This is a genomic window from Desulfurella sp. (assembly GCF_049977265.1).
Classification (GTDB): Bacteria; Campylobacterota_A; Desulfurellia; order Desulfurellales; family Desulfurellaceae; genus Desulfurella.
The window spans coordinates 1-57,671 of the sequence record NZ_JBMFGQ010000001.1 but is presented as its reverse complement, the minus strand read 5'-3'; the positions used below and the strand labels follow the sequence as shown (position 1 = coordinate 57,671).

At 33.4% G+C, this 57,671-nt stretch carries 62 protein-coding genes and 2 tRNA genes (1 of these 64 running past the window's edge); 43 read left to right on the top strand and 21 right to left on the bottom strand.

Annotated elements, in window-relative coordinates; all coding sequences use genetic code 11:
* The 3 genes in view from mnmE to ACP5FO_RS00310 are tightly spaced (at most 34 nt apart) and all read left to right on the top strand, a layout consistent with a single transcriptional unit that may run on beyond the window.
* Positions 1–781: the 3' portion of a tRNA uridine-5-carboxymethylaminomethyl(34) synthesis GTPase MnmE gene (gene mnmE / locus ACP5FO_RS00320; protein ID WP_428156844.1), read on the top strand. The gene continues 569 nt to the left of window position 1, outside the view; only the last 781 of its 1,350 coding nucleotides appear in the window; the start codon falls outside the window, past its left edge; it ends in the stop codon at positions 779–781.
* A 34-nt stretch (positions 782–815) separates the two neighbouring features.
* Entirely contained in the window at positions 816–2,702 is a 1,887-nt protein-coding gene (gene mnmG, locus ACP5FO_RS00315; RefSeq protein WP_428105601.1) for a tRNA uridine-5-carboxymethylaminomethyl(34) synthesis enzyme MnmG, read from the top strand.
* A complete protein-coding gene (locus ACP5FO_RS00310; protein WP_428105603.1) occupies positions 2,680–3,282 on the top strand; it encodes a 16S rRNA (guanine(527)-N(7))-methyltransferase RsmG in 603 nt (200 codons plus the stop codon). Before mnmG ends, ACP5FO_RS00310 begins: the two co-directional genes overlap by 23 nt.
* Here ACP5FO_RS00310 and ACP5FO_RS00305 read toward each other — a convergent pair.
* From ACP5FO_RS00305 to ppsA, 11 genes are all read right to left on the bottom strand, one after another.
* On the bottom strand, positions 3,251–3,793 hold the full coding sequence (locus ACP5FO_RS00305; protein WP_428105606.1) for a helix-turn-helix domain-containing protein: 543 nt from the start codon (positions 3,791–3,793) through the stop codon (positions 3,251–3,253). The two genes, ACP5FO_RS00310 and ACP5FO_RS00305, sit on opposite strands and share 32 nt — an antisense overlap.
* 80 nt (positions 3,794–3,873) lie before the next feature.
* A complete protein-coding gene (locus ACP5FO_RS00300; RefSeq protein ID WP_428156843.1) occupies positions 3,874–4,428 on the bottom strand; it encodes an acetate uptake transporter in 555 nt (184 codons plus the stop codon).
* Positions 4,429–4,508: 80 nt separating this feature from the next.
* Positions 4,509–5,267 carry a polysaccharide deacetylase family protein gene (locus tag ACP5FO_RS00295; protein WP_428156842.1) on the bottom strand — a complete coding sequence of 253 codons (759 nt, stop codon included), beginning with the start codon at positions 5,265–5,267 and terminating at the stop codon, positions 4,509–4,511.
* The gene (locus ACP5FO_RS00290; protein WP_428105613.1) at positions 5,267–5,983 is read right to left on the bottom strand and encodes a glycosyltransferase family 2 protein; all 717 of its coding nucleotides are present in this window, start codon (positions 5,981–5,983) and stop codon (positions 5,267–5,269) included. Before ACP5FO_RS00290 ends, ACP5FO_RS00295 begins: the two co-directional genes overlap by 1 nt.
* Positions 5,983–6,285 carry a metal-sulfur cluster assembly factor gene (locus ACP5FO_RS00285; RefSeq protein WP_428105617.1) on the bottom strand — a complete coding sequence of 101 codons (303 nt, stop codon included), beginning with the start codon at positions 6,283–6,285 and terminating at the stop codon, positions 5,983–5,985. The genes ACP5FO_RS00290 and ACP5FO_RS00285 overlap by 1 nt, the downstream gene beginning before the upstream one ends.
* The gene (locus tag ACP5FO_RS00280; protein ID WP_428105619.1) at positions 6,282–6,644 is read right to left on the bottom strand and encodes a hypothetical protein; all 363 of its coding nucleotides are present in this window, start codon (positions 6,642–6,644) and stop codon (positions 6,282–6,284) included. The genes ACP5FO_RS00285 and ACP5FO_RS00280 overlap by 4 nt, the downstream gene beginning before the upstream one ends.
* Positions 6,645–6,647: 3 nt before the next feature.
* Complete coding sequence (gene gatA, locus ACP5FO_RS00275) at positions 6,648–8,057, bottom strand: Asp-tRNA(Asn)/Glu-tRNA(Gln) amidotransferase subunit GatA (protein WP_428156841.1); 1,410 nt, start codon at positions 8,055–8,057, stop codon at positions 6,648–6,650.
* A 12-nt stretch (positions 8,058–8,069) separates the two neighbouring features.
* Positions 8,070–8,351: an Asp-tRNA(Asn)/Glu-tRNA(Gln) amidotransferase subunit GatC gene (gene gatC / locus ACP5FO_RS00270; RefSeq protein ID WP_428105623.1), complete on the bottom strand. Its 282-nt coding sequence runs from the start codon at positions 8,349–8,351 to the stop codon at positions 8,070–8,072.
* Positions 8,352–8,360: 9 nt separating this feature from the next.
* Positions 8,361–9,065, bottom strand: coding sequence for a tRNA pseudouridine(38-40) synthase TruA (gene truA / locus ACP5FO_RS00265; RefSeq protein WP_428156856.1), 705 nt, complete (start codon positions 9,063–9,065; stop codon positions 8,361–8,363).
* Positions 9,066–9,086: 21 nt separating this feature from the next.
* A complete protein-coding gene (locus ACP5FO_RS00260) occupies positions 9,087–10,430 on the bottom strand; it encodes a TldD/PmbA family protein (protein WP_428105625.1) in 1,344 nt (447 codons plus the stop codon).
* A 1-nt stretch (position 10,431) separates the two neighbouring features.
* On the bottom strand, positions 10,432–12,825 hold the full coding sequence (gene ppsA, locus ACP5FO_RS00255) for a phosphoenolpyruvate synthase (RefSeq protein WP_428156840.1): 2,394 nt from the start codon (positions 12,823–12,825) through the stop codon (positions 10,432–10,434).
* Positions 12,826–12,956: 131 nt separating this feature from the next.
* Between ppsA and ACP5FO_RS00250 the strand changes: the two genes are divergently transcribed.
* Positions 12,957–13,244: a hypothetical protein gene (locus ACP5FO_RS00250; protein ID WP_428105629.1), complete on the top strand. Its 288-nt coding sequence runs from the start codon at positions 12,957–12,959 to the stop codon at positions 13,242–13,244.
* A 9-nt stretch (positions 13,245–13,253) separates the two neighbouring features.
* Here ACP5FO_RS00250 and ACP5FO_RS00245 read toward each other — a convergent pair whose 3' ends face one another.
* Positions 13,254–14,747, bottom strand: a complete 1,494-nt coding sequence (locus ACP5FO_RS00245; RefSeq protein WP_428105632.1) for an NAD-binding protein — start codon at positions 14,745–14,747, stop codon at positions 13,254–13,256.
* Positions 14,748–14,832: 85 nt separating this feature from the next.
* Between ACP5FO_RS00245 and ACP5FO_RS00240 the strand changes: the two genes are divergently transcribed.
* Both ACP5FO_RS00240 and ACP5FO_RS00235 read left to right on the top strand, forming a co-directional pair.
* Positions 14,833–15,138, top strand: a complete 306-nt coding sequence (locus ACP5FO_RS00240) for a hypothetical protein (RefSeq protein WP_428105634.1) — start codon at positions 14,833–14,835, stop codon at positions 15,136–15,138.
* A 12-nt stretch (positions 15,139–15,150) separates the two neighbouring features.
* The gene (locus tag ACP5FO_RS00235) at positions 15,151–15,990 is read left to right on the top strand and encodes an MBL fold metallo-hydrolase (protein WP_428105639.1); all 840 of its coding nucleotides are present in this window, start codon (positions 15,151–15,153) and stop codon (positions 15,988–15,990) included.
* Here the strand turns inward: ACP5FO_RS00235 and ACP5FO_RS00230 are convergent.
* The 7 genes from ACP5FO_RS00230 to ACP5FO_RS00200 form a co-directional block, all read right to left on the bottom strand.
* Complete coding sequence (locus tag ACP5FO_RS00230) at positions 15,980–16,345, bottom strand: hypothetical protein (protein WP_428105644.1); 366 nt, start codon at positions 16,343–16,345, stop codon at positions 15,980–15,982. The genes ACP5FO_RS00235 and ACP5FO_RS00230 overlap by 11 nt on opposite strands.
* On the bottom strand, positions 16,338–17,159 hold the full coding sequence (locus tag ACP5FO_RS00225; RefSeq protein ID WP_428105647.1) for a hypothetical protein: 822 nt from the start codon (positions 17,157–17,159) through the stop codon (positions 16,338–16,340). Before ACP5FO_RS00225 ends, ACP5FO_RS00230 begins: the two co-directional genes overlap by 8 nt.
* 7 nt (positions 17,160–17,166) lie before the next feature.
* On the bottom strand, positions 17,167–18,051 hold the full coding sequence (locus ACP5FO_RS00220; protein ID WP_428105652.1) for a hypothetical protein: 885 nt from the start codon (positions 18,049–18,051) through the stop codon (positions 17,167–17,169).
* On the bottom strand, positions 18,048–19,076 hold the full coding sequence (locus ACP5FO_RS00215) for an Mrp/NBP35 family ATP-binding protein (RefSeq protein WP_428105656.1): 1,029 nt from the start codon (positions 19,074–19,076) through the stop codon (positions 18,048–18,050). The genes ACP5FO_RS00220 and ACP5FO_RS00215 overlap by 4 nt, the downstream gene beginning before the upstream one ends.
* 16 nt (positions 19,077–19,092) lie before the next feature.
* Entirely contained in the window at positions 19,093–20,346 is a 1,254-nt protein-coding gene (ahcY, locus tag ACP5FO_RS00210; protein WP_428156855.1) for an adenosylhomocysteinase, read from the bottom strand.
* A gap of 4 nt (positions 20,347–20,350) precedes the next feature.
* Positions 20,351–21,502 carry a methionine adenosyltransferase gene (gene metK, locus ACP5FO_RS00205; RefSeq protein WP_428105659.1) on the bottom strand — a complete coding sequence of 384 codons (1,152 nt, stop codon included), beginning with the start codon at positions 21,500–21,502 and terminating at the stop codon, positions 20,351–20,353.
* A gap of 16 nt (positions 21,503–21,518) precedes the next feature.
* Positions 21,519–21,605 (bottom strand) — tRNA-Leu (locus ACP5FO_RS00200).
* Between the two features lie 121 nt (positions 21,606–21,726).
* Between ACP5FO_RS00200 and ffh the strand changes: the two genes are divergently transcribed.
* From ffh to tsaD, 23 genes are all read left to right on the top strand, one after another.
* On the top strand, positions 21,727–23,046 hold the full coding sequence (ffh, locus tag ACP5FO_RS00195) for a signal recognition particle protein (protein ID WP_428105664.1): 1,320 nt from the start codon (positions 21,727–21,729) through the stop codon (positions 23,044–23,046).
* 17 nt (positions 23,047–23,063) lie between these two features.
* Positions 23,064–23,309 (top strand): 30S ribosomal protein S16, encoded by a 246-nt coding sequence (gene rpsP, locus ACP5FO_RS00190; protein ID WP_428105667.1) that lies wholly within the window; start codon positions 23,064–23,066, stop codon positions 23,307–23,309.
* Positions 23,306–23,536: a KH domain-containing protein gene (locus tag ACP5FO_RS00185; RefSeq protein ID WP_428105671.1), complete on the top strand. Its 231-nt coding sequence runs from the start codon at positions 23,306–23,308 to the stop codon at positions 23,534–23,536. The genes rpsP and ACP5FO_RS00185 overlap by 4 nt, the downstream gene beginning before the upstream one ends.
* Before the next feature lie 19 nt (positions 23,537–23,555).
* Positions 23,556–24,218, top strand: a complete 663-nt coding sequence (gene trmD / locus ACP5FO_RS00180; protein ID WP_428105675.1) for a tRNA (guanosine(37)-N1)-methyltransferase TrmD — start codon at positions 23,556–23,558, stop codon at positions 24,216–24,218.
* Entirely contained in the window at positions 24,211–24,558 is a 348-nt protein-coding gene (gene rplS, locus ACP5FO_RS00175) for a 50S ribosomal protein L19 (protein ID WP_428156839.1), read from the top strand. Before trmD ends, rplS begins: the two co-directional genes overlap by 8 nt.
* The gene (locus ACP5FO_RS00170) at positions 24,530–24,898 is read left to right on the top strand and encodes a YraN family protein (protein ID WP_428105750.1); all 369 of its coding nucleotides are present in this window, start codon (positions 24,530–24,532) and stop codon (positions 24,896–24,898) included. Before rplS ends, ACP5FO_RS00170 begins: the two co-directional genes overlap by 29 nt.
* A complete protein-coding gene (locus ACP5FO_RS00165) occupies positions 24,885–25,421 on the top strand; it encodes a molybdopterin-dependent oxidoreductase (RefSeq protein ID WP_428105681.1) in 537 nt (178 codons plus the stop codon). The genes ACP5FO_RS00170 and ACP5FO_RS00165 overlap by 14 nt, the downstream gene beginning before the upstream one ends.
* Before the next feature lie 82 nt (positions 25,422–25,503).
* The gene (dnaA, locus tag ACP5FO_RS00160) at positions 25,504–26,757 is read left to right on the top strand and encodes a chromosomal replication initiator protein DnaA (protein ID WP_428105685.1); all 1,254 of its coding nucleotides are present in this window, start codon (positions 25,504–25,506) and stop codon (positions 26,755–26,757) included.
* A 233-nt stretch (positions 26,758–26,990) separates the two neighbouring features.
* On the top strand, positions 26,991–27,974 hold the full coding sequence (locus ACP5FO_RS00155) for an AAA family ATPase (protein ID WP_428105689.1): 984 nt from the start codon (positions 26,991–26,993) through the stop codon (positions 27,972–27,974).
* Positions 27,971–30,307: a DNA topoisomerase (ATP-hydrolyzing) subunit B gene (gene gyrB, locus ACP5FO_RS00150; protein WP_428105692.1), complete on the top strand. Its 2,337-nt coding sequence runs from the start codon at positions 27,971–27,973 to the stop codon at positions 30,305–30,307. Before ACP5FO_RS00155 ends, gyrB begins: the two co-directional genes overlap by 4 nt.
* 1 nt (position 30,308) lies before the next feature.
* The gene (gene gyrA, locus ACP5FO_RS00145) at positions 30,309–32,735 is read left to right on the top strand and encodes a DNA gyrase subunit A (protein ID WP_428105696.1); all 2,427 of its coding nucleotides are present in this window, start codon (positions 30,309–30,311) and stop codon (positions 32,733–32,735) included.
* On the top strand, positions 32,704–33,651 hold the full coding sequence (locus tag ACP5FO_RS00140) for a polyprenyl synthetase family protein (protein WP_428105698.1): 948 nt from the start codon (positions 32,704–32,706) through the stop codon (positions 33,649–33,651). Before gyrA ends, ACP5FO_RS00140 begins: the two co-directional genes overlap by 32 nt.
* Positions 33,652–34,959: a glutamyl-tRNA reductase gene (gene hemA, locus ACP5FO_RS00135; protein ID WP_428105703.1), complete on the top strand. Its 1,308-nt coding sequence runs from the start codon at positions 33,652–33,654 to the stop codon at positions 34,957–34,959.
* Positions 34,946–35,812 carry a hydroxymethylbilane synthase gene (gene hemC, locus ACP5FO_RS00130; protein ID WP_428156838.1) on the top strand — a complete coding sequence of 289 codons (867 nt, stop codon included), beginning with the start codon at positions 34,946–34,948 and terminating at the stop codon, positions 35,810–35,812. The genes hemA and hemC overlap by 14 nt, the downstream gene beginning before the upstream one ends.
* Positions 35,773–36,630, top strand: coding sequence for a uroporphyrinogen-III synthase (locus ACP5FO_RS00125; protein WP_428105709.1), 858 nt, complete (start codon positions 35,773–35,775; stop codon positions 36,628–36,630). Before hemC ends, ACP5FO_RS00125 begins: the two co-directional genes overlap by 40 nt.
* Positions 36,627–37,457: a transketolase gene (locus ACP5FO_RS00120; RefSeq protein ID WP_428105711.1), complete on the top strand. Its 831-nt coding sequence runs from the start codon at positions 36,627–36,629 to the stop codon at positions 37,455–37,457. The genes ACP5FO_RS00125 and ACP5FO_RS00120 overlap by 4 nt, the downstream gene beginning before the upstream one ends.
* Positions 37,447–38,373, top strand: a complete 927-nt coding sequence (locus ACP5FO_RS00115; protein ID WP_428105715.1) for a transketolase family protein — start codon at positions 37,447–37,449, stop codon at positions 38,371–38,373. Before ACP5FO_RS00120 ends, ACP5FO_RS00115 begins: the two co-directional genes overlap by 11 nt.
* The gene (locus tag ACP5FO_RS00110; RefSeq protein ID WP_428105717.1) at positions 38,366–38,992 is read left to right on the top strand and encodes an ATP-binding cassette domain-containing protein; all 627 of its coding nucleotides are present in this window, start codon (positions 38,366–38,368) and stop codon (positions 38,990–38,992) included. The genes ACP5FO_RS00115 and ACP5FO_RS00110 overlap by 8 nt, the downstream gene beginning before the upstream one ends.
* Positions 38,989–39,825, top strand: coding sequence for a cell division protein FtsX (locus ACP5FO_RS00105; protein ID WP_428105720.1), 837 nt, complete (start codon positions 38,989–38,991; stop codon positions 39,823–39,825). Before ACP5FO_RS00110 ends, ACP5FO_RS00105 begins: the two co-directional genes overlap by 4 nt.
* On the top strand, positions 39,812–41,020 hold the full coding sequence (locus ACP5FO_RS00100) for a murein hydrolase activator EnvC family protein (RefSeq protein ID WP_428105722.1): 1,209 nt from the start codon (positions 39,812–39,814) through the stop codon (positions 41,018–41,020). Before ACP5FO_RS00105 ends, ACP5FO_RS00100 begins: the two co-directional genes overlap by 14 nt.
* A 4-nt stretch (positions 41,021–41,024) precedes the next feature.
* Positions 41,025–42,296, top strand: coding sequence for a S41 family peptidase (locus ACP5FO_RS00095; protein ID WP_428105724.1), 1,272 nt, complete (start codon positions 41,025–41,027; stop codon positions 42,294–42,296).
* A complete protein-coding gene (locus ACP5FO_RS00090; protein WP_428105726.1) occupies positions 42,281–43,030 on the top strand; it encodes a divergent polysaccharide deacetylase family protein in 750 nt (249 codons plus the stop codon). Before ACP5FO_RS00095 ends, ACP5FO_RS00090 begins: the two co-directional genes overlap by 16 nt.
* Positions 43,021–44,016: a tRNA (adenosine(37)-N6)-threonylcarbamoyltransferase complex transferase subunit TsaD gene (tsaD, locus tag ACP5FO_RS00085; RefSeq protein ID WP_291493900.1), complete on the top strand. Its 996-nt coding sequence runs from the start codon at positions 43,021–43,023 to the stop codon at positions 44,014–44,016. Before ACP5FO_RS00090 ends, tsaD begins: the two co-directional genes overlap by 10 nt.
* On the opposite strand, the gene ACP5FO_RS00080 is transcribed toward tsaD, so the two are convergent.
* Together ACP5FO_RS00080 and ACP5FO_RS00075 are read right to left on the bottom strand one after the other, a co-directional pair.
* Positions 44,017–44,985: an SPASM domain-containing protein gene (locus ACP5FO_RS00080; RefSeq protein ID WP_428156837.1), complete on the bottom strand. Its 969-nt coding sequence runs from the start codon at positions 44,983–44,985 to the stop codon at positions 44,017–44,019.
* Between the two features lie 30 nt (positions 44,986–45,015).
* Entirely contained in the window at positions 45,016–46,035 is a 1,020-nt protein-coding gene (locus ACP5FO_RS00075) for a glycosyltransferase (RefSeq protein ID WP_428156836.1), read from the bottom strand.
* A 111-nt stretch (positions 46,036–46,146) separates the two neighbouring features.
* Here ACP5FO_RS00075 and lysA point away from each other — a divergent pair, with 111 nt between their 5' ends.
* From lysA to ACP5FO_RS00005, 14 genes are all read left to right on the top strand, one after another.
* On the top strand, positions 46,147–47,382 hold the full coding sequence (lysA, locus tag ACP5FO_RS00070) for a diaminopimelate decarboxylase (RefSeq protein WP_428110631.1): 1,236 nt from the start codon (positions 46,147–46,149) through the stop codon (positions 47,380–47,382).
* Complete coding sequence (dapF, locus tag ACP5FO_RS00065; RefSeq protein WP_428110630.1) at positions 47,382–48,224, top strand: diaminopimelate epimerase; 843 nt, start codon at positions 47,382–47,384, stop codon at positions 48,222–48,224. The genes lysA and dapF overlap by 1 nt, the downstream gene beginning before the upstream one ends.
* Positions 48,225–48,241: 17 nt before the next feature.
* Complete coding sequence (gene dapA, locus ACP5FO_RS00060) at positions 48,242–49,126, top strand: 4-hydroxy-tetrahydrodipicolinate synthase (protein ID WP_428110629.1); 885 nt, start codon at positions 48,242–48,244, stop codon at positions 49,124–49,126.
* 3 nt (positions 49,127–49,129) lie between these two features.
* Positions 49,130–49,933 (top strand): 4-hydroxy-tetrahydrodipicolinate reductase, encoded by an 804-nt coding sequence (gene dapB, locus ACP5FO_RS00055; protein ID WP_428110628.1) that lies wholly within the window; start codon positions 49,130–49,132, stop codon positions 49,931–49,933.
* Positions 49,930–51,291: an amidophosphoribosyltransferase gene (gene purF, locus ACP5FO_RS00050; RefSeq protein ID WP_428156835.1), complete on the top strand. Its 1,362-nt coding sequence runs from the start codon at positions 49,930–49,932 to the stop codon at positions 51,289–51,291. The genes dapB and purF overlap by 4 nt, the downstream gene beginning before the upstream one ends.
* A 10-nt stretch (positions 51,292–51,301) precedes the next feature.
* Positions 51,302–51,832, top strand: a complete 531-nt coding sequence (locus tag ACP5FO_RS00045; protein WP_428110626.1) for a hypothetical protein — start codon at positions 51,302–51,304, stop codon at positions 51,830–51,832.
* Between the two features lie 16 nt (positions 51,833–51,848).
* Positions 51,849–52,835 (top strand): class II fructose-bisphosphate aldolase, encoded by a 987-nt coding sequence (locus ACP5FO_RS00040; RefSeq protein WP_025391135.1) that lies wholly within the window; start codon positions 51,849–51,851, stop codon positions 52,833–52,835.
* A gap of 3 nt (positions 52,836–52,838) precedes the next feature.
* On the top strand, positions 52,839–53,984 hold the full coding sequence (locus ACP5FO_RS00035; protein WP_428156834.1) for a glucose-6-phosphate isomerase: 1,146 nt from the start codon (positions 52,839–52,841) through the stop codon (positions 53,982–53,984).
* Entirely contained in the window at positions 53,977–54,360 is a 384-nt protein-coding gene (locus ACP5FO_RS00030; protein ID WP_038572509.1) for a YbgC/FadM family acyl-CoA thioesterase, read from the top strand. Before ACP5FO_RS00035 ends, ACP5FO_RS00030 begins: the two co-directional genes overlap by 8 nt.
* Positions 54,350–55,135: a purine-nucleoside phosphorylase gene (locus tag ACP5FO_RS00025; RefSeq protein ID WP_428156833.1), complete on the top strand. Its 786-nt coding sequence runs from the start codon at positions 54,350–54,352 to the stop codon at positions 55,133–55,135. The genes ACP5FO_RS00030 and ACP5FO_RS00025 overlap by 11 nt, the downstream gene beginning before the upstream one ends.
* The gene (locus ACP5FO_RS00020) at positions 55,110–56,360 is read left to right on the top strand and encodes an amidohydrolase (protein ID WP_428156832.1); all 1,251 of its coding nucleotides are present in this window, start codon (positions 55,110–55,112) and stop codon (positions 56,358–56,360) included. The genes ACP5FO_RS00025 and ACP5FO_RS00020 overlap by 26 nt, the downstream gene beginning before the upstream one ends.
* A complete protein-coding gene (ispE, locus tag ACP5FO_RS00015; RefSeq protein WP_428156831.1) occupies positions 56,357–57,211 on the top strand; it encodes a 4-(cytidine 5'-diphospho)-2-C-methyl-D-erythritol kinase in 855 nt (284 codons plus the stop codon). The genes ACP5FO_RS00020 and ispE overlap by 4 nt, the downstream gene beginning before the upstream one ends.
* Positions 57,192–57,470, top strand: coding sequence for a septation regulator SpoVG (spoVG, locus tag ACP5FO_RS00010; protein WP_428110619.1), 279 nt, complete (start codon positions 57,192–57,194; stop codon positions 57,468–57,470). The genes ispE and spoVG overlap by 20 nt, the downstream gene beginning before the upstream one ends.
* Before the next feature lie 18 nt (positions 57,471–57,488).
* Positions 57,489–57,563 (top strand) — tRNA-Gln (locus ACP5FO_RS00005).
* Positions 57,564–57,671: the final 108 nt, after the last annotated feature.

The following is a 57,671-nucleotide window of genomic DNA, read 5'->3' as shown; positions in this document are numbered from 1 at the left end:
AAAGCTTTCTATACTTAATAATATCGAACAGCTTATTAACAAACTGTTGGAATATGCAACAAAGGGCAAATTTTTTTTTGAGGGTGCAAGTGTAGCTATCATTGGCAAGCCCAATGTTGGAAAATCAAGCTTGTTGAATATGCTGGTTGGTGAAGAAAGAGCTATTGTTACAGAAATTCCTGGAACAACCACGGATATCGTTTCTCAATACATAAATTTAAATGGAATTGCCTTAACTATCTTAGATACGGCTGGTATAAGACAGCATTCAAACAAAATCGAATTTTTAGGCATTGAAAAATCTAAGGATGCAATCAAAAACGCTGATTTATTAATTGCTGTTTTTGATACAAGTAGTGAATTTAATATAGAAGATAATGTCATAATTGATTACATTCATAACAAAAAGAATGTCATTGTAGTCTTAAATAAATCTGATTTACCAAAACGTTCAAATTATCCTTTCAAATTCGACACAGTTGAAATTTCCTGTCTAAAAAAAACAGGCCTTGACGAATTAAAAAATAAACTTTACAATATCCTGTTAGAAAACTACAGCGAAGAAGAAATAGTATCATTAAACGCAAGTCAAACGTTTGCGCTAAAATCTGCTCTAAGTCAAACCAAAAAGTTAAAAAAAGCATACAGAAATTTTTTAGATCCTTCTTTGATAAGCATTGACTTACAAATTTTAGCAGATTTTATTGAGCAAATTATTGGTAAAATAGAAAACGAAGATATTTTAGATAACGTATTTAAAAATTTCTGTGTTGGAAAGTAAAAAAATGTTCCACGTGGAACATTAGGGGTAAGCAATGTATATTTATCCGAAAAAATATGACTGTATAGTAATTGGCGGAGGTCATGCAGGCTGCGAAGCAGCACTCATTTGTGCAAGACTAAATTTAAGTACGCTACTTATTACTATTTCTGTTGAGAGTATTGGGGCGATGAGCTGCAACCCAGCCGTTGGCGGACTAGCAAAAGGACATTTAGTAAAAGAAGTGGATATTTTTGGCGGAGAGATGGCTAGAAATATAGATGAAACAGGATTACAATTTAAATTATTAAATAAAAGTAAAGGTCCAGCGGTATGGTCATCAAGAGCACAAGCAGACATGCCTGCATACAGATTGAGAATGAAACACACACTTGAGCATCAAAAAAATTTAGAAGTTAAACAAGCAACCGTAGATGAAATTATTATAGAAGACGACAAAGTAAGAGGCGTTGTGACGAACATAGGCAATGAATTTGAATGCAGTGCAATTGTTATAGCTAGCGGAACATTCTTAAAAGGCAAAATATTTATCGGTTTGAATGAATTTCACGCTGGTAGGGCATGGGAGCCACCCGCTGATAAACTATCAGAGAGTTTGGCAAAAGCTGGTCTTATGATTGGCAGGCTAAAAACTGGTACAACACCAAGGCTAGACGCTCGAACAATTGATTTTGATGCATTAGAACCACAAATGGGAGACAATGAGCCTATGCCATTTTCATTTAAAACCAAAAACTTTAATCCTTCAAATTATCCATGCTATCTGACATACACAAACGAAAAAACGCATGAAGCAATTAGAGAAAATTTGGACAAATCTCCGCTCTACAGCGGCATGATCCATGGCATAGGCACAAGGTATTGTCCATCAATTGAAGATAAAGTAGTAAAATTTCCAGATAGAGAAAGACATCAAATATTTTTAGAACCACAAGATGCGGGCTCAAATGAAATTTACGCTGATGGTCTGAATACTTCACTGGATTACGAAGTACAGGTAAAGTATCTAAGAACAATAAAAGGGCTGGAAAATGTAGAAATTATAAGACCTGGTTATGCAATAGAGTATGATTTTGTAAATCCTATTCAACTAAAGCATACGCTAGAGACAAAAAAGATTAGAGGATTATTTTTAGCTGGTCAAATTAACGGCACAAGTGGCTATGAAGAAGCAGCATCACAAGGTATGGTAGCAGGTATAAATGCCGCTATGTATTTACTTGAAAAAAAACCTTTTGTACTCGGTAGGGATGAAGCTTATAGTGGCGTGATGATAGATGATCTTGTAACAAAAGGTGTTAAAGAACCTTATCGAATATTTACATCAAGAGCTGAATACAGATTACTATTAAGAGAAGACAATACACATTTACGTTTAGCAGAAAAATCATACAAATATGGTTTACTGGATAAAGTACATTATGAAGAACTTTCGGAATATATACAAAAAATGAATGAAACAATCAATCGTTTGAAAAAAACGTTTGTAATGCCAACTATAGAATTTAACAAAAAACTTTCATCGATTGAAACCCAGCCAATAAAAACTAAAGTCAATTTATCTAAATTGCTTGCAAGGCCAGAAGTGAATTACAAAAAATTACAAGCTATACTTGCTGATTTACCAATACTAAATGAAATTGAAATACAACAATTAGAAATAGAGATTAAATACGAAGGCTACATTAATTTACAAAAACAACAAATAGAAAAATTCAAAAAACTTGAAAATATTATTATACCTGATGATTTTAACTACGATAGCGTAGCTGGACTTTCAGCAGAAATCAAAATAAGATTAAAAGAAGTTATGCCAAAAACACTTGGTCAAGCAATGAGAATACCAGGAATGACACCTGTAGCAATACAAATAATTAGTATATTTTTACACAAAAAAAATGTACAATCAAAACCAGCTTGAAAATTTACTAAAAAAAACAGATTTATACACAAATGACACGTTTGAAAAATTAATCTTATATATAGAAAATCTCAAAAAGTGGAATGCGTCAATAAATTTAACATCCAAAAAACTTGATATAATAAAGCATATACAGGACAGTCTATTATTTTTTGAGATTATTCAAAATCCAATAGGTGAGCTTTTAGACATAGGTTCTGGTAATGGTTTTCCATCGATTATAATAGGCATTTTATGCGCAGGCCTGCGCATAACAATGGTTGAAACAAATGCTAAAAAATGCGCATTTTTAAGAGATACATGCATGAAATTATCAATTAAAGCAAGAATTTTAAATATAGATATATTAAGTATGAAAACTCAAGATACTTTTAGCATAGCCACACTACGTGGATTGAAGATAGATAGTAAAATCGAATCAAAAATTTATAAATTATTATCAAAAGAATATGGCAAGCTTCTTATATGGACGAATCCTCCACCCTCTTTAAAAAAATTCAACTTCACAAATTCAATAAGCAAGGATAACAAATACCTGCACATGTATACTAAAGCACAGGTGGCGCAACAACCCATATAGTTTCTACGTCCACATCACCTATATTCTTATAATAATGCGGCAAAAGGGATGAAAAATAAAAACTATCGCCGGCTTCCAAAACAGTACTTTGACTGCCAATCCTCAACTCAAGTTTACCTTTTAAAATGTAACCAAATTCTTCACCATTATGTCTGTGCTCGCCTTGAGAATCACAACCGACTGGAATTATTTTATACAAAGGCTCCATCATTTTGTTAGAGATTTTTGATACCAACAATTCTGCCTTTACGTGGCTACCAGGATATATGATTTGTGTACGCTCATTTTTGGTTAAAAATATTTTATCCTGTTGCTTTTCATCGCTAAGTAAGTCTTTTACCTCTATATCTAAACTTTCAGCTAATTTTTTTAAAATACTAATAGAAGGCATAGCCTTACCGGTTTCTATTTGAGAAATATAAGCATCTGTACAACCCACTTTTTCTGCTAAAGCTTTGAGGGTTAAGCCTTTCTTTTTTCTTTGAACTTTTATTTTTTCTGACATTTCCATCTTTACAAATACCTCCTAAACTAAATAGCAAGAAGTATTATACAACTTCTTGCTATTTTAATCAAGCAAAATCTAATTAATTATGTGGTTAAATCAAATTGAGCCTTAATAGCCTCATACATACCATACCACGCAGCCAAAGCTGTAATGATTCCTTCATAACCAGCAAAGGTAGTTATTGCTTGGCTTCCTGTATAGTGGCCAATATCAAGCAAGATGAACAAAATTAGCAATAAAACAAAAATCGTTATAACGGTAGTGTGTTTAGTATTAAATACCAACGCAGTCATAAATGCAGTAAAGATAGTCCATGCAACAAGCGTAACACCTAAGGCTGCACCAAAAGCTGCATCAGGAATCCAATGCCAGATTGGCCCCATATAGATTAAAAAAGCAAGTGCAATCCAGAATGCTCCATAACTAGTAAAAGCTGTCATGCCAAATGTATTGCCTGTTTTGAACTCAAAAAAACCAGCAATAAACTGCGTCAAACCACCATAGAACAAACCTAAAGGAAGCACAGCAAACAACGCTGCCGGAACCAAACCAGCATTAGCTAAATTTAGAACAAACGTAGTTAAAGCAAATCCACCCAACCCAACTGCACCTGGGTTAGACATTTTCCCATCAGCCATATAAAACCTCCCAAAAAAAATTCTTTAAATATAAAATATATTAAATTTATATAAATGTCAAGTGAAAAAATTAATTAAATTTATATTCTAGAACGGCCACGTGTTAATATTAAGTATAAATCTAAATAATTAGTGGATTTGCGTATGATTGACCTTTTGAGTATGTAAGGATTGTACTTACAATTGTTGACAGATTGACCAATAATATAAGCACGCTTAAAACCAATTTTTTTTAAAACGTCAATTACTTCATCACTATAATTACCAAAAGGATATGCAAAATCTTCTACATTTGTAAATTGAGATAATATTTCTTTTGATCGAGTCACATTTTCTAAAATGTCATTTTTAGATAATTCAGAAAGTTTTAAGTGAAAATGAGAATGAGAGCCAATTTCCATACCTAATTCAATTAATAATTTAATATCATTTTCATCGAGCATTGGCATATTATCAAGCGTTTTACCAATATAGGCACTTGATATAAAAAAAAGGGCACTAAAACCATGTTTATTTAAAATCTTTGCAGCTTCTAAGTTATTTTTGTAGCCATCATCAAATGTTACCAGAATAAACTTTTTTTTATTATAAAGTTTATTTTGCAAGATATGTTCTGTTTCGCTAGCTTTTATTGCTGAATATCCAAGCTTTTTTAAAAATTTAATCTGTTTTTCAAACTTCTCTAATGAAATATTAAACTTATCTAAGCTTGTATTAGATTTTTGACTAGAAACACTATGGTATAGTAAGATAATAATGCCTTTTTTGGGTAAACGAAAAAAATTGTACCTGAGTAAAAAAATAATAATTACAAAACAAAGCAAAATTATCAAAAACACTAATTTAGCTCTTTTACTTTAGCATATTTAACAAGTTGATAAAAACTTGATAGAAGTGCATACAAAACACCTTCGTAACCATCCAGAAAGGCACCTCTAATAATAAATCTTTTAAAAAGCTCTAAATTAAAACGTATAATTGGGTGCACATTGTAGTTTTTTTTTAAATTTAAAGTAGCGGAAATAGATGTATATTTGTTTAGTTTTTCAATGTAATGACTTAAATCTTTATAACTATAGTGTAAAATCTTACCATTTAAGCGCGAAGCGTTTTTTGACATAACCTTTTCGTGCACTATGGAATTGCTAAACTTTAGACCTTTTCTAAAAAGCCTCAAATGCCAGTTTTGTGCACCACCAAACTTAAGAGCTTTATTTAAAAATACAAGCTGAATTTTTATATAGTAACTATCAAATTTTGTATTTTTTATAGCTTTTAGAATTTCTGCTTTTAAAGAGGGGTCAACGACTTCATCTGCGTCAATACTCAATATCCAGTCGGTTGAAAGTTTTTCTATAGCAAAATTCTTTTGTTCGCCGTAATTTACAAATTTGTTAAAATATACTTTATCTGTATATTTTTTTGCTATACTTACAGTATTATCTGTGCTGTATGAATCGACTATAACTATCTCGTCACAAAAATCAACGCTTTTAAGTGCTCTTTCAATAGAGTCTTCTTCGTTGTAAGTAATTATAGCACATCCTATACTCATTACTCACCCAAAAGTCGCTTTCTAGCCTCTTGGCTCATCATGGAAGGATTCCAGGGTGGGTCCCAGACAACATCTACAAACACCTCTTTTGCGCCAAGTTCCATGATTTTTTCCCTTATATCTTCGGTAATAGGTATATGCAGTGGACAGCCCGGCACTGTCAATGTTATTGTAACAACAACAACATTATCTTCGTCTATGCTAATATTATATAAAAATCCTAGTGATACAACATCTAAACCCAATTCTGGATCATATACATTTTCAAGAGCTTTAACAATTTCATTTGTAGTCAGTTTCATTTATTCTCCTTTTTTAGTAATTTAAATGGTACAACATTTCGTTTATTTTTTTTTATTTTGAGTTTTTTAATGTTAAATTTATTCAAAATTCCACTTTCATTTTTAAGAAACTTAATTGTAATAATGTGCTCTGGGCTCATTATTATGAGACGACCATCAAACATCGAATCTTTCGCATCAAGAGGCTTTATTATGACTTGACCATCAACCTCTTTGTATGTATTTACATTTTCTAATTTAATACCCCAGTAGCTTTGCTCATCTAAAAAAGATAGCAGATCGTCACTTTCAAGATTTTCAATCGTTCCAATATAGCTCTCACCACTTACAAGGTCAACTTTTACCCAAACATCTTTCATTTTTTACTCCAGGATAGGTATTTTTTTATAATAATCATGCTGTTGCTCAAATGCATATGCAACTTTTAGTAATATATCCTCTTTAAAAGTATTTGACAAGATTTGCAAACCCAAAGGCAAATTATTGCTACTTATACCACACGGTATACTAATTGCGGGCAATCCCGCTAAATTTGCAGGTATAGTAAAAGTATCAGAAAGATACATTTCAAGAGGTTTAGTAACTGCTCCAATTTTAAACGCATCAGTGGGCGTTGTTGGCAATATTATTGCATCAACTTGTTCAAATGCTTTATCAAAATCCATTTTTATCAGATGGCGAAGGCGCAGTGAGCGTACATAATAAGCATCGTAATATCCACTTGAGAGCACGTAAGTACCAAGCATTATTCGACGCTTTACCTCAGCACCAAAACCTTCACTTCTTGTATTTACATACATTTCTTCAATAGATTCATCATTACTTCTATATCCATATTTGACACCATCAAAGCGTGCCAGATTACTTGAAGCTTCGGCGCATGCTAAAATATAATAATCTGAGATAGAATACTTGATATGGGGCAAATCAATTTTTTTAATCTCTGCACCCAGTTTTTTATATGTTTGAATAGCGTTTTCGATGGAAAGCGCTATTTCTTTTGAGACAGAGTCTAAAGCTGCCTCATAAACTCCTATTTTTATACCCTTTAAGTCTTCAGTTAAAGATTCTAAATAATTAGGAACTTCAATATTTACCGACGTAGAATCTTTTGGGTCAAATCCTGAAATGATATTCATAAGTAAGCTTGCATCTTTTACATCGCGCGTAATAGGTCCGATCTGATCCAAGCTAGAGGCAAACGCTACAAGTCCATAGCGAGAAACACGTCCATATGTAGGTTTTAAGCCCACAACGCCGCAAAAAGAAGCAGGTTGCCTGATAGAACCTCCCGTATCAGAACCCAATGCAGCAATGGCTAACCCAGAAGCAACGGCTGCTGCTGAGCCACCGCTTGAACCACCACTGACACGGCTTTTATTCCATGGATTTTTGGTAGGGCCAAAGCAAGAAGTCTCACAAGACGAACCCATTGCAAACTCATCCATATTCGTTTTGCCTATAAAACTAGCACTTGCTTTTTCAAGTTTTTCAATTACGGTGGCATTATATATACTTTCAAAATTTGAAAGCATTTTTGAACCGCATGTAGTTTTATGCCCTTTAATCATAATATTATCTTTTATAGCAATAGGCAAACCAAACAAACTGCCAGATTCTTCTGATTGAACATCTTCGATTAAACTAATATAGGCGTTAAGATCTGGATTTTTCTCTTTAATAACCTTAATTTGCTCTTTATAAATCTCTTTTGCTGAAATGTCCCGTTTTTTGATCAGTTCTATAAGTTCATGCAAAGTTTTTTCTATCATAAATTTTCTCCATTAGATAACTTTTGGAACTTTAAAGTAATTATTGTCACGATCTGGGGCATTTTTTAATATATCTTCTACTTGAAAATTTTTTTCTACTCTATCTTGTCTAAAAAAATTTACATTGCCAAGTGGATTGGATAAAGGTTCAATATTAGATAAATTCAATTCATCAATCTCTTTCATGTACTCTAATATATCATTTAATTGAGAACTAAATTTTTCAATCTCTTTATCTTGAAATTTTAGCTTAGCTAATTTTTCTAGTTTCTTTAATTCCTCTTTACTAATCATTACTCACCTCTAATAAATTGCTCGTTTAAAGTATAATCCGCATGCTGGAGCTTTGAGAGAATTTTGTCTATAAGTGGCAGTCAAAGTATTTTCAATCTGTTCTATAGAAATAATACCTCTTGCGTAAGCTACAATAGCGCCTATTATAAGCCTTACCATGCCTCTTAAAAAAGCTTGACCTCTGATAAAAAAAATTGCAAAGTATCCTTTTTGTTTGAATCTTATATATTTAACAAAACGATACGTTTGTTTATTTTTTGAACCTTTTGAAAGGAAGACAAAATTTCTATAACCAACAAATAAATCCTTAACATCTAATAATCTAGATATATTAAGCTTTGGCACATGCCAAACGTAATTTTTTAAAAATGGCATACACACATCCGCAGTGTTTATAATATACACATAATCTCTAAAAATACAACTATAGCGCGAATGAAAAACATCCGGCACACGATAAGCGCCTAATACACGAACCTCTGGTTTAAGTAAAGCGTTAAGCGCTTTTTTTATAACCTGCACATCTAAAGTTTTATCAATATAAAAATCAACTACCTGCCCCAATGCATGTACACCCGCATCAGTTCTGCCTGCATAATTTATTGACACGTTAAAATCAAATAATTTTTTAAGGGCCGACTCTACCTCTTGTTGAACTGTAAATTTGTTTTTTTGTATTTGCATTCCATGAAAATAACTACCATCGTAGCTAATTTTTAGTTTATAATGAATTGGTTAGCCCCCTACCATAATTTTTGGTATTCTAAGCGTTGGCTCACCGTCTGTAACAGGCACACCTTGTGAGCTCTTGCCGCAGGTACCTACTTCACTTCCAAAATCGTCACCTATCATATCAATATCTTGCAAAATTTTTGGACCATTGCCTATAAGTGTGGCGCCCCTAACCATATGCTTGATTTTGCCTTTTTCTAATAAATAACCTTCTGAAACTTCAAAAACAAAATCTCCAGTAACAGGGTTTACTTGCCCCCCACCCATTTTTTTGACAAGCAATCCATATTCTATGCTATCTATAATTGCTTCTTTGCTGTCGTTTCCTGGCAAAATGTATGTGTTGGACATACGAGGAATTGGGACATAAGCGTAAGATTGTCTGCGGGCGCTGCCATTTGAAAGCCTACTATTTGCTTTTGCATACATTTTGTCAAACATATAATCATTTAGGATACCATTTTTTATAAGCATTTTTCGCATACCATGCGTACCTTCATCATCATAAACAAAAGAGCCTCTTGCTTTTTCTACGCAAGCATCATCTACAACAGTGATTTTTTCATTTGCCACTCTTGAGCCTAATTTATTTTTGTAAACACTCATTGATTCAAACACTAAATCCGCTTCTAATCCGTGACCGACAGCCTCATGTATCATTGTACCACCAGCACTTGCATCCAAGACTACACTCATTACAGCAGGTTCAAGACGGGGGCTTTTAATTAATTCTTCTACTTTTTCTACCATTTCTTGCGTTAATCTTTCAAAATTAATACCTTCCAAAAATTCAAAACCACCCATAGCCGAAAGGGGCTTTCTCACCGTTTGCAAAATATCATCATGCTTTCCTACTAACTCAATATAAAGCAAAGTATAAATACGTTTCTCCTGCACTAAGTTGCCACTTTCATTAATTATAGCAATTTGCTTTAGTTTATCCGAATAAGTAATGCTTGCTTGCACAATATTAGGATTTTTATAGGCAGTATCATTTATTGTATCAATTATCTCTTTTGATTTGTCAAGATCGACAGGATAGCCATTGTATGAGTAAATGCTCATTTGAGGCGTTTCAACAATATTTACGCCTTTTTTGGGATTTTGTATGTCGCAAATAAATTTTGTTTTCTCAAATACCGTTTTTTCACTTAAGTCGTTGGTGGAGGCAAAAAGCGTAGAAAAGCCCTTTACCGCTCTTATGCCAATACCTTTTTCAGTACTAAAGTTTACGTTTTCTATTTGTCTATTTTTGGATTCTATAGTTCTATTTAGTGAATCTTCTATATATAAGTCAAAAAAATCGAATGTTGCGTTTTTAAGCAAGCTATATGAATCTTCGTACATATTATCTACCCAACTTTTTTTCTACTTCAAGAACTTTTAGCGTCGTAGACATTATGCTGTCTGGGTTTAGACTCATAGAATCTATGCCTTCTCCTACCAAAAATTCAGCAAAATCAGGAAAATCGCTTGGTGCCTGGCCACATATACCTACACTTTTGTTGTATTTGTGGGCAGTTTTTATAAGCATCGAAATCATACGTTTTACTGCAATATGTCTTTCATCAAAAAGGTGAGCGATAAGACCCGAGTCTCTATCAATTCCCAGAGTAAGTTGTGTTAAATCGTTTGAGCCAATTGAGAATCCATCAAAAATCTGAGCATATTCATCAGCACATATTACATTGCTAGGAATTTCTGCCATAACATAGATTTCAAGACCATTTTCGCCTTGAACGAGACCGTTTTTTTTCATTTCAGCAATAACGTTTTTTCCTTCTTCGGGCGTTCTACAAAAAGGTATCATAAGCTGAATATTGGTAAGTCCAAACTCGTTTCTGACTTTTTTCATTGCCAGACACTCCAGCGCAAAGCCTTCTTTGTAATTGTCTGAGTAGTATCTAGATGCACCACGCCACCCAATCATAGGATTTTCTTCTTCTGGTTCAAATTGAGAACCGCCTATTAAGTTTGCATACTCATTAGTCTTAAAATCGCTCATCCTGACTAGTATTGGTTTTGGATAAACGCTCGCAGCCAACAAAGACACACCTTGAGCTAATTTATCTATAAAATACTGCGGCTTGTAATCATAACTTAGTGTTAGCTCTTGTATACGTTTTTTTACTTGGCTATCTTCTAGCCTATCAAAGTGAATAAGTGCCAACGGGTGTACCTGTATAAACGAGCTAATTATAAACTCCATTCTTGCAAGACCGATACCATCGTTTGGGATATTAGCGCTAGATAGAGCAAGCGCCGGGTTTCCTAAATTCAGTTTAATTTGCGTTTTTGGCCTTTTAAGCGATGATAAATCAAGCGTTTCAACTTCAAAATCTAATTTTCCTTTGTAAACATAGCCTTCGTCGCCTTCTGCACAAGAAATTGTTATTTCTTGTGCAGTCTTAATAGCATTCGTGGCATTGCCACAACCTACAATGGCGGGCACTCCCAATTCCCTTGAAATAATGGCAGCGTGACATGTCCTACCACCACGGTTTGTAACTATTGCTTTGGCTTTTTTCATAATGGGTTCCCAATCAGGATCTGTCATATCAGTTACAAGAACTTCGCCTTCTTTAAATTCGGAAATTTTACTTGAATCAAGCAAAACATGCGACTTGCCACTTGCAATCTTGCTACCCACTGCAACACCTTTTGTAATAATCTCGCCTTTTTCTTTCAATTTGTAAGTTTCCATAATGCTTAGATTTTTTTGAGAATGCACGGTTTCTGGCCTTGCCTGAACAACAAATAATTGATTAAGCTCACCGTCTTTTGCCCATTCTATATCCATTGGCGAGTAAATGTTACGCTTTTTTGTATAATGATTTTCAATTTTTATAGCCCATTTAGCCAGCGTTAAAACATCTTCATCGCTTAGTGCATAATTGATTCTTTCTTGAGTGCTTGTTTCAACCTCTTTAATTCCACCGTTTTCATCATAAATAGCTTTGATCAGCTTTGAGCCTAAGTTCTTTTTTATAATTGATTTGTAACCCTTTTCAAGTGTAGGCTTAAAAATCACAAACTCATCAGGGTTTACTTTACCAGCAACGATAAGCTCACCAAGCCCATAACTTGCATTGATTACCACTACTTTATCAAAACCACTTTCTGTATCAATACTAAACATTACACCGCTTGCCGCTTTATCTGAACGAGCCATTTTTTGAACTGTCACTGACAAACCAATATCAAAATGATTAAAACCTTTATCGTGCCTGTAGGATGTAGCTCTATCTGTAAAAATTGAGGCGTAGCATTTTTTAACATATTTTATAACATTATCTATGCCTTTGACATTAAGGTAAGTATCCTGCTGACCAGCAAATGAAGCATCTGGCAAATCTTCTGCTGTAGCAGAAGAACGCACCGCAACATCTGTGTTTTGTGCAGAATACATGCTGGATAATTTTATATAAGCTTCTTTTATTTCTTGTAATAAGTCTTGCGGCAGGTCTGCCTGTTCTATCATTTGTCTTGCAGCGGCGCATTTTGCCTGTAAATCATTTATATCATGTGTGTTGAGAGATGCCAATGTGGATTCAATTTTTTCTTTTATATGAGAACTTTCCAAAAGATACCAGTAAGATTGTGCTGTTAGAGCAAAACCATAAGGAACGTTAATTCCTTCGCTTTTTAATTCTTTTAACATTTCGCCCAAAGATGCGTTTTTGCCACCAACTAAACCAACATCGCTCATTGATACTTCATCAAGCCACTTTATAAATTTCATTGTTTACCCTCCGTTTCTATTTGTTTTTATAATAACAAAAAAAATTTCAAAATTCAAATAGATATAAAAATTGACCTTAATTTCACTACAATTGGTTAAACTGGTAAAAAATGTGAAAAAGGAGGTTTGACATGCTAAAAAAATTCCTTTTAGCAGGTACACTTTTGCTAGCTTTGTCTGTAAATGCATTTGCACAAGCGCCCTATAGACCATCAAAGATCCATCATCCCTACCACCACAAAGTTTATCATCACACAGATTATAAACACAAAGTTTATAAACACGTAAACCACAGGCTAATTCACAGAAATGCCAACTACCATGCAGCAACACCGGCTCTCCCCACAACACACACACCAGCTGGAACAATACCTGCACAAAGAGCAATACCAAATCCTGCTGCTCACAAAGGCTACTAAGATTTAGGGTCAGCTTGACCCTAAATCTTTTTTGAACCTTTGTAAATCTTGAGTTAGCCCCACACAAATTAATATAGTATCTGAACTTATTATATCATCACCGCTTGGGTTAAATTTTAATGTTTTTTCTATTTTTTGTTCGTTTTTATTCAAAACTTCCTTTACTAAGGCTATAATCATTAAATTGTAAAATGGCCTTATGTTTGTTTGCTTTATCATTTTTCCATTGTAGGGGCTGTTTTTTGGTATTCTAACTTCATCAATTTCTATAGCTTCTTTAGCGCCTGCAATACTAAATAGCGCATCAGCAGCATTAGGTGCTAAAATCATTCTTGCAACCCTTGTAGCTGATGTATGGTAGGGCGATATGGTTGTAGCATCAAGCCTTTTAAATCTCTTAATTGATTCTTCTTCATTTTCTCTTGCGTTTACGCGCGCTATTGAAAAAATACTTTGATTGAGTTCTTTTACACTCATTAAAATATATAAATTTTCAGCATCAGAGTTTGTTAAAATTGCAATACCTTTTGCACGCATTATACCTGCTTGCATCAAAGATTTTTCGCTAGCAGCATCGGCATTTATTGTTAAATATCCTTGCGATATCGCCTCCTGCACTTTATCTTTGTCTTTTTCAATAATAACAAAATCGATATTGTTCATTTTTAATTGTTGTGCAACCAAACTCGTAATTTTCCCAAATCCACAAATAATGTAGTGATTTAATAATGAATCTATCTTTTTTTGCATTACCTCCTCCTTGTTTAATTTTGATTCTATAATCTTGCGTGTAAACGCAGAAGTTATAATACTTGTTAGCATTGCAATGCTAACAATGCCGAATATCATCAAAAACGCAGCAATTAATTTACCTGCTGTAGTAATTGGAACTATATCGCCATAACCTACTGTAGTAGCAGTTACAATAGACCACCAAAATGCATTAAATATAGATCTAAACTGAGGGTTGTATGGGCTTTCCGCAAGATAAATGGAAATTGAAGAAACAAACAAAAAAAATGCAAAAATTGCAAAAAACCATGTTAGCTCATAAAAGCTTTTTTTAATAACATCCACCAGCTCCATAATTTTTTTACTAAAACGACCAAACTGTAACAACCTTGCAAGCACAACAAGCAAAGTATATGGATAAGGCAATAAGAAAAAAGGTATCATAGCAACGATGTTAGCTAAAAATAGCGAATTGATAGTTTGATTTAATACCGCTTTGTAGCTAAAACTTTTATCTTTAATCAAAACCGCAAAAAAAGTAGCATAATTTGCGACAAACTCAGCGATAATAATTGAAACAACAACTATCTCGATATTTGTAAAAAAATGCTTTATAATAGCATAATCAAAAAATTTTGCCCCTTTAAACACCATTATAGATACGATTGAGCCAAATAATACCAACCTCATAAAAAAACTAAAAAGATAGGATGTAATTCTATTAACATATAAAACATTTCTTATTCTTACTAAGAAATCAATAAATTTCATGTTTTTATTATACAGGCTTTAACACTCATTTCAAATTTTTTAACAACGTCTTGAAGTTTTTTCAATAAATCTATAAAATAAGTCCATGATAGAAAAAGAAAATTTTCTTAGTATAATAGAGAAAAAAGCAAAACAATTAGAAGAAGGCCAGTATTTAGATATTAGAAGCTATAAAAGAAACCGCAGTGTTTTATTAATTAAGCTAAAAGACAAATACCGCATAATAGAAAATGGCTTTAGAAAAATTGACTTGAGCATCGATTATAGTAATTTAAAAGGCGTTTTTAAAACAATAGAACGCATTGAATTTCCAAGAAGCCATATAGTGCGCATATATAAAATGGATAATTTTGATGAAGCAAAAATAAATTTGCAAAGAAAAAAACTTTAAGGAGAAAATTCTATGAAAATCATTGATTTAGACTTTCAAGATAAACAAAATATCATCGCAAGTTTTCTCATTGAAGCAAAAGAACCCATACTAATAGAAACAGGCCCAGATTCAACATTCGAACATTTAACTAAGCATTTGCAACATTCAGGTTTAAGCCAAAAAGACATAAAGCATGTTTTTGTAACACATATTCATCTAGATCACAGCGGTGCAGCCTGGCACTTTGCTAAAAGCGGTGCCAAAATCTATGTTCACCCAAATGGCGCAAAACATCTTATTGATCCAACTCGCCTTGTTGCTTCGGCCAAAACTGTCTATAAGGATAAACTAAAATCGCTATTTGGTGATCTTGAACCTATTAGTAAAGAACAGATCATTGTATTAAATGATGAAGAAGCAATTGACATATCTGGGACAAACATCATACCTATTTTTACACCCGGACATGCCAAACACCATGCATGTTTTTTTCTAGATGACCATATGTTTACGGGCGATGAAGGCGGTATACGCATTTTAGACGGGCCAATTATGCCACCAATGCCACCGCCAGATATCAATCTAAAAGAGTGGGTATTGTCAATTGAAAAATTAAAAAAATACGCACCTCAGTTTATTTGTCCTACACATTTTGGTTGCTTTAAAGATAATACGCACTTCGATATACTCATTTCTCAGATTGAAAAATACGAAAATTTTATACAAAGCAGCCAAAACTATAAAGAATTTCTCTTATTTATTGATTCTTTCTTTTCTAAACAAAGCATAAGAGAACTATATAGACTTGCAAATCCAGATGATATGAATTTTGAAGGTTTGTTGAGATATTTTCAAAACACTAAGGTTTAATTTTTGTCTGATTGTCAGCATTGGGTGCTTTTTTAAATACGTTGCTTAGTTTGCTATTAACATTATTAAGCAAATTGTCAATAGCTTCTTTTGAATTTTGAGACTTTGTTAAAATCAACGCTTCTTCTAACTCTACTTTTGCAAAATTATAATGCTTATCTTTAGCATATGCAGCTGCCAAACACATGTATGAAGCAGGATTATTAGAATGTTCTACCACAGCTAATTTTCCAAGCGCTATAGCTTGCTCTAAGTTTCCTTCTTTTATCTGATTTATGCAGCTTGTAATCACATTTGCGCTTGCCAAAATAGGTAAAAAAACAATAATGACAGTCAAAAAAATTTTTTTAAGCATGCTTTTTTCCTTTCCTTTTCTTGTCAATTGCAATATAACCAAAAATCAATATCCAGACTAAAACTATTGATCCCATTACAATTGGCAATTCTTTGCGTAACTTTTGATAAATATAAAACCTTTCTTGATTTTTAGCTTGAGCATTTATATAATTTTGAAGCAATGTATAATATTGGCTTGCTTTATAATCAATCACAAAATTTTGGTAATTAGCAAAAGATTCTACGAACGTTCCATGGTTTTGTTCTTGCAAGAGATATACAAAAGCTTTTGAAGCCTCTTTATAGCGTTCTTCGGGATTTTTTACATTATCTATATAACCTAAATATTTTATAAACATCAATGTTTCATCAAGTTTATTAGCTGGGTTTATATCAAAATCAATTTTTGAGATCTCTTGGGGATATTTGTAAGCTAAAAATGCACAAATGTAATCATCCGTCCTATTTTGTTCGTATATTTTGATAGTTTGAGTAGCTGCTGCCAAATAGCGTTTGATATTTTGCTTGTATTGACTATATCCAATATTGCCAAGCCAAACAATAAATTCATTTAAGTATTGAGCTTTTGGTATTGATAAATTTAAACTTGAGTTTATCTTGTTTATAGCTATATTAAACTCTTCATTATCAATAGGTAACCCTTCAACTTTTTCTAATGTACCGTTTAGAGTAGATTTCTGAGCTTTCCATTTTAGCTGCATTTGCAAAAATTTTGCCCTACAACTATTTAATTTGCACTCGATGTGCCAGGATGAGCCAAAAGCACTACTAATTTCAAATTGGGAAATTATAACCAATAGCATTAAAGCCATAAAATATTTAACAAAAGTGCTCAACAATTAAACCTTCGAGTAAACTTCCATTTGTAGTATAAATTTCCATTTTGTTAAAAACAGACATAATTGTCAAGACAATTTGTGCACCGACTACAATAACATCCTCTCTACCCTCTTCTAAAACGTCAAAATATCTTAGGCGTTGCTGTTTATCCATCGAAATCATCTTATCAAGAATTCTTTCGATGTTTTCTTTCTTTAATTGGTAGTTTTCGCAAACTTTATAGTCATAAACATGTAAATTTAAGTCCATAGCTGCCAAACTTGTTACTGTGCCAGCATTACCTATTAAATACTCAAAATCAAAATCCATCATGTGCGGGACAAGAGCATCTCTAAATGCGTAAGAGGCAAGCATAAGGCTTTCTTTTGTGGGTGGATCGGTGTTGCAAAACTTTTCTAGCAACTTTACAACACCCAATTGTACACTGAATGATTTTACAATCTTGTCTTTATCGCAAAACATAAATTCGCAGCTGCCACCGCCCAAATCAAAGCCAACCCAATTTTTATGCTTCAAATGTTCAAGTGAAAACAATATACCTTTTTGGCTTAAGTTTGCTTCTTTTAAGCCATCTATGATATCAATTTTCATATTTGTTTGTCTTAAAAAATCATCCTTATTATGGGCTTCTCTTATAGCACTGGTGGCTACCGCTACGTAATGTGAGCACTGGTAGTTCCGCATAATTTTTTGATACTCGCTTAAAATAGAAAGCGCTTTTTGTATATTTTCCTTTTGTAAATAACCGTTACTACCTTTACCTAAGCGGGCAATTTTACTTAAACGCAAAACCACCTTGCACGTTTTTTCATCCGCTACTGCAAGTCTTATTGTATTTGTGCCAATATCAATTGCAGCTATCATGAATTCTTCAATGTTTCTATGATGCTTCTTGATGCATCTGCAAAAGCTTTAGCTACAACTGAGTCTGGGCTTGATACTGTAACTGGACTGCCTTCGTCTCCACCTTCTCTTATCTGTATATCTATTGGTATTTCGCCCAAAAACGGTATTTTAGTCTTTTTAGCAAAAGCTTCTCCGCCACCGTGTGAGAAGATATCAGCCTTGTAGCCGCATTTTGGACATATAAAATAACTCATATTTTCAACAACACCGACCACCGGCACTTTGAGCTTTATAAAGAAATCATACGCTTTTGCAGCATCGTCTAAAGCCACATTTTGAGGTGTAGTTACAATTATACCACCACTTACCTTTGCTTCTTGGGCAAGTGTAAGCTGGGCATCACCTGTGCCAGGTGGTAAATCAACAATTAAAAAGTCTAACTCACCCCATGTAACATCGTTTAAAAACTGTTTTATTACCTGGTTTATTAATGGACCCCTCCAGATTACAGCTGCATCTTTTGGTATCATGCTGCCAATTGATATTATCTTTATACCGTATTTTACAATGGGCAGGATTTTATCTTTATTTTTTGGGTCAAGCGCAACAGGAATGCCGTCTATACCCATCATGCGCGGTATATTTGGACCATAAATATCAGCATCAAGCAAGCCTACTTTATATCCAAACTTAGATAGACTAATTGCTAAATTGACACTTACTGTAGATTTACCTACACCGCCTTTGCCACTTGTTGAAGCCAGAATATATCGAATATTTTCCAATTTTGGTGGTTCTTCGTCGTGTTTTGGCAAATTGATAATTATATTTACATCTTTTACACCTTCAATTTTTCCTACAGCATTGGGTATGCTTTTTTGCAAAATCTGTACAGCATTTGCATTGTCTTCTTTCATCATTAATTCAATGCTTACTATACCTTCTTCTATTGAAATGTTGCCAATCACACCCTCTTTGATTACGCTATCTGTTTTGCCCGGGTAAAATACCTTACCAAGCTCTTCTTTTATTTTGTCTATCACTGCATGCCTCCTTATTTTATGTACCAAAAGACCAACTTTTTAAATATTCGATCTGCTCTTGCGTTAATGTATCATACTTAACACCCATTGCTTTAAGTTTGAGTGCTGCAATACGGCTATCTATGTCTGACGGTATTTTGTAAACTTTTTTATTTAAAATATCTTTATTATCAACGATAAACTTTGCACTCAGTGCTTGATTTGCAAAACTCATATCCATAACTGCGCTTGGGTGACCTTCTGCTGCAGATAAATTGACCAGCCTTCCTTCTGCTAAAATATAGATTTTTGTATTTTTTAACTCATACTCGCACACATAATCCCTTATAATATGTTTTCTTATGGCAGACTTTTCTAAATTTTTTATATCAAGTTCAACATCAAAATGACCTGAATTTGCAACAATTGCGCCTTCTTTCATTACCTCAAAATGCTCTAGCCTGATAACATTAATGTCGCCTGTTACGGTGCAGAAAAAATCGCCTATTTTTGCAGCCTCAATCATAGGCATGACTCTAAATCCATCCATTATGGCCTCAAGCGCTCTTATGGGATCTACTTCGCACACAATAATATTTGCACCAAGACCACGCGCACGATCAGCTAAACCCTTGCCACACCATCCATAGCCAGCTACAACAAACACACTACCTGCTATCATTCTGTTTGTTGCTCTAATAATACCGTCGATTGTGGACTGGCCAGTGCCATAGCGATTATCAAACAAATGCTTTGTGTCTGCGTCGTTCACGGCAATCACGGGAAACAATAAAACACCATCGCGCTCCATGCTCTTTAAGCGAATAACGCCTGTTGTGGTTTCTTCTGTTGAGCCTAAAATATTTATTGCCAGGTCTTTTCTTTTTGAGTGAATGGTCGAAACTAAATCGGCGCCATCATCCATTGTAATATTTGGTTTATAATCTAAAACCGCATTAATATGACTGTAATAAATTTTATTATCTTCACCTTTTATAGCGTAAGTGGGTATATTATAATGCGTAACAAGACTTGCTGCAACATCATCTTGTGTAGAAAGGGGGTTTGAAGCACACAACGCCACATTCGCACCACCTTCTTTTAGTGCAATCATAAGATTTGCCGTTTCTGTTGTTACATGCAAACACGCACCTATTGTCAAGCCTTCAAATGGCTTTGTTTTTGAAAATTCTTCCTGGATTAATCCAAGCACAGGCATTGATTTGCTTGCCCATTCAATACGCTGTCTACCTTTTTCTGCCAATGATAGGTCTTTTACATCAAACATTATCGCCTCACAAGTATTTTTGAAATTTTTCAACTAAATCTGTCTTTTCCCAGCTAAATTCCTTTTCTTTTCTACCAAAATGACCATAAGAGGCCGTTTTCTTATATATTGGGCGCAATAAGTCTAGCGTATCAATGATACCCCTTGGTGTTAAATCAACGTTCTCAATTACCGCCTTTTGGATTTCTGATTCTGGTAGCTTGCTTGTGCCATAGGTTTGTACCATAACACTAACAGGCTCTTCCACGCCAATTGCATAGGCAAGTTGAACCAAGCATTTTTGAGCCATATTGCTTGCAACTATATTTTTTGCAATGTAGCGAGCCATATAAGAAGCGCTTCTATCAACTTTTGTTGGATCCTTGCCGCTAAAAGCACCGCCACCGTGCGGAGCAGCGCCACCATAGGTATCAACTATAATTTTTCTGCCAGTTAGGCCTGTGTCGCCTTGAGGACCGCCAATAACAAACCTACCTGTTGGATTTATATAAAAACTGATGTCTTTATCCCATAAGTCTTTTGGTATAACATGTTCTATAACGCTTTCTACAATGTCTTTTCGAAATCGCTCAAGTTCTACATAAGGCTCATGTTGAGCAGAAACAACCACTGCTGTAACTTTTGTTGGCAGGCCATCCTCATAGCGAACCGTCACCTGTGTTTTGCCATCTGGTCTTAGATATGGTAATATACCTTGTTTTCTAACATCGGCAAGTCGTTTTGCCAGTTTATGGGAAAGACTCAACGTCAACGGCATAAATTCAGGTGTCTCGCTGCATGCATAACCAAACATCATACCCTGGTCGCCTGCTCCTACTCTACCACCCTTTTTACTAACACCAAGCGCAATATCTGGCGATTGTCTATGAATGGAAGTAATAACAGCACAAGATTTATAATCTAATCCATAATCGGCATTAACATAACCTATTTCTTTAATCGTATCTCGCACCACATCTGGTATTTCTACATAACTTTCTGTTGTAATCTCGCCTGCACACAAAACTAAACCTGTTGTTAAAAGTGTTTCGCAAGCCACCCTGCAGTTTTTATCCTTTTCAATAATAGCATCTAAGATTGCATCTGAAATTTGGTCTGCCAACTTGTCTGGATGACCTTCTGTTACGGATTCTGAAGTAAAATAGAACGAACTTTTCATACTAACTCCTTTTGTTTGGTGCCGAAGAGGGGACTCGAACCCCTATGGAATTGCTTCCACTAGACCCTGAATCTAGCGCGTATGCCAATTTCGCCACTTCGGCATAAATTGTTGCAACAATTATATTGCTATTATTGGTTTAGTCAAGATTTTATTAGGCATATGTTTAACAAATTTATATTGACAATACCAAACAAAATAAATACATTAGTAATGAGGTTTATATGTTTGAAGATCTAGAATCAAAATTAGCAAATGCACTCAAAAAAATCAAGGGGCAAGCGCTAATAACCGAACAAGACGCTCAAGAGGTGCTTAAAAATATCAAATTTGCTCTTTTGGAAGCCGATGTAAACTATAAAGTTGTAAAAGGAATAGAGCAAGAGCTAAAAGAAAAACTCATTGGTAAAGAAATTGAAAAAAATCTTACGCCTTTCCAAACGATAATAGATACTGTTCATAAAGAGCTAACTCAAGCCTTAGGTGGAGAAAGTACCGCATTTATTATCAATACAAAGCCTTTCATTATCATGCTTGTTGGCATACAAGGCAGTGGCAAAACTACCACTTGTGCAAAGCTAGCAAAGCTCCTTAAAAGTAAAGGCAGACAGGTTTTGCTTGTTGCGTGCGATATATATCGCCCCGCCGCAATAAAGCAGTTGCAAACGCTCGGCAAACAGCTTGATATACCTGTATTTTCGAAAGAAAACCTAAAACCTCAAGATATTGCAAAAGCAAGCATTGAATATGCAAAAACCAGCGGACGCGATGTAATAATAATTGATACAGCTGGCAGACTTCAAATAGATGAACTACTCATGCAAGAACTGGTGATAATGAAAAATACAGTCAAGCCAAATGAAGTACTGCTTGTGGTAGATAGCATGATAGGTCAGGAATCTGTAAATATAGCAAAGAAGTTTAATGATGATGTAGGCATTAGCGGTCTTATATTTACAAAAATGGACGCTGACGCCAGAGGTGGAGCGCTTTTATCGGTTAAACGTATTGTGGATAAACCAGTAAAATTTATCGGTATTGGCGAGAAAATATCCGATTTAGAACAGTTTTATCCAGACAGAATTGCCTCGAGAATACTGGGTATGGGAGATATTCTTACATTAATAGACCAAGCAAAAAATCAGATAGATGAAAATGAACAAAAACAGCTTCAGCGAAAACTCAAAAAAAATCAATTTACGCTCGATGATTTTTTGGGTCAACTAAAAAAAATACAAAAAATGGGCTCAATTGCAAATATTATAAAAATGATACCCGGTTTAAATAAAATTAAACTTTCAAATACAGATGATTTTGAAGTTGAAATAAAAAGAATCACAGCCATTATTCAGTCTATGACCAAAAAAGAAAAAGAAAACTATAAAATTATTGATGCAAATAGAAAAAGACGCATAGCAAAAGGTAGCGGCACAGATGTACAAAGCATAAACAAATTACTAAAACAATTTGAAGAGATGAATAAAATGATGAAAGGGCTTGATAAAAACAAAGCTTTGAATATAATGAAGAATCTTGGTAAATAGTAATTGGAGGTAAAACAGTGGTAGTTGTAAGGTTAACCCGACTTGGCAGAAAAAAAAGAGCGTTTTTTAGAATTGTGTGTGTAGATTCTCGAAAAAAAAGAGACGGTAGTGCATTGGAGATCTTAGGGTATTACGATCCATTAAAATCCGAAGACAAATTCAAGCTCGATATGGAAAAATACAACGCCTGGATAGAAAAAGGTGCAAAACCTACATTAGCAGTTGAAAACTTAGTAAAAACGCTTAAAGAGGTGAAAAAATGAAAGAGTTAATTACCTGTATAGCAAAACGACTGGTGGATAATCCAGAAAAAGTAGAAGTACAGCAGATTGATGGAGAAAAAACTACAGTTATTGAACTGAGAGTAGACCATGCTGATCTTGGTAAAGTAATCGGCAAACAAGGCAAAACTGCGCGTGCCATGAGAACATTACTTAACGCTGTATCTACAAAAATGGGTAAAAAGGCTGTTTTAGAAATTTTAGAATAAAATTAAACATTTAGTAAAAATGAGGATTTATCTGTTGAGTGTTTATCCTAAAATTTTTGAATCTATATTCGATGATGGTATATTTAAAAAGGCAAAAAAAGAACATTTAGCAGAGTTTGAATTTGTGAATATAAGGGATTTTACCACAGATAAGCATAAAACCGTAGATGATAGCGTATACGGTGGTGGTCCTGGCATGTTACTGAAACCAGAACCAATATATAAAGCATTAGATTATATAAAGTCAAAGGATAAAGACGTATTGAGTGTTATTTTAACGCCCGAAGGGACTTTGTTTAACCAACAAAAAGCCAAAGAATACGCCAAAAAAGAATCAATAGCTTTTATATGTGGCAGATATGAAGGTTTTGACGAAAGGGTTAAATTACTTGCTGATGAAAAAATCTCTATAGGGCAGTTTATAATTAGTAGAGGAGAGCTAGCTGCAAGCATAATAGTGGATGCAATTGTTAGACTTTTGCCTGGCGTGCTTGGAAACAAAGAGTCTTTAAAAGAAGAAAGCTTTGAAAACGACTTTCTAGAGTATCCCCAATACACAAGACCCGCAACGTTTAGAGGTCTTAAAGTGCCAGAAGTTTTGCTTTCTGGTAATCATGCTATGATAGAGAAATGGAGAAAGGAAAATACATTAAAAGTAGAAAGAGAGGTTTGTGATGGATAAATTAAAAATGTTCGAAGATGAATTAACAAAACAAAAAGAAACTCCTAATTTACAGCCAGGCGACACGGTAAATGTGCACATTAAAATTACAGAAGGCAAAAGAGAAAGGATTCAGATTTTTAGCGGCATTATTATTTCTCGAAGAGGTTCTGGTATAAATAAAACGTTTACGGTAAGAAAAGAATCATACGGTGTGGGTGTTGAAAAAATTTTTCCACTTTATTCACCAAACATTGAAAAAATTGAAATTGTTTCGCGCGGTTTAGTAAGAAGAGCAAAACTATACTACTTAAGAGAAAGAAGGGGTAAGTCTGCAAGAATCAAAAAGAAAATTACTTAATTTACTTTTTGGCAAAAAATGCGAACAAATAGCTGCTAAATATTTGCAACAAAAAGGTTACAGTATTTTGGTACGTAATTTTAGCTATAGAGGCGGTGAAATTGATATAATTGCTAAGAAAGACTTTAAAATAGTATTTATAGAAGTAAAGGGTCGAAATAGTTCGCTATTTGGAAACGCTAAAGAGGCAGTAAATTATAAAAAGCAAGAACGAATCAAAGAAGGCGCAAAGTTATTTATGCTTAAACATAATTTAAATGAGAATGAATTTGAAATAAGTTTTGATGTAATTTCTATAGAAAACAATAATATAGAATGGGTAGAAAATGCCTTTACCTAAAGGACAATATTTAGTAAAAGATTTTATAGACATTACCATAGAAAACAATGACAAAAAGTTTGATAATTTAGTTGTAATAGTCAAAGATAAGCAAAAAATCTTTGACTATAGCGAGCTCATTGCTTTAATGGATACAAAATTATCGCTTGATATGCACTGTGTAGATGGCTGGAGTGTGCAAAATAACACATTCGAGGGAGTAAGTTTAAAAAAAATCTCAGAGATAGTGAATGTGAAAGATTTTGAGTATATCGGCTTAGAATCAATTGGTGGCTATAAAAGTTTTGTTGATAAAGACTACGCTTTAGATAGTTTTGTTTGCTTAAGGTTGAATGGAAGTGCTTTAAGTAAATCAAGAGGTTTTCCAATGAGATTTATCGCACCAAAACTTTACGCTTATAAATGGGTAAAACATTTATATAAGATAACTTTCACGAACAAAAAACCATATGGTTACTGGGAAGATAGAGGCTATAGCGCCAGAGCAAGGGTTGAATTCCAGGAGCGATTTAAAGAGGACTAGTATAAATCAAATCTAATCATCAAAAATTACTTGCAAAAACTACTTCATTGACTTTTTTGGTTTTCTAAAATATAATTTAAATGTGTGGGATTTATTTTTAGATTCTTTTAAAAAAAAACTTGATATAGACGACATCGAGACAATTTCTTTAATTGAAGCAAATAGTTTCAATAGTGAACTTATCTCACTTACAATTCCAAATGATGAAGCGCGACAGCTTTTAAAGTCAAAATACCGCAAAGAATTCAAAGAAACGATTGAACAATTATTTGAAAAAGCACCAAAAATTGAATTCATCATAAAAAAAGAACTCCAATCAAACTTAAATCCCAGATATAAATTTTCAAACTTCGTGGTTGGACCAAACAACCAACTAACATACGCGGCAAGCTATGCTGTGTCAGAAGCTCCAGGTAAAGCGTACAACCCGCTTTTTATATACGGCGGGGTGGGGCTTGGTAAAACACATATTTTACACGCAATCGGAAATCATATAAAAGAAAAAAACTCGAAAAAAAAAGTATTATATATTTCAAGCGAAGAATTTACAAACGAACTTATAAACTCTATACAGTACAAAAAAATGACACAATTTAGGAACAAATTCAGAGAACTTGATTGTTTGTTGATAGACGATATACAGTTTATATCCAAAAAAGAACGCACGGAAGAAGAATTTTTCCATACTTTTAATGCTTTATACGAAAATCAAAAACAAATAGTTATAACATCAGATAAGCCCCCAAGTGAAATAAAAGAAATAGAAGATAGATTAAAATCGCGCTTTAACTGGGGATTAATCGTTGATATACAGCCACCAGAATTAGAAACTCGTATTGCAATAATAAAAAAGAAGGCAGAGAACTACAATCTGTATTTAACTGATGATATAGTTGAGTTCCTGGCAAAAAATTTTGAGTCAAATGTAAGAGAAATAGAGGGTATAATCGTAAAAATCAATGCATATGCTTCACTATTTAAGCAAACTATCAATATCGAGTTTGTACAAACAATTTTACAAGACGTTATAGAAAGAAAACAAAACACGCTTAATGTAGAAAATATACAAGACATTGTGGCAAAAAATTTCAATATAACAAAAGACATAATGTTATCAGGTAAAAGAGATAAACATATAATACTACCAAGAGAAATTGCTATATTTCTGTCAAGGAAACTCACGCAGCACTCCCTATCTGAAATAAAAATAAAATTTAACATGAAATCGCACGCAACTATCATAAACGCATGCTCGAAAATCGAGAAAGAAATAGAAAGATCAACACAAATTAAAGAAATTATAGAAAAAATAGAAAAAGACATAAAAAATGTCTAAAACACTTACAAAAAATGGTTAAAAAATATACAATAACAACAGAGTACTGCTCACCACAAAAGCACTTTTCAACATTACTAACAGACTTTTTGACAAAAAAATACAATATATTAGGCTACAAAAACAATCGAAACTTACATTTTAAACATATTTTAGCGCCTTATTATTATTATTATATTTTATTAAATATATTTATTTAGGAGTACAAAAATAATCAATAAGAAAAGGGTACAATGTATTTAAACTACATATCAATATTTAACTTTAGAAACTACAAAGAATTTTACTCTACCTTTAAACCTGATATTAACATAATACAGGGTGAAAACGCTTCAGGAAAAACCAATCTCTTAGATGCTATATATTTTTTACTAAATTCACACAGCTTTATTAGTAAAAAATTTCTAGAAAAACAAAAAGAATCTTTATTAAAAGGCAATGTAATAAAAGATATCTCATACAATATTACAATCAGTCTAAACAAAAACAAAAAATCACTAATAAATTCAAAAAATCGCAGTCTAAAAGACTTTAAAACACTATTTCCATCTATTATATTTTCTATAAAAGATTTTACAAATTTTAGTGAAAAAAAATACACATTATCACTACTTGACAAATTTTCATTTGTAGAGAATCCAAATATTATAATAAATATCATAAACACACTAAAACAGCTAAAATTTAAACGCTACCTTTTTGAAAAAAAAGATTACAATACAATAAAAATAATAAACAAAGACATTAACAAAAATATACAAATCATACAAGAAAACAGAAAAAAATCAGCTCAGACAATAAATTTATACCTCAATAAACAAAACATACTTCAAAAAAATATAAAAATAGTATACTCTCCATTTCTATTTGATGAAAAAATAGAACATTTAGAAATACAAACAATGCACAATATATTTACACTATACAAAGACTCAATTAATATACTTCTTGACGAAAACAATATTTTCAGCTATTCTTCTGTAGGTGAGAAAAAAATGGTTCTATTTACTTTGATGTCATCTCTAATCAATCATTACAATATTTATGAAAAAGAACCCATTATAATGATTGACGATATAGAAAGTGATATATCAAAAAAAAATTTAGAAAAAATATTAGACAACATAAGTAAACTAAAAAATCAAATATTTATTACAACACTAGGTAATATTAAAATGATAAACGCAAATATACTTACTTTAAGTGAGGGGACATGATAGCTAATTACACAGCAGAATCTATAAAGATATTGAAAGGTTTAGAGGGTGTTAGGAAAAGACCGGCAATGTATATAGGTAATACTGCATCTGAAGGTCTTCATCACCTCATATACGAAATAGTTGATAATTCTATTGATGAATCTATGGCTGGTTTTTGCAATAAAATTGAAGTTATAATCCACAAAGATGGCTCCGTAACAGTAAAGGATAACGGCAGAGGCATACCAACAGAAATACACAAAGAAGAACAAATACCAGCAGCTACGTTGGTGCTAACCACACTTCACTCTGGTGGTAAATTTGATAACAAAAGTTATAAAGTATCAGGAGGCTTGCACGGTGTAGGCATAAGCGTTGTAAATGCACTATCATCGTACTTAAAAGTTGAAATTCATAGAAACGGTTTTATTTTTGAGCAAGAATTCCAAAGAGGTATTGCAATAAACGAGCTCAAGAAAGCAGGAAACTGTGATGATACCGGGACAATTGTAACATTTAAACCTGATGATTTAATTTTCAGTACAACCGATTTTAGCTACGAAATATTAGAAAAAAGATTACAAGAATTGGCTTTTTTAAATAAAAGTATTGCAATAAACATAACAGACGAAAGAATAGAAAAACAAAATTCCTTCTATTATGAAAATGGTATTGTAGCGTTTATAGACTACCTATGTAAAAATAAAGAACCATTACTCGAAAATCCTATTTTAATAACTGTCAATCATGAAAACACACAACTTGAATGTGCCTTAACATACACTAAAAACTATGAATCGAATATTTTATCTTTCGCAAACTCTATACTAACGCAAGAAGGTGGCACACATTTATCTATTTTTAAAACTGTTTTAACTAAAGCAATAAATAATTATGCTAAAAAAAATAACAATCTAAAAAATATTACATTAAGTGGTGAAGATTGTAGAGAAGGTTTAGTAGCTATAATTTCTATAAAATTACCAAACCCAGAATTTGAAGGGCAAACAAAAACAAAACTAGGAAACTTAGACACCAAAGGTCAATTACAGAGTTTGTTGTACGATAAAATAAATGACTACTTCGAAGAGCATCCAAATATAATTAAAGTAATTCTTGAAAAAGCGGTGTTGGCATACAACGCAAGAGAAGCAGCAAGAAGTGCAAGAGAGCTTGTGCGAAGAAAAACTGTATTTGAAACAAAAAATTTACCTGGAAAACTCGCTGATTGTCAAGAAAAAGATCCGGAAAAAACAGAAATTTTTATTGTTGAGGGTGATTCAGCTGGTGGTAGTGCAAAGCAGGCAAGAGATAGAAAGTATCAGGCAATTCTACCTATTAAAGGTAAAATCTTAAATACAGAAAAGTCAAATTTGCATAAAATCCTATCGAATGAAGAAATAAAAAGCATTGTTGCAGCTATTGGCTGTAATATAGACAAAAATTTTAATATAAATGAAATAAGGTATCATAAAATTATTATTATGACGGATGCAGATGTAGATGGAAGTCATATACAAACACTGCTTTTAACATTTTTTTACAATTTTTTGCGCCCTATTATCGAAAAGGGCTACCTATATATTGCTCAACCACCACTTTATAGAGTGAAATATGACTCGAGTAGCAAATATTTCAAGGATGACGAAGCATTGCGTTCATTTTTAACCGATAGAGCATTAAAAAAAGTTTCTTTTGATGTTGACTTTAATTTAAAGGATTTGTTGCTTAGATTTACAAACCTATCAAGTATATTTGAACAGTTTGAACAGGAAGAAAACAAAGAAAAATTTTTTCACTATACAATCGTAAATGATATTACGGCCGAAAATTTAACTCAAAGCCTAGACAAAATTAAAAATGCATTAAATTTAGAAAAAATTGAAGAGTTTGATACAAATATTAAATGCTCCTATATACAGGATAGACAGCTAAAAGAGTTTTATGTAGATAAAACAGTTTTTATAAGTAAAATTTATACAAAATTATTCGAATTTTACACAATTGAATCGAAAATAAAGTTTCCTGTAATAGCCTATACAAACCAAAGCAAACAAGAAGATATTAATAAAAACAAACTAACATTCAACAATCTGCATTCTATATTTAATTTTATAGATGAAATTTCAAAAAAGGGCATAGAAATACAACGATATAAAGGATTAGGTGAAATGAACCCGCAACAATTATGGGAAACAACAATGAACCCAACAACACGTACAATGCATCTTGTTACTATAGAAGATTTTAATCAAACAAAAGAAATATTTGAATTGCTAATGGGAGATAAAGTTGAACCTAGAAGAAAATTTATTGAAGAAAATGCAAAATTAGCAAATCTGGATGTGTAGTATGAAAGATCTCTTTGGAGAAATCATTCAAAAAAACATTGTAGATACAATGAAAAAATCCTACATTGACTATTCTATGAGCGTTATTGTAGGAAGAGCCTTGCCAGATGCAAAAGATGGTTTAAAACCAGTTCACAGAAGAATACTTTTTGCAGCAAGTGAGCTGGATTTAATGCACAACAAGCCATACAAAAAAAGCGCTCGTGTGGTAGGTGATGTTATAGGTAAATACCATCCACATGGTGATACAAGCGTCTATGACGCAATGGTACGAATGAGTCAAGAATTTTCAATGAGATACCCTCTAATAGATGGTCAAGGGAATTTTGGTTCGGTTGATGGAGACAGTCCAGCTGCAATGAGGTATACAGAAGTCAGGCTATCAAAAATCGCAGAAGAACTACTAAAAGACTTAGATAAACAAACTGTTGATTGGACACAAAATTATGATGAAAGTTTAAAAGAGCCGTCTGTTTTACCTGCAATGATACCAAACCTTCTAGTAAACGGCTCATCTGGTATAGCTGTTGGTATGGCAACAAATATTGCGCCTCACAATTTAGGCGAAGTTATAGAAGCTTTACTATTTTATATAGATAACAAAAGAGATGTGTCAACAAAAGATTTATTGCAATTCATAAAAGGACCGGATTTTCCAACTGCCGCAATAGTAATGTGCGATAATTTAGAAGATATTTATGAAAAAGGCATGGGAAAAATAAAAATACGCTCTCTTGCTAAAATTGAGAAAGTTGGTAATAAAAACATCATTATTGTGGAAGAACTTCCATACCAGGTAAATAAAGCAAACTTAGTAAAAGATATAGCTCAACTTGTAAAAGATAAACAAATTGAAGGTATTAGCGATTTAAGAGATGAATCAAATAAAGAAGGCATAAGAGTTGTTATTGAAATTAAGTCTAATGAGCAACCAGAAGTAATTTTAAATAACCTATATAAACTAAGCAATTTAGAGATAAGTTTTAGTATTAATAATCTGTGTTTAGTTGATAATGTACCAAAAATTTTATCTTTAAAAGAATATTTTAATGTATTTTTAGATTTTCGTGAACAAGTAGTAAAAAGACGCACTATTTACCTACTAAATATTGCAAAAGAGCGTATTCATATACTTGAGGGTTTAAAAATTGCCGTTAGTAATATTGATGAGGTCGTTAGTATTATAAAAAAATCTCAAACACCTCAAATAGCAAAACAAAAATTAAAAATCAGGTTTGATTTAAGTGACAAACAAACAAATGCAATTCTTGAAATGAGGCTTTCGCGTTTGACGGGTTTAGAAATCGAAAGGCTTGAGAAAGAATTTGCTGAAATACTTGAAAAAATCATTAATTATGAAAAAATTTTGGGTAATTATGATGAACTCCTATCAATAATAAAAAGCGAACTTATATATATCAAAGAAAACTATTTAGATAAAAGAAAAACAAAAATTTTAACAAAGCTTGAAGAAATTAATAAAGAAGATCTTGTAAAACAGGAAAAGCTGTTAATTACATTTTCACAAAAGGGATACATAAAATCCATTCCATTGTCATTTTATAATGTTCAATCTAGAGGAGGCAAAGGGCGAATTGCAGCTACATTTTCAGAGGACGACTATATTTTAGATTGTTTAGTACTGGATAGCCTGGATGATGTATTGATGTTTTCTAACGCTGGTAGGATTTATACAATGAAAGCCTACGAAATACCTAAAGCAAGTAATTATTCTAAAGGCAAGGCTATAGTTAATCTTTTGAATTTAAAAAATACAGAACAAATAAAATCTATAAGCGCTTTCAAACCGGGGAATGATTATGTTTTAGTAACTCAAAAAGGTACAATAAAGAGAATATCATTCGATAATTTTACAGATATAAAAAGTAACGGTCGAACGATTATTTCTCTAAAAAAAGAAGACAGTTTGGTTGCAATTATACCTAATGTTTCAAAGAATGATGAAATAGTAATTTGTACTCTATTAGGTCAATCTGTAAGGTTTGATGTAGAAAATGTACGCCAAATGGGCAGAGCTGCCTATGGTGTAAAAGCTATACGATTAAGCCCAGATGATTATGTTGTATCCGGGTTCAAAGTGCAGGAAAAAGACGAGAAAGTAGTATTAATTACACAATATGGGATCGCAAAAGTAATTTTGGCAGATAATATAAGAAAAGTTTCTCGTGGTGCAAAAGGCGTAAAAATAATTAAGCTAAAAGCAAATGATACGTTGGTTGACGTAGAAAGATTGAAAGAAGAAAGTGAAATTTTAATAACAACAAAGCTTGGAAAATTAATTAGAATAAATTCGAATCAGTTTAGAGAAATGTCAAGATATGCGCATGGTGTAAAAGCTATTGTACTTGAAGAAGGCGATGTTGTGGTGAAAGTCAATGTTACAAAAGACCAATATTGCGATATCTAGAATACAACATATTATAAAAAATATTGACGAAATTTTGCTGAATATAAAAACCGAAAGTGTACTATTAGATAAAGTAATAGATCAGATATCCGGTGGCAAGCGTTTAAGGCCAATATTGGTTGTAGCAAGTGCAAGAAGTTTGGGTTTTGATGAAGAGAAAATTTTACATGATACCGCTTGCATTGTAGAGTATATTCATATAGCAAGCCTATTGCATGACGATGTAATTGATGAGGCAAAAAAAAGACGAGGTAAAGAAAGTGTAAATTATGCATATGGCAACAGAGTAGCTATTATGAGTGGCGATTATCTTTATTCTTTGGCCTATAACAAAGTTTTAGATGTAGATATTAATATTGCAAAAGAAATTTCAAAAGCAGCCTATAATCTTGCATTAGGTGAAATATCAGAAATAGAGAATTTTTCTAAGATCATTAAAGAAGAAGAGTATTTTGATATAATTTACAAAAAAACTGCAAGCTTAATTGAAAGCTCATGTACTAGTGGGTGTTTGCTTGCAAAAAATCCGACACAGCTTGATTATTTCAGAGAGTATGGTAAAAATTTGGGATTAGCATTTCAGATTAAAGATGATTTAATGGACTATTCAAATAAGGATATTGGCAAAGATACCTACAATGATATACAAGAAGGCAAAGTAACACTACCGTTAATACTGGCTTTTCAAAAAGATTCTCAATTGCAATATCACTTAAATGAGTACTTTAAAACAAAAAAAGAAGAGCATAAACAATACTGTATAGCTTCTTGCAAAGCTTACGGTGTTGACAGAGCTTTTGAGGTTGCAAAACAAAAAGCTCTTACGGCAAAACAAAGCATACAGCATCTTCCAGGTTCTATATATAAGGATATTTTGCTTTTTTTAGCTGATTATGCTGTATCTAGAGAAAAATAAATGACACAGAATTTTGATTTAAACATTGATAATGTATACATCGTTGGTATCAACTGGCAAACAGCGCCATTAAAAATAAGAGAGTCATTTGTATTTGAGAACGCATTTATTCAAGAACACTCAAAAAACATTAAAGAAGCTTTTGATATAAGCGAAATAATGATTTTATCAACTTGCAATAGAACAGAAATAACTGTTGTTTCAAAGCACGACCCTCGAGATTTTTTAATAAAGTACCTATCAGATTATGCTAAATATGATCCACAGCAAATACAACAATGCATTTATACCAAAAAATCAATTGATGCGGTGCACCACATATTTGAGTTATCCTGTGGATTGGATTCTCAAGTTATCGGTGAAACGCAAATTCTAAGCCAACTCAAAGATGCATACCGCACAACAGTGGTTTATAATCTAAGCGGTGCTATACTAAATAGGATTATGCGCAAAGCATTTACTGTAGCAAAAATTGTCAGAAGCCAAACCAATATTCAAAAAGGTCATTTATCTATTGCAAGTTTATCAGCAAGCACAGCAGATGAACTTTTCGGCCTTAAAGATAAAAAAGTACTTATTATCGGAAGCGGGGATATGGCACGCTTGAGTGCAAAATATTTTTTTGATAAAGGAGCAAATATATCTTATATTGCTAACAGAAGAAGTGAAACCGTTGATTTTGCAGATAATTTTGGAGCTAAAATAATTGGCTTAGACGATATAAATAGTTTATTTAAAGATGTGGACGTAATTGTGTCTTGCATATATACGCCAAATCCAATAATTAATAAAATAGATATTAATAAAAAGCTCTTTTTAATTGACTTGTCTGTTCCCTCTTCTATAAGTCCATTAGTCAAACAAAATACAAATATTATACTCTTTAGTATTGATGATCTAAAAAATGCCAGCGAAGCGAATTTTTTGTCTAAGCGCTCAAGTATTGAAATATCCAAAAAAATCATAAAGGAACAATTAAATATATTTCTACAAGAAAATGAAGCACTAGACTATAATAAAACAATAGATTCGCTGAGGCAGTACGCTGATCTCATAAGAAAAATTGAGTTGAAAAAGTTTCAAAAAAAATACAAAATAGACGAAGAATTGATTAATGCGATAGATAAATTAACGCGTTCGATTTTAAACAAAACACTACACGAACCCACTTCAAAAATTAGACAATTTATTAAAGAGCCGGAAGGCGATATGTATGTTGAGTTAATTAAGAGGCTTTTTAACGTAAGTATCAATAAAAAGCCTGTAAATTGTTTTTTTTCTGAAAATCCAGATAATGAGAACAATTAAGATTGGTACAAGAAAATCAAAGCTTGCAATATGGCAGGCAAAATATGTAGAAAGCCTGCTTGTTGAAAATGGCTATGTTTGCGAGATTGTAGGGATTACTACACTTGGTGATAAAATTGATAAACCGCTTTATGAGTTTGGCGGAAAAGGCTTATTTACAAGCACATTAGAAGAATCCTTATTGAATAAAACCATAGATATAGCTGTACACAGTGTTAAAGACTTAAGTGTGACTCAAAATGAGCAGTTGCCTTTAAAATTTATTCTAAAACGCGATTTTCACCAAGATTGCCTTGTAAGTTTCCAAGGCTCCATTGACAGATTACCAAAAGGTGCTCTAATCGGTACAACTTCCCTAAGAAGACGCGTTGAGCTTTCTCATATCAGGAATGATTTAGAATTTATTGATTTTAGAGGCAATCTTGATACACGTCTTGAAAAGCTAAAAAAAGGTGTGGTTGATGCTATAGTTGTATCAAAATCAGGCTTGAAAAGACTTGGTTTATATGATAGTGCATACTGCTTTGATCTGGATATAGTAAGTTCTGCAGGACAGGGTGTAATTGGCGTGCAAACGCGCTTAGACGAATTTGATGAGCTTAATTTTTTAGACGATGGTGCAACGCATATGTGTGTTAGTATAGAAAGAGAATTTGTAAAAGCACTAAACGCTTCGTGCAATTTTCCAATCGGTGCTTATGCTTATTTTAACGAAAATGACCAATTTTGCTTAAAAACAATGTACGCAGACCCAAAAACCTTTAAAAAAATTGATTGTTTTAAGTGTGGTTTGCCACAACAGGTTTTAAAAGAATGTATAGAATACACAAAGAGCAAGTTAGCTTATATATAGACTGTGGTATTGGTTTAGAGTTTTTCCCCGATATTTACAAATTAGCTTATTTTAAAAGTAATATGCCAAAAAAGTTTTTATTAAAAGCGCACAATAAAACAAAAGATATAAATAAAGCTCAGGTTATTGTAAGATGCCATTGTAAACAAAGCGAAGAATCTCATAACACTCAAAATGACGCCCCAAAGGTGTTGTTTTGCGCAAATAAGGATGATTTAATTAAATATACAATTCAATATGAGAATATATACAATATGTGCCCTGTAAATGTGTTTGAGTTTGAAGCACTTGATTTTGATTTACCAGAAAAAAGCATAGAGCGAGTGTTTTTTTCAAGCAAAAGAGCTTTTGACTTTTTTGTTAAAAAAGCTGGTATGAGTTTTTTGTGCGGCAAAGAACTGCTTGCAGTGGGCAAGCAAACGGCAGAATACATAAAAAGTTTTGGCTTTAGCGTGAAACATCCATCAATTTACACATCAAGCGAGTTTGATTTAAAAGATACGCTTGTTGTTTGTCCAAAAGAACATGGAGTATATGATGAAAAAGCAATAGTGCTTGAAGTATATCAAACACTTATGGCAAAAGACATTGACTATTATACTTATGATTGTGATTTTGATTTTGCACTGATCAGCAGTCCATTTGCTTTTAAGTATTTAATAGGCACTTTTAAAGACTATCCTGGGCGTGTTAAAAAAAATATTATCTGTATTGGTACCACTACGCAAAAAGCAGTAGAAAAATTTGGATATTCTTGTATAATACCAAAAGAGTTTACAATACCTGCAATGTTTAAATTATTGGAGGATTTAAATTGAAAACAAAAGAATTAGAAGAGTTTTCTAAAACACTAAGAAAAGCGATACTGGTTTCTCTCAATGCAGCCAAAAGTGGACACAGCGGTGGTAGTTTAAGCTCAATTGATATCCTAAACACACTTTATTTTGGTGGCGTTTTAAATATAGATCCAAATAACCCAAGAAATGATAATCAGGATAGGTTTGTTTTATCAAAAGGACATGCAGCACCAGCACTTTATGTGTGCCTTGCTTATAAAGGCTTTTTTGATAAGGATTTATTGTATACTTTAAGAAAACTGGGAAGCCCATTGCAGGGTCACCCTGACTCTAAAAAATTAAAAGGCGTTTGTGCGTCTACTGGCTCTTTGGGTCACGGATTGTCCCAGGCAGTTGGTATGGCACTTGCACTTAAGCTTAAAAAAAGCAAATCAAACGTTTATTGCTTGATTGGCGATGGAGAAATGCAAGAAGGCCTTGTTTATGAAGCTTTAATGTGTGCAAGTCATTATAAATTAGACAATCTATGCGTTATTTTGGATTTTAATGGTTTGCAGATTGATGGGGCGATTAGCGATGTTATGAATATAAGTCCTGTTAAAGAAAAATTCGAAGCGTTTGGTTTTTTAACATACGAAGTAGATGGTCACAACTATGATCAATTGCTTGATGCATTTGAGCAATTTAAAAAAACAAAGAATTCTAAACCATTTGCACTAATTGCACACACAGTAAAAGGAAAAGGCGTAAGTTTTATGGAAAATAAGTATGAATACCATGGCAAACCGCCCACAGATGAAGAATTAAATAAAGCACTTTTGGAGTTAGGAGTGGAAAATGGAATATAAAGCAACAAGGGATGCATACGGTAAAGCTCTTGTAGAAATAGGTATTGATAGAAATATTGTTGTACTTGATGCAGATCTTTCTTCTTCTACAAAGTCTGCAGAGTTTAAAAAAGTATACCCAGAGCGTTTTTTTAATATAGGTATAGCAGAGCTGAATATGGTGGATATAGCAGCAGGGTTTGCACTCGAAGGTTTTAAGGTTTTTGCATCAAGTTTCGCTGTTTTTATAACAGGCAGAGCTTTTGAAGGTGTAAGACAATCTATTTGTTACCAGGATCTGGATGTAGTGTTATGCGGTTCTCATGCAGGCATAAGCGTAGGCGAAGACGGTGGTTCCCACCAGGCAATATGTGATATATCATTAATGAGAAGTTTACCAAATATGCAGGTAATTGTACCAGCTGACTACAATGAGGCTTATAAGGCTATACTGACTGCTTATAAAAGCAAGGGGCCTTTTTATTTTAGAACTTCAAGAGAAAAATCACTTAATTTTACAACGCATGATTTTGAAATTGGCAGAGCATATATTTTAAAGGAAGGCACAGATGCTTATATCTTTGCATGTGGTATAGTTTTGGAGCTTGCACTACAGGTAGCAAAAGAGCTTGAACAGGAAAATATTAATATAGGTGTGGTGAATGTTAGCACGATTAAGCCTTTAGATGAGCATACAATTTATATCTGTGCAAAAAACTCTAAAATGGTCTTTACACTGGAAGAGCATTCTATTATTGGCGGTCTTGGTAGTGTAATATGTGAGTTTTTAAGTGAGAATTTGCCTAAAAAGGTTGTGAGGTTAGGCATTAATGATAGATTTGGTCAATCTGGAACCTCGACTGATTTGTTTTGTGAGTATGGTTTTAGTGTAAACAGCCTAAAAGATAATATAAAAAAGAGCTTAAAAAATGATTGAATTTGTTGATGTTAGTAAATTTTATAGTGATCGATGCGTATTTTCAAATATCAATTTTTATATAAGAGAAGGTCAACTTGTACAAATTAGCGGCGGTTTTGCATGTGGTAAAACCACACTGTTAAAGTTAATTTGCAGGCTTGAAAAGCCAACAAGTGGTGATGTAAAAATTTTCGGTGAATCTTTAAATCACATAAGGTATTCAAGATTAATACATTTAAGAAAGCATATGGGTATAGTGTTTGACGATTTTGGACTTATCGACAACATGACTGCAAAACAATACCTTTATTTAATAACAAAATTGCTAAAGAGAAAACAATACTTGGAAGAATCTATCGATTTCTTTGATTTGGGCAATTTGCTTAATACTAAAATTTTTAATTTGTCGATATCAGAAAAGTATAGACTTGCTTTAGCTCGTATACTTGCTCTAAGAGCGCCTCTCGTGTTACTTGATGAGCCATTTTCTTATTACAAAAGTTTTCAAGAATTAATTTCTATACTTCGAAAGCTAAACAATGATTATAAAATGACAATTGTTTTTACAAATTTTACGCCAATAGAATCCATTGATAGTCTGGATATTTTCAGTAAGTGTAGTGTAGGTGTCCAATGAAAAAAGATTCTACCAAGTTAGTTATAACGTTTGTCGTATTGATTTTTTTGATCATTATTAGTCTTTGTGCATCTATATTATACACTGTAAATGATTATTTGGATGCAAGACGTTCTAATGTGCCTGTTTTCGTATTTTTTAAAGATAATGTTACAAAAAATCAAGCTTTGCAATTTACACAGTCGCTAAAAAAACAAGCATCAGTAAAACAAATTAAGTTTATTGACAAGTCGGCAGCTTTAACGGATATACTGTCAAAATTAAACTTACCGGAACAACAGTTTAGCGAAAATCCTTTGCCATATTCTCTAGAAATTTTTTTAAAACCAAAATTTGCAGCCGATGTGTCCAGCATAAGTTATATGGAAAAGACACTTAAATCAAACCCGCTAGTCGATGAAGTGCGCATACCAAAAGGTTTATTCGCAAACATCAGTCAAACTTACTCAGCTTTTAAAGAATTTGCCTACATTTTGCTTGGCATATTTGTTTTATTGGAAATTATTATTTTATCGTTACTTTTAAAAATTACTTATGAACATAAACGTTATACATTCGATAAACTAAAATTGCTTGGCATTAAAAGAGCAAGGATATTTTTTGTGTTCTTAAATCAAAATTTTTTATCGTGGCTTTTGGCCAGTATATTTGCCTGTATTTTAGGCGCTGGTGGCATGTTTTTATATGTAAATTATGTAAATATTGTCCCAAATTATCAAAATGATATTGTACTTTCATTTGGAATAAGTGGTGCTGCTAATATAATTTTATCATTAATTATTATTATAATTTTGAGCTTGTTTGTATTTTTTATTGAAGATGAAAAAATTTAGCGCAGCATGGACTGTTTTAATAATACTTGTATGCAGCACAGTAGTATTTGCCAGCCAAAAACAAGAATTAGAAAACAAGATTAAATATATAAATACAACTATATCTAATAAACAATACCACTACAATTTGGCTGAAAAAAAATACATTACTTATATAAATAATTTAAGAGATTTAAGTGCCAAAGTGCAAATTTTGCAAAAAAAACTTAATGAAAACGAAGCAAATTTAAAAAAACTATCTTCCGAGATTGATGAATTAAATAAAAGCATTGATCAGCTAACAAAAAAATTAAACGAAGAAAAAGCAAAAAGCGCTAAATCGCTAAAAGCTTATTATTACTTTTATAATGTGGAAAAATATTTTCCTCAAGGCTTGTATTATGAGTATATGAATAAAAAAATTGCACATTACCTGCAAGAGCGTATCAAATCATATATGGAACATCAGGTTTTACTAAATAAACAAAAACAAGAATTGCTTGCCAAGAAATCGAGTCAAATGAAGTTAACCAAAAAAATAAGCGAGCAAAAAAATATCCAGATAGACCAAAAAAACAAAATGGATATTTTAGCCAAACAAGCATCTCAATTAAAACAAGCCTATATTAGAGATATTGTAAACCTGCAAAGGCAGAGAAATTATCTACAGGTAGTTTTAAATAAAGTTATACAAGAAGAAATTAAAAAGCAAGAGGAGCTAAGGCGTCAAAGAGAACTTGAGCAGGCAAAATTACTGAAAGAAAAACAACTAAAAAAAGCTCAAGAGCTCCAAAAACAACAGCAAGAAAGCCAAATGAGGCTTGAAAACATGCATACCGGGTTAAGGCCGCCCGTTGAAGGCGTTGTAGTAGATAATTTTGGTGTTCAGACAAATAATGTATTTAATGTGCAAACGCGCAACGATGGTATAGATATTAAAGCAACAAGTGGTAGCCCGGTGCGCTCTATAGCCAAAGGCAAAGTTGACTACGTTGGAAACTTGCCGGGTCTTGGGGGTGTTATAATTATTAATCATTTAAATGGCTATTACAGCATTTATGCGCATGTTAATCCAAATGTATCAAAGGGTCAGATGGTTCAAGAAGGTCAAATAATTGGTCATTTAAGCGGAGATATTTTGCATTTTGAACTAAGAAGAGGTTCTGTGCCGGTAAATCCACTTAATTTTATAAATAGAAGATATTTAGGAGGTTAGGTTTATGAAAAACCGCTTTTTATACTTAGTAGGCATTGTCGTTAGCCTAATTATTATTGCTACTGCTATTTTGAGTTTTCGTGTTACACCATCAGATGCTACATCAAATCAATATAATGATTTAAAAATGTTTTCACAAGTCTTGGCAATTATTCAATCTCAGTATGTGGATAAAGTAAGCCCGTCAGAACTTATAGTAAATGCTACAAAAGGCATGGTAAGCTCGCTTGATCCGCATTCCGCATTTATGACACCACAAGAATACAAAGATTTGCAGGTATCTACATCAGGAGAGTTTGGTGGTATTGGTACATCAATTACGCTAAAAGATGGACTGATAACAGTCGTTACACCTATCGAAGGAACACCAGCCTACAAAGCAGGTATTAAAGCAGGAGATATCATCTTGCAGATTAACAACAAAAGCACGCTTGGCATGAGTTTGGATGAAGCTGTAAAGCTATTAAGAGGTAAAGTGGGCTCAGAAGTGAGGCTTGTAGTAGGAAGGAAAAATGAAAAAAAACCATTGATATTTAATATAAAAAGAGAAATTATACACATAAAAAGTGTGGATTATAAAGATTTAGATGGCATAGGCTATATTAGGATTATCCAATTCCAGGATGGTACAACAAAAGCAGTTGAAAATGCTCTTGGTACGCTAGAGAAAAAAGGCATCAAAGGTTTAGTAATTGATTTAAGGGACAACCCGGGCGGTTTATTAACCGAAGCAATTGGCGTATCAAACCTTTTTGTAAATAAAGGTGTAATTGTGTCAATTAAAGGCAGAAATAAAAGCGACGATCAGGTATTTTATGCAAAAGATGAAAAAGTGCCACACATGCCTATTGCTGTGTTAATTAATTCTGGAACTGCTTCTGCTGCAGAAATTGTAGCAGGCTGCTTGAAAGACCACAAAACAGCTGTGATTGTAGGCACAAGGAGTTTTGGGAAAGGTAGCGTGCAAAGCATTATACCGCTTGAGGATGGTTATGCTTTAAGGCTTACAACAGCTAAATACTATACGCCAGATGGCCATAGCATACAGGCGGTCGGAATTGTGCCAAATGTTGAAGTAAAACCGGCAAAAGTTGAGCAGGAAGATTTTGGCTATGCCCTAAGAGAAGAAAACCTTATTAATCATCTAACAAGCAACGAAATAGAACAATCAAAACCACAGAAAGTTATTCAAGAGCCAAAAACTACTCAGGACTTCCAGCTTTTAACAGCTATTAATATATTGAAAGCCCAGATTGCAGAATGGCCCAAAAAATAAATATTTTGCTTGGGAAGAGCTTCATTTTATGGCTCTTTCTAAGCTTTTTATTGTTTCCTAAACTTTCTTTTGCTAGGGGCAGTATTTCTATAATAATCGACGATATGGGCTATGATCACTATGTTATGCAAAAATTTCTGGATATCAATTTGCCTTTAGCCTTTTCTTTTATACCAGATACACCTTTTGTTCATATGTCGGGTGATTTTTGTAAAAAGGGATATACTGTAATGCTGCATATGCCAAGCGAGTCTATAGATAAGTATTTAAATAATAATTATCCACTTTTTCTAAGAGTGTCTGACTCAAAAAAAGATATATTTGAACAATTAGACAGGGCTATGCGCAATATCCCTTGTGCAAGCGGTTTTAATAACCACATGGGTTCAAAATTCTTGCAAAGCTCAGCTAAGATGAGCGATGTTATGGAGTTTTTGAAACAACATAACCTTTTTTTTGTGGATAGCCTGACTACACCAAATAGTGTAGGCTACAAACTTGCTTGTCGATACAAAGTACCTTACGCTGTACGGGATATGTTTATAGATAATAAGAAACGTTTTAATTATGTAAAACATAATTTACTTGATGCAATAAAAATTGCAAAGCAAGGCAAAAATGTTATAGTTATTGGACATGACAATATTGTAGATTATGAAGCTATTGTTCATTTAAAAGATAAACTAAAGCCATACCTTAAAGATATTAAGGAGAACTTGATTCAATGTCAATAATCTTGGCGTTTGATACATCTTGCGATGATACATCTTGTGCAATTTTGGGTGAAGGCAAAAAATCAAACATAGTTATATCGCAAAATTTTGTCCACGAAGCATATGGGGGCATAATGCCCGAACAGGCTGCTAGAACCCATTTTGAAAATATTGATCAGGCTACAAAGGAAGCTTTAAAACAAGCTCAGTGTAATATAAAAGATATAGATTTTATTGCAGTTACGATTGGTCCTGGACTTTTGCCATCATTACTTGTAGGTGTAAGTTATGCGAAAGGTTTAGCATATAGATACCATTTGCCCATAATACCGATAAATCACATAGAAGGTCATATTTTTGCAAACTTTATTGAAAATGACATAGATTTTCCGTTTATTGTTCTTATTGTTTCTGGTGCACATACGCATCTTTTTCTGGTAGAAAAATTCGGCAAGTATCAATTACTTGGGAAAACCTTAGATGATGCGGTCGGGGAGGCCTTTGATAAAGTAGCAAGGATTCTTGGGCTTGGCTATCCTGGCGGTCCAGTTATTGACAGATTGTCAAAAAATGGCAATCCTTATAGTTTCAGAATTCCAAAGGGTTTGTCTCAAAAGAACACGCTTAATTTTAGCTTTAGTGGTGTTAAGACATATGTCAAAAACCTTGTCGAAAAATCAAAAGACCTGTCAAAAACTTTTATATGCGATGTAGCAGCTTCGTTCCAAAAGGCTTGTGTTGATGTATTGTGTGAAAAAACACTTTTAGCATTAAAAAAATATAAAATAAGTAGACTTGTATTGGCAGGTGGTGTTAGTGCGAATTCATTACTTAGACAACAGATGAGTCAACTTGCCACGGAAAATAATTTAAATTTATATTTGCCTTCAATTAGTCTTTGTACTGATAATGCTTTGATGATAGCAAAAGCTGCTCAATTCAGGATGGATCTTGCCACATTTGATTTTGATTTAATAGATGCAAAAGCCTCTTTAAATCTGGTTTAATTATCTAAATAGCGCATCAAGCTTTTTTCTGGTTGAACTATTTTTGGGGACAAGTTTATCGCGGAGATTTTTAAAAGACTCTCGCGCGTTTGCATAACATTTAGGACTTAAGAAGCCTGGTATTGCTTTTGCATACTCGCAGGTTTGGCACAAAATTTCGCCTTCTTTTTGACCAAGCATTATTTGTATTATGTTTTTAAGCTTTTCGCTGTTTAAAATATCTGTGTAGTGCTCGCTAAAAATATTTCCAACAATATGCTTTAAGCCAAAGTCCATACAGCATAAAGCTAAATCACCATTTGGCAGAGCAACTTGACCTAAATTGTGTTTACAAATAAGCTTTTTGTGTGGATTTGTCTTCAAAATAGAGCCCATGTATCCTGCCCTTGTTGTGTATCTTTCATATTTTATTGATATATTGAGTTTATTTTCAATGCTTTTTAAGTCATTTTTCATTGATTGTGTCAGTCCGTTATCCAAACACCCAAATACAAGATAGCATTTTGGGTTCAAAGACAATAATTGTTCTACATTATTCCACGCTGTCGCATCGTTTAGACCCTTCCTGTTGTTTAAATTGGGAGGCTGAATACTTATGTGACATTTTATAGGTAAATTCTTGATTGTTTCAAAGCCTGCTTTGGAAAAGTTTTTTAATGTTGTTATTAACTCAACACGAAATCCTTCTTTGTAAGCTTCTAAGATACAATCATAAATATATGCATTTTCCAAAGGTTCACTAAAGCCACTAAACTTTATTTCTTCTATGGTAGAATTTTTTATATTATTTAGTGCCTTTTTGAAACTCTCAAGTGTAAAGCTTTTTATATTTGATCTGTAGTTTTTTACAAACACGCCCTGGGGACAAAAGTTACACCCTACAGAACACCCTACTTGCATTGTAAATTCTATGCTTTTAAAGTAAGATACAGGCAATTTTAAATCATCAATAAGCAAATTTTTCTCCAAAAGGCATTCTATACAAAATTTCTTTTAAAATCAAACTCTATTTACAAGCATTTTGTATATATTAAGATAATTTTTAGATGTAATCTTATAATTAAAATCTTTGACAAAATCGAATGCTCGATTAACAAGTGTTTGCGAAAAATCTTTTTCTGAAAGCAATTTTTTAATTGCAAAAGCTAATTTTTGAGAATCTTTGATTGGTACCAACAAGCCCCTCTGGTTATCACCAATAAGCTCACTTACTCCGCCAGCATTTGTTGCAACAACAGGTACTTTAAATAAAAATGCCTGAAGTATGCTTGAGCATAGACCTTCATACTCAGATGATATTACAAACAAATCAAATGCAGCCAGATAGTTTTGTATATCATCCCTAAAACCCAAAAACACAATATTGTTAACACCTTTTTGTTTTGCGTAAATTTCTAACTCTTGCTTTAGATTTCCTTCGCCAAGTATCAGGAAAGTATAGCTTTTATCAAGCTGGCTTGCTGCATCAATTAGAGTTTTGTGATCTTTTTGAGCAGTTAGCGCTCCAATGTTTCCAATTATTAAGGGTCCATATTGCTTTTTAATAGTTTCTACTTTTTTTGTATATACTTTGTCAATCAAGTCAAAATCTACAGAGCTGTAAATAGTTTCTGCTTGAATGTGAAAGTTTTTATATAAATCATTTTCGATAGATTTTGCAACACACACTACTTTGTCTGTTAGTAAATACTTAAGTTTTGATATCTTTTTTTGTTTATAATCCACCCTTCTTGTGTATACAAGTGGTTTTTTTGTTAATAATTTAAGAAAAACGCCTAGAGTATGCGCTTTTGAAGCATGAGCGTGCAGAATATCGCATTGTTTTGCTGCACCTAATAATTGCTTTAAATTACTTGAGTCTATTGTTTCAAAACCCATTGCGTTTGCCTTTTTGTATAGCTCATCCTTAGCGGCAATAATAGAATCTATACCAAGCTCTCTTAAGCCTTGCGCTAGGTATATTAGCTGCTGCTCGCCGCCTCTAAAGCCTTTTTGTGTATCTAAATGCAGGATTTTCATATTTAAATACATAAAGCTTTAGCTTTACTTTGTCAAGTCTTGTATAAATTTTTCTTGCAAATTAAGTAATATTAATTAAAATAATACTTAAGGCTAAATAAGGGGGTATTGATGTTTTATTACAAAAATAACGAGCTTTATGTAGAAGATATGAAGGTAGCAGACATTGCTTTAGAGTTTAAAACGCCACTTTATATTTACAGTAAAAGTCATTTTGAAACTCAATATAAAAAACTTGATGAAAAAATTTCAAGAAGGCACTTAATATGCTTTGCACTTAAGGCAAACAGTAACTTAGCTGTTATAAACACATTTGCAAAATTAGGCGCAGGCGCAGATGTGGTATCTGCTGGAGAGATTTTTAGGGCAAAAAAAGCCGGTCTTGATACGACAAAAATCGTCTTTAGCGGTGTTGGCAAAACGCCAGATGAAATAAAATATGCTCTTGAAAATAACATTTTAATGTTTAATATTGAATCATTTGAAGAGTTAGAAGAAATAGAAAAAGTTGCTTGTTTGCTAAACAAGACTGCACCGGTTTCTTTTAGAGTAAACCCAAATGTTGATCCAAAAACTCATCCATATATATCAACAGGTTTAAAGAAAAACAAGTTTGGCATATCATACACACAAATTGTAGATGCATACAAAAAAGCATCTCAAATGAAGCACATTAGTATTAAAGGCATTCAATTCCATATTGGAAGCCAGCTTACAGACGTATCTCCATTTTTTGAAGCGCAAATAAAAGTAGCGCATATTATGAGAGAGTTACTTTCTTTGGGTATAAAACTTGATATTATAGATATAGGTGGTGGGCTTGGTGTGGTTTATGAAAACGAAAAAGAACCGGATTTGGAACAGTATACAAATTTTATCAATGAAGCATTTAAAGATTTTCCAGATAGTTTAATTGTACTGGAACCTGGCAGGTTTTTAGTTGCAAATGGTGGCATATTTGTTACAAAAGTCCTGTATAGAAAACAAAATGAAGGTAAAAATTTTATCATTGTAGATGGTGCAATGAATGATCTTATTAGACCAAGTTTGTACGATGCATACCACAAAATCGAACCGGTAGTAAAAAAGAATGCCCAAAAAATCACAGCTGATATTGTCGGTCCAATTTGCGAAAGCGGCGATTTTTTTGCAAGATCAAGAGAAATAGAAAGTCTTGAAAGAAACGATTTAGTTAGTATATTTAGCAGTGGAGCATACGGTTTTACTATGGCAAGCAATTACAATTCGCGCTGCAAACTAGCTGAAGTTTTAGTGGATAAAGATAAAGTAAAACTGGTAAGAGCAAGAGAAACATTCGAAGATTTAATTAGAGGGGAAACTATTTAATGCGAAAAATTGAATTTTTTAAGATGAACGGCTCAGGTAATGATTTTATTTTAATAGACAATAGAGAGCATGTTGTAGAAAATATCGGTTTAAAAATAGAAGATTTTGTAAAGCGCATATGCAAAAGAGGCTTATCAATAGGCGCAGATGGTGTTATTCTAATAGAAAATACAGATGAGCCAGATTGCGATTTTGCATGGCAATTTTATAATAGTGATGGCTCCATTGCTTCAATGTGCGGTAATGGTTCAAGATGCGCTGTACGTTTTGCCTATCTAAAAGGAATAATAAACGATACAAAAACTACATTTTTAACAGGTGCAGGTAAGATTTATGGTGAAATCGTAGGCATAAATACAGTCAAAGTGCAGCTTACCAAACCTACAGATTACAAAACAGTTGAGCTTGATAATCAAAGAATGTATTTTATAAATACAGGCGTGCCACACCTTGTGATATTTGTTGATGATATAGAAGCTGTAGATGTAGAAAAACTTGGCGCAAAGTATCGTTATCATGAAATTTTTGCTCCAGCAGGCACAAATGTTAACTTTGTAAAGGTTTTAGATGATAATACAATTGCCATTCGCACATATGAGCGTGGCGTAGAAGCAGAAACTTTAGCTTGTGGCACAGGTGCAACTGCCTCGAGTTTAATTAGCGGACTTACAAACAAAGCAATATCGCCCGTTGAGGTTAGAACTCGTTCTGGGAAAATTCTTAAAGTGTATTTTCAAATAAAAGACAATAAATCCAGTGAGCCCATAGACATGGTATTTTTAGAAGGTGATAGCATGCTTAGTTTTGTGGGCACTATGATTGACGAAGCTTGGAATTATTAAAATAAAGGGGGTTGTATATGTTTGAACTAAAAGGCGCTATGACGGCTATTGTAACTCCATTCAAAAACGGCAAGTTTGATGAGGTATCATTCAGGAATTTAATTAAAAGACAAATCGAAAATGGTATTGATTGTATTGTGCCATGTGGTACTACAGGAGAAGCTGTAACGCTGGATTTAAATGAATACGAAAAAGTTGTTGGCTCATGCGTTGAAGAATGCAAAGGTCAGGTAGGTGTTCTTGCTGGTGCTGGCAGCAATAATACAAAAAAAGTTATTGAAATGGCAAAACTGGCTCAAAGTTTGGGCGCTGATGCAATTTTATCTGTAACGCCATATTATAATAAACCGACACAGGAAGGATTATATCAGCACTATAAAGCAATAGCAGATGCTGTTGATATAGGCGTTGTTATATATAATGTACCAGGTAGAACGTCAGTTAGTATTTTGCCCGATACAGTGGCAAGGCTTAGCGAGATTGACAATATTATAGGCATAAAAGAAGCAAGCGGCTCTTTAAACCAGGTATCAGAAATCATTGAAAAGTCAAAAGAAAACTTTAGTGTAATTAGTGGGGATGATTTTTTGACTTTGCCGATGCTTTCTCTAGGTGGCTCTGGTATTATTTCTGTAACATCAAATGTGGCACCCGCAATGGTTAGCGCGCAATATGATGCATTTGTGTCAGGCGATCTTGAAAAAGCCAAAACACTCCACCACAAGATGTATCCGCTTCACCAGATGATGTTTATTGAAACTAACCCTATACCTGTAAAAACAGCTGTGGCACTCATGGGCCTTGTAGAAGAAGAGTTTAGATTGCCATTGTGCAAAATGTCAAATACAAACAAAGAAAAACTAAAAACTATGTTAAAAGAATACGAATTTTTGGGTGGATAAACTATGATTAATTTAATAGTTTGCGGCATATGTGGCAAAATGGGCAGACGCATTGCAACACTTGCTATTCAGACTGACAAATTTAAGCTTGTTGGGGCAACTGAAGCAAACACCGATTGCGCAGGAAAAGATATAGGCAGTCTATTGGGGATTGCTCCAATAAATGTAAAGGTTAGCGAAAAATTATCAGATTGTATAGATCAAGGTGACTGTGTTATAGATTTTACAAATTGTAAAGCCACACTTGAAAACGTAAGGTGTGCATGTGAAAATAAAAAATCAATTGTAATTGGCACAACAGGCTGTGACGAGATTTCCATTGAGCAAATAAAAAAGCTATCTGTAATGTGCCCTATAGTTATGGCACCAAATATGAGCTTAGGCGTAAATATACTGTTTGAGATTGTAAAAGAAACAGCTAAGTATTTGGGTAGTGATTTTGATGTAGAGATTGTAGAAATGCACCATAGGGCAAAAAAAGACGCTCCAAGTGGAACTGCTTTAAAGCTAGGTCAAAAAGTAGCAGAAGGTTTGGGCATAAGTTTTGAGCAAAATGCAAAATTCTCCAGAGTGGGCGAAGCACCAAGGGCAAAAAACGAAATAGGCATAATGGCTCTTCGTGGCGGTGATGTAGTAGGTGAGCATACTGTGATTTTTGCAGGCGATGCAGAACGTATAGAAATTACACATAAAGCATCTTCACGCGATGTCTTTGCAAAAGGTGCTCTCAAGGCAGCTTCCTGGGTAGTTGATAAATTGCCTGGCTTTTACGACATGAACGATGTGCTTGGAATAAAATCTAAATGAGAGCCCCATTTGATAAACTAAGCGAGCATTGCGCAGTTTTTGGCATATACAATATAAAAGAAGCGTCAAATTATGTGTATTTGGGTTTGCATGCCCTGCAGCACAGAGGCCAGGAGGGTTGTGGGATTGTAACAAGGCATAATGGTGTTTTTTATAAAAAGCGTTCGCGTGGACTTGTATTGGAAGCTTTTGATAAAGCAGATATAGAAAACTTAAAAGGCGATATTGGCATAGGTCATGCCCGTTACTCAACAAGCGGCGATTCTTCTTTAGTAAACTTACAGCCCTTGACCGCAAGTTTTGATTTAGGCGATATTGCCATTGCTCATAATGGAAATATAACCAATGCACAAAACATAAAAAACAAACTCATAAGTGATGGTGCTATATTTAGCTCAAATAGCGATACAGAAGTTATTATTCATTTAATAGCAAGACAAAAAGGTTCTTTTGACGAAAGGCTAATTGGTGCTTTAAGTCAGCTAAAAGGCGCTTTTTCGCTTGTGATTTTATTTAATGATATTTTGTATGCTGTAAAAGATCCATGGGGTTTTAGACCTTTAGCAATAGGTGAATTAAACGATTCGTGTTGTTTTGCAAGCGAAACATGTGCATTTGATTTAATTGGCGCAAAATTCATCAGAGAGCTTGAAAGTGGTGAGATAGTTAAGGTAGATAAATATGGTGTAAATTCGTTTAAGCCTTTTAAAAAGGAGAATTCTTATAGGTGTGTTTTTGAACACATATATTTTGCAAGACCTGATTCTTACCTGTGGGATAATCACGTATATGAAATTAGAAAAAAAATAGGTCAAAAACTTGCTTTAACTTCGGGTGTGGATGCTGATATAGTAATAGCTGTACCAGATTCTGGCATGCCAGCAGCAATAGGATATGCACAAGCTTCTGGCTTGCCATTTGAGATGGGTATTATAAGAAACCATTATGTAGGCAGAACATTTATAGAACCTACTGATTCCATTAGACACTTTGGTGTAAAGCTAAAACTTAATCCATCTAGTGATGTATTAAATAACAAAAGAGTGGTGGTTGTGGATGATTCTATAGTAAGAGGCACAACAAGCAGGCGTATTGTTAAAATGATAAGAAATGCTGGTGCCAAAGAAGTGCATTTGCGCATAGCAAGTCCGCCTGTTACGCATCCTTGCTTTTATGGTATTGATACACCGACCAAAACTGAGCTTATTGCGTCAAGCCATACAATTGAAGAAATTACAAAGTACGCTACGGCTGACTCCATAGCCTACCTATCGCTTGAAGATTTAAAATCAATAGTAGGCGACAGCGGATATTGTTTTGCTTGTTTTAGCGGTCATTATCCGATAAGTTTTGAATAAAGGAAGTTATATGAAGGCTTTATTGTTACTTTTTTCATTTGTATTTTTTTTAAATTCCTGTGCTAGCATACCAAAGCCAAAAGAAAATACCGTTCAAATGTCCACAGCTGCTACAGGTATTTTTAAAGCCAAAACAAAGGTAAGAAACATTGATGGATTTTTTAGAATATCGCCTACAAATTCGACAATTGACATTGCAAGCCCGTTGGGTTTTGCGCTCTATGGTATATATATAAATGGCAATGATTTGTATGTAAAAGATTATATGAGTGGTGTTAAATTTACGAATGCAGATTTAGAAAAATTAAACATACCAAAAAAAGACAGTATTTTGCTCTATGAAAATAACCTTATATACTTTACACAAAATTTTTTTAATATCTGTGACCACAATGACAACTCGAATATACACATTATAGCATGTGAAAATGTTTCAAATTACCGTTTGCCAAAAGTAGTTGAGTTTGTTCACAAGGATGATTTATTAAAGCTTACGATGGAAAAGATGCGCATTGAAAACCTGCTAAACGGAAAAAAATAAAGCTGGAGGTGAAATTATGGTTCACTACAGTGAGCTTGGTTTTGTAAACACGAAAGATATGTTTAAAAAAGCCTTTGAAGGCGGCTATGCAGTGCCTGCTTACAATTTTAACAATATGGAGCAATTGCAGGCAATTATTACAGCATGCGTAAATACACAATCACCTGTAATCTTGCAGGTGTCAAAAGGTGCTAGAAATTACGCCAATCAAACGCTTTTGAGATGGATGGGTCAAGGTGCTGTTGAGTTTGCAAAAGAGCTTGCAGCATCTAAAAATTTAAAAGAAATACCAATTTGTCTGCATTTAGATCATGGTGATAGTTTTGAATTATGCAAAAGCTGTATAGATTTTGGTTTTTCGTCTGTTATGATAGACGGTTCTCACCTTCCTTATGAAGAAAACGTTGCTATTACAAAACAGGTGGTAGATTACGCTCATAAGTATGATGTAAGTGTAGAAGGTGAGCTTGGTGTATTGGCTGGCATAGAAGAAGATGTGTCATCTGACAGGCATATTTATACAAATCCTGATGATGTTGAAGATTTTGTCAAAAAAACTGGAGTTGACTCACTTGCAATAGCTATAGGCACAAGCCATGGCGCATACAAGTTTAAAGTAGAAAAAGGTAAAGAACCACCGCCTTTAAGATTTGATATTTTAGAAGAAATAGAAAAGCGTATTCCTGGTTTTCCAATTGTGCTTCATGGGGCTTCAAGTGTGTTGAAAGAGTATGTTGATATGATTAATGCTTATGGTGGCAAATTAGAAGATGCAATAGGTGTAAGCGAAGATCAATTAAGAAAAGCTGCAAAATCGGCTGTGTGCAAAATAAATATTGATACAGATGGTAGGCTTGTAATGACAGCAAAAATAAGGGAATTTTTTGCAAAAAATCCATCTGAGTTTGACCCAAGAAAATATTTGGGACCAGCGCGCGACGAGCTTATAAAGATGTATGAGCGAAAAAACAAAGAGGTACTTGGCAGTGCCTTTAGGGTGTGAAAAATGAATAATATAGTATTTAAAACCGGTGTTAGCTATCAAAAACTCATTAGTGATACAAGCGTTAATTATGCATTTTCTCAAAACTTGTGCAAGGCAAATATCGAAGAGATGGTTAGTTTTGCAAAATCTCTTAAAGTAAGAAATTTTGTTCAATTAGGCATAGGCGGCTCTGCTTTGGCAGCAAGCGCCGCCATTTCTTTTTTACAAAAAGAAAAACCAGATAAAAGGTATTTTTGCCTGGATAATATTGACCCACAAAGACTAAAGACGGTATTGGAGCTTGACCCAGCCGATACTGTTTTTCATGTTGTGTCAAAATCTGGATCTACCATAGAAACCCTATCGCAATTATTTGTCATAAAGCAACATGTTAAAAATGCAAATATTGTAATAAGTACAGACAATACAGATACTTTTTTGAGAAAATTTGGCACGCAAAACAACTACAAAATATTTGACATACCAAAAGAAGTGGGTGGACGCTACAGTGCGTTTACAAGTGTTGCACTTTTACCTATGGCTTTTTTTGGGTTTGATATAGCATCCTACATTGAAGGGGCAAAAGAAGCTGTAAGAAAAACACGCGATAAGTGGGGGTTCCCTATAGATTTAGCAAACCTTGTTGTAAGTACATATGATAGGTGTAAAGTATTTGTTATGTTTGCATATAAAGATAGACTCTATGAAGTTGCTGATTGGTTTAGGCAGCTTTGGGCAGAAAGCCTTGGTAAAAATAACCTTGGCCAAACCCCCATAAAAGCACTTGGCACAACAGATCAGCATTCTCAGTTGCAACTTTATCAGGAAGGCATAAAAGATAAGCTTATTGTATTTTTGGATACAATCTCAGATGTTGATTACACAATTGAACAAGCTTATGAGCCATTTAACTATTTAAAAGGCAAATCCATTGCAAAAATTATGGAGATTGAAAAACAATCAACAATAAAAGCCCTTGATGAGTCAAATGTGCCAACCGCCGAGATTTTTCTTGAAAAAATAGACGAGTTTACTTTAGGTGCATTTTTTTGTTCTCTCATGATTACAACAGCAAAAGTTGGAGAGTTCTGGAAAATAAACCCATTTGATCAGCCAGGTGTGGAGCTTGGCAAAAAATATACAAAAGAAAGGTTACAAAATGATTAGCTACAAAACGCGTATTTACTATGATGATACGGATGCAGGTGGTGTTGTTTATTATGCGAATTACTTAAAATTATGCGAGCGCGCAAAACAGGAGTTTTTTTTACAAAATGGCATAGATTTGTTTAAACTTCACAATGAAGGGGTTTTGCTTGTAGTTAGCCGCGTTAATGCATACTACAAAAAGCCTATATATTTAGGAGAATATGTTGAGGTAGATGTTGAGGTTTCTGAAGTTAAAAACGCCAGTTTAACATTAAAGTTTAATTTGCTTGTAAATAAAGAAATACGCGCAACGGTAGATATTTTGTCCGCCCTTATAAAAGACTCAAAGCCTATAAAACTACCTCAAAGCATAAGGCAGTTGTATGGAAAGTAAACTTGGAAAATCTGATATTTGTATCATAACAGGTACCGGTATAAAAATCGATTTAAAATCATTTACAAAGAAAAAGCAGATAAATTACAGTGAGTTTGATTTGCCAAAACCTACAACTTCTTCTCATAAAGGCTATTTTGAAATATTTGAAGGTAACAATTTGCGCATTATTGTAGCAAATGGTCGTTTCCACTACTACGAAGACTTAAGTCCTTCAAAACTCAGGGCTTTGCCTGAGATCCTTTGCAAAACTGATCCAAAGCTTATGATACTTACAAATTCAACAGGAGGCCTTGATCCGTTTTTTAAAAAAGGTGATTTAATGGTTATAAGAGATCACATAAACCTAACAAATACAAATCCCCTAATAGGTATTGATTCTGATAATAAATTTGTTGATATGGTTGATGCATACAGTCCATATTATATAGAAAAACTTAAAGAAAGTGCTTTAGGTCTTTCAATAGATTTAAAAGAAGGTGTATATGTTGGTGTTAGCGGTCCATCGCTTGAGACACCTGCTGAAACAAGATTTTTAAGGTTGATTGGTGCAAGCTGCGTAGCAATGAGCCTTATAAATGAGACGATAGTATCAAGATTTTTTGGTATTGATGTGCTTGGGGTATCTATCATAACCAATGTAAATAAACCCGATTGTATGGGCAAAATACCCATAGAGGAGGTAATTAATCAAGCAAATTTAGCCTCAAAAAAACTATCTATTTTGCTTGATGATTTTTTGTTAAAAAATGATTTTAATAAAAAACGCACTTAACTTAGACGGATTTAGAACATCCATACTTATTGAAGAAAATAGGATTCTAAAAGTCCAAAGCGACATTAAAGTTGATTTACCGCCTGATACTATCATAATTGATGCCAGCGACAAACTTGCAGTTTCTGGTTTTTTTAACGCTCATACACATGCTGCCATGACACTTTTTAGGGGCTATCAGGACGATCTTAGTTTGCAGGATTGGCTTGATAAGATTTTTAAGCTTGAAGCAAAGTATGTTGATAAACACATGGTTTACTGGTGTTCAAAGCTTGCTTGTTTGGAAATGGTATCATGTGGCACCACAGGCTTTATGGATATGTATTTTTTTGAAGATGAAGTGGCACAAAGCGCTTTAGATGTAGGCTTAAGAGTTGTTATTGGCGAAGGTTTGCTGTCATTTGAAACACCTTTTTGCGCAAGTTTCAAAGAAGGCTTAAAAAAGACACTTCAGTTGAAAGAAAAATATAAAAATAACCCAAAAGTGAAAGTTTCTTTTGCACCCCACTCCCTATATACTTTAGAAAAAAACGACCTGGAGCAGTTAGCGAGCACGATCGACTCTAATGATTATATTCAAATACACCTATCAGAAAATATGAATGAAGTAAACACGATTTTATCAAAATATGGCCAAAATGGTGCTTTTGTTTTAGATGAGATTGGGCTTTTGAATAAAAATACTTACCTGGCTCATTGCACGCATCTAACAGAAGCCGAAATAGATTTAATAAGCAAAAAAAATGCACATGTTATACACAATCCTCAAAGTAACCTAAAGCTATCGAGTGGTATAGCAAATATTTGCAAGATGATACAAAAAGGCGTATCTGTTTTGCTTGGTACAGATGGGTGCGCAAGCAACAACAATCTGGATATATTGGAAGAGTTAAGGACCGCTGCTTTGCTTCAAAAACTATTTAACCCTTCTTTTATGAATGCAAAGCTTGCGGTTAGAATGCTTCAAAATTTTGGTGGTTTTTTTGATGTGGGGCTTAGTGAAGGCAAGCTTGCCGATATTGTTTTGTTTGATTTAAATGCAATTGAAGCACTACCTATGTATAATCCAGCTTCTTATCTGTCATACGCTGCAAACTCAAAAAGTGTTGACACAGTTATAATTGATGGGAAAATAATTTACAAAAATAAAGAATTTACAAATGTAGATGTTGAAGAAGTCAAATTTAATGTAGCTCAAATTGCAAAAAAGATTGGAAGCCTGTGATTGTCAAATCTTATGCAAAAATCAATTTAGCCCTTTATGTTTTGGATAAAAGAAACGATGGCTACCATAATATAGTTTCTCTTGTAACAAAAATTGATCTGTTTGATACTATTGAAATTAAGCCTTCAAAAACTTTGCGCATTTTAACAAGTATAGATAGCATAAACAATGAACAAAACTTAGCCTACAAGGCAGCAAAAGCGTTTTTTGAGCAATGCCACATTAAAGATGCGGTTCAGATAGATATAGAAAAAAATATACCCCTGCAGGCAGGACTTGGCGGGGGTAGCTCAAATGCAGCATATGTACTTTTGGCTTTAAATAAAATGTATGAATATCCACTAAGCTTTGATGAACTTGTTGGTTTGGCTTCAAGCTTGGGTAGTGATTGTGTGCTGTTTTTATACCAAAACGCGTGCATTGTATGCTCAAGGGGCGAAAAAGCATATAAACTTGACTATACTTTTTTGCCCGAAGAGATAATTATCGTTAAACCTCCTTTTGGCGTTAGCACAAAATTAGCTTACAGCAATTTAATATTGACAAAACATAACAATATCAATAGAATGAAACTGGTGGATAAATTGAATAAAGGCGGACCTCTGGCAGTTATGCACAACGACTTAGAAAGTAGCGTATTTAAGCTCTACCCTGTTTTAGAGCATATAAAGTTAAAAATTTATGAGATTGTTCAAAATGCTCTACTTTGTGGCAGCGGCTCAAGTATTTTTGCTTTTGCGCAAAGCAGTGCAGATCAGATTATCTCTGTCTTTGACGAGTCTTACTTTATAAAGAAAGCAACAATATTAAATAACGAGGGAAGGTTTTTGTATGAACATTACAGAAGTTAAAATTAGCCCAATAAGCGGCGACGAAAAACTTAAAGCATTTGCAACTGTAACATTTGATGACTGTTTTTTGGTTAGGGACTTAAAAATCATTAATGGCAAGAAGGGCTTTTTTGTCGCAATGCCAAGCAGAAAAATGAAAGACGGCACATTTAAAGATATAGCTCACCCGCTAAACAATGCAATGAGGCAGCAATTAGAATCTAAGGTTTTAGAAGAATACAATAAATCAATTGAAAGCGACAAAGCTGCACAAAGCTAAAAAGCATTAGTTTATATTTGGGGTGTAGCCAAGCGGTAAGGCAGGGGACTTTGGATCCCCGATTCGGAGGTTCGAATCCTCCCACCCCAGCCATAGCTTTTTTAAATTTACTATATTTTTTGGTTTAGTTTTTTGGTTTTTTTAAAATTTTTTCAATAATGATATTAGTAATGCTAGCTTTTGTATCATAAATAAAAGCAG

Excerpts from the sequence above, each read along its gene's own strand:
- mnmG (WP_428105601.1), top strand. The coding sequence starts at position 816 with ATGTATATTTATCCGAAAAAATATGACTGTATAGTAATTGGCGGAGGT.
- ACP5FO_RS00310 (WP_428105603.1), top strand. The coding sequence starts at position 2,680 with ATGTACAATCAAAACCAGCTTGAAAATTTACTAAAAAAAACAGATTTA.
- ACP5FO_RS00305 (WP_428105606.1), bottom strand. The coding sequence starts at position 3,793 with ATGGAAATGTCAGAAAAAATAAAAGTTCAAAGAAAAAAGAAAGGCTTA.
- ACP5FO_RS00300 (WP_428156843.1), bottom strand. The coding sequence starts at position 4,428 with ATGGCTGATGGGAAAATGTCTAACCCAGGTGCAGTTGGGTTGGGTGGA.
- ACP5FO_RS00290 (WP_428105613.1), bottom strand. The coding sequence starts at position 5,983 with ATGAGTATAGGATGTGCTATAATTACTTACAACGAAGAAGACTCTATT.
- ACP5FO_RS00285 (WP_428105617.1), bottom strand. The coding sequence starts at position 6,285 with ATGAAACTGACTACAAATGAAATTGTTAAAGCTCTTGAAAATGTATAT.
- ACP5FO_RS00280 (WP_428105619.1), bottom strand. The coding sequence starts at position 6,644 with ATGAAAGATGTTTGGGTAAAAGTTGACCTTGTAAGTGGTGAGAGCTAT.
- gatA (WP_428156841.1), bottom strand. The coding sequence starts at position 8,057 with ATGATAGAAAAAACTTTGCATGAACTTATAGAACTGATCAAAAAACGG.
- gatC (WP_428105623.1), bottom strand. The coding sequence starts at position 8,351 with ATGATTAGTAAAGAGGAATTAAAGAAACTAGAAAAATTAGCTAAGCTA.
- ACP5FO_RS00260 (WP_428105625.1), bottom strand. The coding sequence starts at position 10,430 with ATGTACGAAGATTCATATAGCTTGCTTAAAAACGCAACATTCGATTTT.
- ppsA (WP_428156840.1), bottom strand. The coding sequence starts at position 12,825 with ATGAAATTTATAAAGTGGCTTGATGAAGTATCAATGAGCGATGTTGGT.
- ACP5FO_RS00250 (WP_428105629.1), top strand. The coding sequence starts at position 12,957 with ATGCTAAAAAAATTCCTTTTAGCAGGTACACTTTTGCTAGCTTTGTCT.
- ACP5FO_RS00245 (WP_428105632.1), bottom strand. The coding sequence starts at position 14,747 with ATGAAATTTATTGATTTCTTAGTAAGAATAAGAAATGTTTTATATGTT.
- ACP5FO_RS00240 (WP_428105634.1), top strand. The coding sequence starts at position 14,833 with ATGATAGAAAAAGAAAATTTTCTTAGTATAATAGAGAAAAAAGCAAAA.
- ACP5FO_RS00235 (WP_428105639.1), top strand. The coding sequence starts at position 15,151 with ATGAAAATCATTGATTTAGACTTTCAAGATAAACAAAATATCATCGCA.
- ACP5FO_RS00230 (WP_428105644.1), bottom strand. The coding sequence starts at position 16,345 with ATGCTTAAAAAAATTTTTTTGACTGTCATTATTGTTTTTTTACCTATT.
- ACP5FO_RS00225 (WP_428105647.1), bottom strand. The coding sequence starts at position 17,159 with ATGGCTTTAATGCTATTGGTTATAATTTCCCAATTTGAAATTAGTAGT.
- ACP5FO_RS00220 (WP_428105652.1), bottom strand. The coding sequence starts at position 18,051 with ATGATAGCTGCAATTGATATTGGCACAAATACAATAAGACTTGCAGTA.
- metK (WP_428105659.1), bottom strand. The coding sequence starts at position 21,502 with ATGAAAAGTTCGTTCTATTTTACTTCAGAATCCGTAACAGAAGGTCAT.
- ffh (WP_428105664.1), top strand. The coding sequence starts at position 21,727 with ATGTTTGAAGATCTAGAATCAAAATTAGCAAATGCACTCAAAAAAATC.
- ACP5FO_RS00185 (WP_428105671.1), top strand. The coding sequence starts at position 23,306 with ATGAAAGAGTTAATTACCTGTATAGCAAAACGACTGGTGGATAATCCA.
- trmD (WP_428105675.1), top strand. The coding sequence starts at position 23,556 with ATGAGGATTTATCTGTTGAGTGTTTATCCTAAAATTTTTGAATCTATA.
- rplS (WP_428156839.1), top strand. The coding sequence starts at position 24,211 with ATGGATAAATTAAAAATGTTCGAAGATGAATTAACAAAACAAAAAGAA.
- ACP5FO_RS00165 (WP_428105681.1), top strand. The coding sequence starts at position 24,885 with ATGCCTTTACCTAAAGGACAATATTTAGTAAAAGATTTTATAGACATT.
- ACP5FO_RS00155 (WP_428105689.1), top strand. The coding sequence starts at position 26,991 with ATGTATTTAAACTACATATCAATATTTAACTTTAGAAACTACAAAGAA.
- gyrB (WP_428105692.1), top strand. The coding sequence starts at position 27,971 with ATGATAGCTAATTACACAGCAGAATCTATAAAGATATTGAAAGGTTTA.
- gyrA (WP_428105696.1), top strand. The coding sequence starts at position 30,309 with ATGAAAGATCTCTTTGGAGAAATCATTCAAAAAAACATTGTAGATACA.
- ACP5FO_RS00140 (WP_428105698.1), top strand. The coding sequence starts at position 32,704 with ATGTTACAAAAGACCAATATTGCGATATCTAGAATACAACATATTATA.
- hemA (WP_428105703.1), top strand. The coding sequence starts at position 33,652 with ATGACACAGAATTTTGATTTAAACATTGATAATGTATACATCGTTGGT.
- hemC (WP_428156838.1), top strand. The coding sequence starts at position 34,946 with ATGAGAACAATTAAGATTGGTACAAGAAAATCAAAGCTTGCAATATGG.
- ACP5FO_RS00125 (WP_428105709.1), top strand. The coding sequence starts at position 35,773 with ATGTATAGAATACACAAAGAGCAAGTTAGCTTATATATAGACTGTGGT.
- ACP5FO_RS00115 (WP_428105715.1), top strand. The coding sequence starts at position 37,447 with ATGGAATATAAAGCAACAAGGGATGCATACGGTAAAGCTCTTGTAGAA.
- ACP5FO_RS00110 (WP_428105717.1), top strand. The coding sequence starts at position 38,366 with ATGATTGAATTTGTTGATGTTAGTAAATTTTATAGTGATCGATGCGTA.
- ACP5FO_RS00105 (WP_428105720.1), top strand. The coding sequence starts at position 38,989 with ATGAAAAAAGATTCTACCAAGTTAGTTATAACGTTTGTCGTATTGATT.
- ACP5FO_RS00100 (WP_428105722.1), top strand. The coding sequence starts at position 39,812 with ATGAAAAAATTTAGCGCAGCATGGACTGTTTTAATAATACTTGTATGC.
- ACP5FO_RS00095 (WP_428105724.1), top strand. The coding sequence starts at position 41,025 with ATGAAAAACCGCTTTTTATACTTAGTAGGCATTGTCGTTAGCCTAATT.
- ACP5FO_RS00090 (WP_428105726.1), top strand. The coding sequence starts at position 42,281 with ATGGCCCAAAAAATAAATATTTTGCTTGGGAAGAGCTTCATTTTATGG.
- tsaD (WP_291493900.1), top strand. The coding sequence starts at position 43,021 with ATGTCAATAATCTTGGCGTTTGATACATCTTGCGATGATACATCTTGT.
- ACP5FO_RS00075 (WP_428156836.1), bottom strand. The coding sequence starts at position 46,035 with ATGAAAATCCTGCATTTAGATACACAAAAAGGCTTTAGAGGCGGCGAG.
- lysA (WP_428110631.1), top strand. The coding sequence starts at position 46,147 with ATGTTTTATTACAAAAATAACGAGCTTTATGTAGAAGATATGAAGGTA.
- dapF (WP_428110630.1), top strand. The coding sequence starts at position 47,382 with ATGCGAAAAATTGAATTTTTTAAGATGAACGGCTCAGGTAATGATTTT.
- dapA (WP_428110629.1), top strand. The coding sequence starts at position 48,242 with ATGTTTGAACTAAAAGGCGCTATGACGGCTATTGTAACTCCATTCAAA.
- dapB (WP_428110628.1), top strand. The coding sequence starts at position 49,130 with ATGATTAATTTAATAGTTTGCGGCATATGTGGCAAAATGGGCAGACGC.
- purF (WP_428156835.1), top strand. The coding sequence starts at position 49,930 with ATGAGAGCCCCATTTGATAAACTAAGCGAGCATTGCGCAGTTTTTGGC.
- ACP5FO_RS00045 (WP_428110626.1), top strand. The coding sequence starts at position 51,302 with ATGAAGGCTTTATTGTTACTTTTTTCATTTGTATTTTTTTTAAATTCC.
- ACP5FO_RS00040 (WP_025391135.1), top strand. The coding sequence starts at position 51,849 with ATGGTTCACTACAGTGAGCTTGGTTTTGTAAACACGAAAGATATGTTT.
- ACP5FO_RS00035 (WP_428156834.1), top strand. The coding sequence starts at position 52,839 with ATGAATAATATAGTATTTAAAACCGGTGTTAGCTATCAAAAACTCATT.
- ACP5FO_RS00030 (WP_038572509.1), top strand. The coding sequence starts at position 53,977 with ATGATTAGCTACAAAACGCGTATTTACTATGATGATACGGATGCAGGT.
- ACP5FO_RS00025 (WP_428156833.1), top strand. The coding sequence starts at position 54,350 with ATGGAAAGTAAACTTGGAAAATCTGATATTTGTATCATAACAGGTACC.
- ACP5FO_RS00020 (WP_428156832.1), top strand. The coding sequence starts at position 55,110 with ATGATTTTAATAAAAAACGCACTTAACTTAGACGGATTTAGAACATCC.
- spoVG (WP_428110619.1), top strand. The coding sequence starts at position 57,192 with ATGAACATTACAGAAGTTAAAATTAGCCCAATAAGCGGCGACGAAAAA.